Raw genomic sequence first — 57,671 nt, forward strand, 5'->3', positions numbered from 1 at the left:
GTGCTGCACTGGGGCTGCGGCTGCAAGGAAGCGCGAATCGGGATGGCAGGCTTGCATACCTTTTATTATTATTTGACAGCGGACGAGCGGATTGGCGATATGATGGACGAGGCGAAGGATGCGGATTATGCCACCCTTCGACTGGACCCCATGCGTGCGTACTTCGGCAAGGACGAATTCCCCACGCACACGCGCAGCGGTCCGGACTGGGCAGCTTTCTGCTCGAATTGGCTCGCACAGTGGGAACGATATGAGGATACGTCCTACCGGGATAAAATGCTGCGGGGAGTCGAATGCCTGAAGGGGATGCCGTTCCGGCTGCTGTCCGGTCCCGTATTCGGGTACGAGCCCAAAACTGGCGAGCTCCTCTATATGGGAGAGGAGAACTATGGGCATCATCTCATGATCTGCATGGGCGGAGCGCAGGTGTGGGCGGAGATGGCGCATTTGCTGCAGGATCCGGAATGGGAGACCATGCTTGCGGAATACGGAGAGTTCTACAATCTGCCCAAGGAAGAGAAAATTCGCCGAACGTCAGGCGCGCTTCAAGGCAAGGATTGGAACATCCCTATGCTGTCTACCGCCATGATGGCCTTTGCCTCCATGAGATTGGCTAATGTCGAGCTTGCTCAGCAGGCATGGGCCTATCTGCTGCACAGTCCATACAATTGGAGCGTGAATATGCCCTTGGAATCCCAGGAGGTGCCTCGTCAGGCGTTCGTCCGGAGCATTCGTGAAATCCCTTGGATATCGACTAATACGGTCTCCCAATGGTCCATTAACGTCATTGTCTGTCTGGAGTGGATAGGCGAATATGTGCCTGAAGCATTGGATTCAATCGGCGAAAGGGGCGAAGCGACATCATGATACAGCTGGAAGCATTGGACCGAGGATTGGCTGCCATGTGTACTTCCGAGGGCATATTCCTAACGTGGCGATTGCTGGGACACGAAGCGACGGGCTCCTCCGCTTGCGGCCTAACCGGAACAGATTTCCGCGTTTATCGCGATGGTGTTCCTATCGCAGATGTGTTGGACAGCACCAATTATCTGGATCGCGGGGGCGACGCTGCCTCCGAATATACGGTATGCGCCGTTGCAGAAGGCCAAGAGCTGGATTGCAGCGCCGCGGTCACCCCTTGGAAGGAGGCTTACTGGGATATTCCGCTGAGCAAGCCTGCAGACGGCGTTACGCCTAAGGGTGAGTCCTATTCCTATTCGGCTAACGATATGAGTGTCGGCGATGTGGACGGAGACGGTCAATACGAGTATGTTGTGAAATGGGAGCCATCCAACGCCAAGGACAATTCCCATTCCGGCTATACAGGACCGGTCTACATAGACTGCTATAAGCTGGACGGCACCTTGCTCTATCGTATTGACCTTGGGGTCAATATTCGCGCAGGCGCCCATTACACACAGTTCTTGGTCTACGATTTCGACGGAGATGGCCGGTCTGAGCTCATGCTAAAGACAGCGCCGGGCACGAAGATGATACGCTTCGATGCTCAGGGCAATCCTTCTTCGGAAACATTCATCACGCTGCTGCCGGAGGACGAGGCCAGCGGCTATACCCATGAGGATGACTATCGGCTGAGCAGCTCCGATTATTACGAGCATATAGTAGGGCTGTTCATGAGCTGGCATAGTCATGAGGAGGTAATCTCCGGCCGCTGGCCCGCTTCCCTGGAGGAATGCTTCGGTATAGCGAAGCGATACAGCTATCCTCTGTCGCGTATGGAGGCAGAGGTCCTGGCTGATTATTTCATGGATGAGTATGCGCCTGGCCGAAGCAGCCGTAACCAGCTTCGGCAATCGGAAGGATTTGTGCTGAGCGGTCCGGAATATTTGACCGTGTTCAATGGCCTGACGGGAGAGGAGCTTCAGACCATTCGCTACAAGCCCGGACGGCATGACGACGGGCTGATGTGGGGCGACTACTCCTGGACCCGTATTGAGCCGGGCAACCGTGCGGATCGTTTCCTGGCCGGTGTGGCGTATCTGGACGGGAAGAAGCCTTCCGCCATATTCGCCAGAGGCTACTACACCCGGTCTACAGTCGTCGCCTACTCCTGGAATGGCAGCGAGCTGCTAGAGCAGTGGTATGTCGACAGCGGCTGGGTGGAGATGAATAACCCGTTCAACGACACCCTCCATACGCAGGATGGCCGGAACGGGGCGTTCGGGGCGCTCGCCAGACAAGGAGCTCACTCTCTCAGTGTGGCCGATGTGGACGGCGACGGCTGTCAGGAGATTATCTACGGCGCGGCGACGATCGACCATGACGGGACCATATTGTACAGCTCTGCGGGAGTAATGCCGGAGGGCAGCAGGCTGCCAGGACTGAAGGTCAAGCTGGGACACGGCGACGCTCTGCATGTGGCGAAGGTCGACCCCGACCGTCCGGGTCTTGAAATCTTCATGGTGCACGAGGGCGGGGCCGGGGTGCCTTACGGCTACACGCTTCGGGATGCCCGCACAGGCGAGGTGCTGTTCGGAGCTCCCGCGGACGGTGACGTGGGACGGGGCATGATCGGCCAGGTGGATCCCGCGCACCGCGGCCTGCAAACCTGGTCTAGCGAAGACATTCACAGCCAGGAATCCTTCGGCTTGCTGTCGGCGAAGGGCAAGAAGCTGGGCGACCAGGCTCCAGGCACCAACATGAGCATTCGGTGGGCCGCCGACATGACGACACAGCTTGTAAGCGGCTCCTTCCATGAGCCCGTTGTTATTGACGATTGGATACGAGGCCGTCTGCTGAGGGCGGAAGGCTGCCGCTCCAACAACGGGACCAAGGGCAATCCTTGCCTCGTCGCGGATGTATGGGGAGATTGGAGAGAGGAGCTTCTCGTCCGAACGTCGGACAGCTCCGCCATCCGCATCTACGTCAGCACGGAGCTCACGGACCGCAAGCTGTATACACTGATGCATGATGCGCAGTACAGAGTCGGCGTCGCTTGGCAGAATGTCGTATATAATCAGCCCTGTTATCCAAGCTTCTACCTGGCGTCGGATCTTGACTGGACTCAGGTCCCGCTACCGCAAATCTATTGTCCGCGATATACTGGAACTAGCGGATCATATTTGCATGAATAAAGAGGTGTCAACTGATGACGATAGCTCCATTGGAAGCTGAAGCAGATTTGAAGGCGGAACTGAACATTATTGAGAAGTGGGAGCAGAGCCAGAAGGATCTTTTTTTCTGGGAGAAGCTCGGCAGGCTGCCCTTCGCCATCCTGGATCGAATGACACCGAAATTCATTCAGGATAAGATTGGGACCGCCCTTGACGAAATCGGAAGCTATATCCAGAATGGCGGCCGTTATCTGGTCAGCAAGGAGCAGCTGTACCGGAGATTTTTCCCACAATACGACATGGACGAGACAGCCTGCATGGAGCGAATCGCGCAGCTGCCGCTGAACAGAATGGATGAAATGGCTGACGGCATCATGCAATCCAGCAGCAATGCGGCGACCGTACAGGGGGCAACAACGGGTATCGGCGGATTATTTACGCTGGCCATCGACATTCCTCTCCTGCTAGGCCTCTCGCTGAAAGCGCTGCAGGAAATCGCCATAAGCTACGGCTATGATCCAACTCATAAATCGGAACGAATCTTCATCGTGAAGTGCCTGCAATTCTCCTCCTCCGTCATCGTGGGCAAAAAAGCGATTCTTGAGGATTTAGCCGCCTTTCATTCCGGAGAGAGGAGCGGCCAGGTTATTTCCCAGCTTCAGGGCTGGCGCGAGGTTATGGTCACGTACAGGGACAACTTCGGGTGGAAAAAGCTGTTTCAGATGATTCCCATCGCAGGTATGCTGTTCGGCGCATTCCTCAATCGTTCAACTCTCCAGGACGTGACGGAAGCAGGCAAAATGATGTACCGCAAGCGTAGAATTATGGAGAAGCTTAAACATTACAATCCATCCAGCACTTGACTTTGAGTGAATGCTAAGTGGTATCATGGATTCGTCAAGCGAATAGCGCATGAATCTTGAAAGCGGGGGATATGAAATGGACTATGTGAAACTGGGCAATACCGGCTTGGATGTATCTCGGATCTGCCTAGGCTGCATGAGCTTTGGCGTAGCCGAGAGGTGGTCGCATCCCTGGGTGCTGAACGAAGCGGACAGCCGTCCCATTATCAAGCGAGCTTTGGAGCTCGGTATCAATTTTTTTGATACGGCTAATATTTATTCCATGGGGACAAGTGAAGAGATTGTGGGACGGGCCCTCAAGGATTACGCCAATCGGGATGAGATTGTCATCGCGTCGAAGGTTCATTTCCGTATGCACGAAGGACCCAATGGTGCAGGCTTATCCCGCAAGGCAATCATGAGCGAGATCGATAAGAGCTTGATGCGGCTGGGCACTGATTATGTGGATCTGTACCAGATTCACCGCTGGGATTACAATACGCCGATTGAAGAAACGATGGAAGCGCTGCACGATGTGGTGAAAGCAGGGAAAGCAAGATACATAGGGGCTTCCGCCATGTATGCCTGGCAGTTCCTGAAGGCGCTGCATGTCGCGGATCTGCGTGGCTGGACTCGATTTGTCTCCATGCAGAACCATCTGAACCTAATATACCGAGAGGAAGAACGGGAGATGATGCCGCTCTGCAGGGAAGAAAAAATCGGCGTTATCCCGTATAGCCCGCTAGCTTCCGGTAGACTGGCCAGAGAGTGGTCCGTAACGACTTCTCGTTCCAAGACCGACCAAGCGCAGAAATGGAAATATGACGCAACTGCCGAAGTCGACCGCGTCATAGCCGATCGGGTAGCTGAAATCGCTGAGAAACGCGGTGTTGCCCGCTCCCAGATTGCTCTTGCCTGGCTGCTGCAGAAAGAAGCCGTATCCGCTCCAATCATTGGCGTAACCAGCATTCCACAGCTTGAGGAATCGATAGGCGCCCTAACGGTATCCTTAACGCCGGATGAAATTACAACATTAGAGGAAAGCTATGTGCCGCATCGAGTAGTCGGAGCGCTATAGCTCTCCGATATTAAGCTGGCGCATGGAGGTTGGCTATGGATCGCAGCATTCGCAAGATGCCTTATGGCTATAGTGACGAGAAGGACTCCTCATCACGTAAGGGAACGCTTGTGTATTATGATACGTTCCAGGACGTATCGGATCAGCAGCTGGAGCGGGCTGCGCTGCTCGCAAGGGAGCGCAGCTTCGCGAAGCTTGTGCTGTACCCGCTGCATGAGGAGACGGCAAGACGCATGTGGAAGCGTCCAATGGAGCCGTATTACAAGCGGGAAGACCGATTGTTCCAATGGCGGCGGGAACGTGATGACAGCAACCGCATCACCATTGAGAATTGGGAGGGGAAGCGGAAGAAATATACTCCAATTGAAGCGGCGCTTCGTCATCTGGCGGAGCAGTATCCACAGCCAATAATGCTCTATGTATCACCGGAGACGGCTAATGCGTTCGCCTCATTCAGCTCGTTCGAGGAGTGGATCGTCAAGCTCCGTCTGCTCATAAGCGAACCTTTACCTGCACCGCACCCGAAGCTGCTAACATATCGACATAGATGGGATGTTCAAGAGAACGGATGACAGCTGACGAATCGTCGGCTGTTTTTTTTATCTTGAGCATCAAAGTTACCCAAGCGGAAAATGAACAGATACTTGCAACCATGAAGGTTGTCACGCCGTTTATAACAATAGATATTACCAAGAAAATGGCGGGACTCCATCATTACCTACTTCATTAAATCAAAAATTGACTTTTGATTGGGAGAAGAAGAATATTATTCATGTGGGGGTTAGATTGGATGAGAAAGACGATATTATTACTTAGTTCGTTGTGTTTATTGGGTTTTGGAATGATTGGTCAAGTTTCAGCGAAGTCAAATGGCTTTATCGATGTAAAGGAAGGGCAATGGTATGCTCAATCTGTAGCTTGGGCAACCGAAAACAAGATTATTGTTGGATTCCCAGACGGTACATTTAGGCCTGATGACCATGTTACAGAGGAGCAGTTCCTGACTATGTTGGGAAGAGTAAACAACCTAAAGAAATCTCCTTATGAAGATGCTGAAGAAAGAAATATGCCATTGTATTATAAACTTAGCCTGCCTTTAGATCGGAATGAAGTGGCCGTTTACTTAGCTGCTAATTTGGGCTTGGCCCATGAAAAAGATATCGTTTCGGAGTCAATATCCTTCTTGTACAAACAGAAGATTGCACGTGGCACGAGCAGTAACGGGGAAGTCGACATTCAACATTACCAGGGAACAAAATTACTTACAAGAGCCGAGGCGGTAACCATGATTCAACGTACAGTTGATACAGGTTTATCCCTGAGAGCAACATTGAATGAACAACCTAAGATTAAATATCCAAAATCCGTTATTATGAATTCTAACGCACCAATTCAATTCACTGAAGTAATCTCAAACTTACCTGCTATCTCTGGACTAGAACTGAGAACTGGTCAATATGATCACATGTTCTCTGCTGTAGATATTTTTGAAGAACAGTATAATGGAGAGAATTCTGCCTCATTTATTTTACACACGACAAAAAATAACTTGGTGACAATATTTATTCGTCACGAATCCGAAGCCGCTTTGACGGCAACCAGAGAGGTACTGTCCCTTTACATTGAACAGGCAGAGGCAGAGGAAGTGCTTGAAAAATATCTGGAGTTAAGAGCTCAATCCAATTCTAATGATACTTTCAATTATGAAACAAACTCTGAATATACAATCAAAATATCTAAAGTGGAGATCGCTATTTCCCTTTAAATATAACCGGTGATTGGTGGTGATTATTTTGAATAAACCACGGTTAGGCTTCATACTTTCGATGACATTCCTTTATCTAACGGCATGTTCAAACAACGATTCACTAACGAATCCAACCATCAGCCCAAATCACTCAATTGATAGTACGGCCCCGACTTCAGACATAACTTCTGGATACTTAAAGTACGAAAGCAATGACGGTTGGTCCATACAGTATCCAAAACTATGGGATCAATTGAGTGATACGACACTTAGTGAAACGAGTACTGGCAAGTACCTGTCTATCCGTAAATTCGATATCCCGGAAGATGGTACGGAAGAGTGGGTAAATTCCGAAATTGAGCGAACTCTTTCATTTGAGGAAGCCAGCAATATTCTACTCGAAGATGTTACAAAAGAAACGATTGAAGGGGCGTCTTTGTACCGATATTCCATTCAATCGACATATCAGAAGGATTCAATAACAGTCTTCAAGAACGCAGTATATGTATATGACCATCATATTTATAAACTACACGCAGCTGTCCCGCCTTTATCGAATGAAGAATTCGAACAAATGATCACATCATTCACTATCAAAGAAAAATAGAAACATCACAAATAAAGCAGCCGATTGCGGTTGCTTTATTTGTGATGAATCAAGATAGTCTATAACTTGTTATTGGGGGAGGCTACAAGCCTTATATAATGTGTAACACCATATAACAATTCAGATAGAATAAAGCATTTCCACGATATATACATATGTACAAAATACGAGTTTTGTGAAAAAGTAGTAATGCAAATCCCGGGAGGCTGTTGTCACCATACGTTCTTAATAGAAATTCATTTGTTCAAACTCCATCTCATTCATATAATTTCCAATTGCTTGTATCCGCTCACGATTCATCTGTTGCAGGCACTGGACAAATCTCAATTGCCACTCTATTTGATGCTCATTTTCCAATAACAGGATAGAAGACAAATCAAGAGTCTCGCTTCGCAGCTCTTCATAAAAAACGATTTTCCCCAGAATAGCCAACTCCATATCGCCAAACGCATGGAAGAGAGCAACATACTCATCCCCGTAAAGGCAGTCCGATTCAAGCATATCTAGGTAGTCATGGAAGAATTGGAAGTTAGACAAAATTAGCTTGACTTTCTCCTCCTTCCTCTTGCATGCCATAATCTGATGCAACAGTTTTCTCAATTGGATATCGCTCATTCTGTCTTTTTCAGTGAACTTTAAAACTAAAGATTTCGATCCTTCCTCCCTTTCTGTAATAATGATAGTCCGCAAGCTGTTGTGTTTTGCAGCATTGGCCACTCTCTGAACGAGGTTTTCTTTATACCCATTCATATATTCCTTCAATTGGGAATGTAAAGCTAATTTTTGCTGAAGACTTATCATCGCATCAGAAATGACGGATCGAATTTGGGATTCAGTGAGGCTCATGAATTGCTGTTCTAAACGTTTGTATTGACTCTCCGAAATCCTAACCTCATCGCCTTCTCCCCCTGATAATATCGAGAATATCGCATTATTCAGCATAAGCTCATAAATATTGAACAGCTCAATTCGATAATTGAACCTGCATTCCCTTCCGTAGTGAACCAGTAATTCCAATAGTTCTTTTTGATCGAACAGAGAGCAAAACTCAGTCTCCATCTTCAGCCGTTCCATGTACTGCTTCATATAGAAAACTCCTTGAAGCTGCATGTCATCTATAGCCAGCGGGTAATCGATACTGGCCATCGTATTGTGGGCATCGAAGATAATACCGTATTTCCTGAGAAAGACAGGTAGTGACTCATCAATGGTCATATTGTAGGCGACGACTGGAATTTCCAGTTTATTGGCCATAATTTCCTTATATAGCTGTTTGGTCTCTATAAAGCATTGACTGACCTTTTCCACGCCTCTTTCATAGATTCGGCGAACATCAATCGTTTTGAGATAAGTAAGCGCCTTCTCTGGCTCATCGAAACTGTACAGATACGCGTCTGAAGCATACATGATGGAGGTCAGAATATTTTCTGCTGTTTCCGTGGTGACTGATGTGCTTTCTCCTTGGGTGTATCTGTTAATCAGCTCCTGCAGGATCTGCATGAACACATTCTGAATACGCAGCATCTCATGGCTCGAGAGAAACCCTGCTCGCAAGCCTGCGTTCATTAAGGAAATCGTATATTGATTTCTATGCAACTGAGATTTACGAATGCCGCCTTGAATGTACAACTCGCCCTTTTCATTTAGATTTTCAGATCCCAATTTTCATCTTCTCCTTCAAGAAAAGATTCTTTCATCAGTTGCCTTCGGAACTCTTCGGCATACTCTTCAAGTCTGCTTTTTAACAAATCTAATGACCCCTCGCAATCATTTTCAAACACTTCCTTCATCTTATGGACGAGCTTCATGTCACCGATTTTGTCTTCTGTTTCATTTTTAAGATAATAAAAAATCTCATGCAGCTCATTTAGAGCATCTACATAGTTTTCCTGTTGAATGAACGATGACTTCGAGAACTCCTCAATGAACTCCTTGGTTACTTCAATGCCCAATTCAACCCGACCATAGCCGTACAGGACCTGGCTTCTTGCCGCTATCATACATTGAACATCCTTCAGAGTCAGAACCAGGCCATACTCCTGGGTCTTCTCGTTCAAATCCAGGATTTCTGTTAAATGCTCTTCTTGCATAGACACATACAATGAGTTGAAAATCCGTGACAAATACAATCAGCTCCCCCCTTTTCAACAAGAGGCCTCATTTAGTTATTGACAAAGTAATTAACATGTGGTATAATTAATTTTTAACTTATAAATATTTTAAACAACTTTTCCGTTTTTGTCAAATGGATCGTTCAAAAAGAGAAGCTTGCAGCCATACAAAGTGAGGTTGATTCATGGTCATTCTAATCCAACCTTTTTTTGTAATCAGTGACTCCTTTGATGCGAATAAATTACCTTTTACGGTTTTGGGTCGTGTTCACAAATAACCTATCACCCTCATCTTCTCCAAGCAAGCTTGTAATTCTAACTCGTAAGGCATCGACTCTTTTTGAGAACAAACTCCCCGTTACAATCTTATCATTCTAAATTATCTCCTTTGTTTATTGGGTTGCACGCTTTTCTCATATAAGAACAACAATCATCTTAGGTACTTTCATTTAATAAACAACCATCATTGTTTACATAATAATATTTATGTATTTTTTTCTAATTATAATAACTTCACCCCTTACAAATTGAAAAGCGGTAGCTTGGACGTGAACATCGCCGAAGCTACCGCTTATTACTCACCTAAGCTCTCACAATAAGCTTATCCCCATCATTTTCCGCCCGGACTGGACGCAGCACCGATTGGTCAACTTCCACCTCTTCGCCAAGCGACATCAAATATTCGTACATCTCTCTGCTGCGAACTGGTTTCGCCTGTTCAGCAACCTGTACAGCTGGCTCATGTCCAGCGATGCTTACAATCCAAGCCGAATACCAACGACCCAGCCCCTTCAGCATGAACGGAACCAGTACTGTGAACACAAGACCCACACCGCCGGCAATCCAGGAGCGTTCAGCAGATGTAAGGCTCCAATTGAACAAATGGTTCAGCCTCCAATCATCCGCGAATAGATCGAAGGCGAACAGTCGCATGCTTACTTCATATGCAGCGGGTGATAAAAGCACTGCTAACGCCGTAACAGGCAATACGATAGCGAAAGTAAACATGAGTACACTGATTGGAAGCTGCAGCAGTCCGAACAGGATGCCACGGTATGATTGGCCATCCTTCATAATTGACGCCAGCCATGATCTCCAGCTCTGATGCTCAGATGATGACGAGCTTTGTGTCACATTGGCATGTTCGGACAGCTTTCTCCCTTGCAACCAGGCTGCAACACGGTCCCCCTCCCCGAGCATGATCGTTCGGCTCAACATCAAGGTAAAGGCAAGCAATGGTATGCCAATCAGAACTGCCGATAATGGTAAGCTTATAGCCAGTCCAGCAACGATTACAACAAAAGCGGCAATTCCTTTCGGAAGTGACAGGATTAACATTTTCCATGCCTCGTAAGCACTCTGTTTCTTCATCATGATTAACCACACTTTCTCGTTATGTTGATACCATTGTAGCTGTAATAGCCTTATTCTAACCTCCATCCGACGGACGGGATTTAAGCCGGACCTTGGTCCAGTATCCACGATAGCGTTCCAATAGTGCCTTTCCGCAGCATAATTGCTATAATAGAAATTGCATGAAATCTATATTTCATGCAATTTCGACTACAAGCGATCGGACGGTTAGAACAAACATGTACATCTCAGATATTAACGAAAATTATGAGCAAGAATTAAACCTTTTCCTTGTCTACCTCAAGGACCGCGGTTATTCCAAGGAAACACAAACCGCATACCTTCATGATGTGAGACATTTCTTGAAACATTTGAATGGAAAACAAGTCGCAGACGTAACTGAGATTGACGTCATGTCTCATCTCACCCAGGTTCGCGAATCCGGAGCTGGCGGTCGATATCGTAATCGGTGTCAATCTACAATCAGACTTTTTTATAAAGTGATGATTAGATTCAAGGTGACCTCCCATAACCCTACACTAGAAATTGAGAAGGCCAAGGTAGAAAAGAAAAAAAAGCCAACCTATCTGCAGAAGCCTTTCCTCGATGCTTGTCTGCAGCTCGTGGATGGCAGATATCTAACTCGCGATATTGCGATCATTGCTCTAATGGCACATGCTGGACTTCGAGTTAGCGAAATCGTACGGTTGAATATTCAAGACTTTGACTTAGAGGGCAAACAGCTTGCCGTATTGGGCAAAGGGGAAAAATGGCGCTACATTCCCCTTCCCGATGAACTCCATCAGCTTCTGCAAATAACGATCAATGAGCGTATTCCACCCAATAACAGCAAGGATAAAGATGCTTTGTTTGTCTCCCAATTCCGAAGAAGAATCAGTAAGCGTATGGTTCAATGCGTTGCCGAAAAAACGTTTGCAGCCTTAGTAGAAACCTACCCGCAAATGGCTGGGTTGCCGCTCTCTGCACACAAGCTTCGTCATTCCTTCGCGACGGACTTGCTGCGCAATGGCGCTGATCTCAGAACCGTTCAAGAGCTGCTGGGTCATGAGGATATATCGACTACACAAATATATACCCATGTGCTCGACGAAGCCAAAGAACGCGCCATGAATAACGTGCGTCCCTCGATTCCGATGATTGTTAAAAAGAAATCAAATTATAATTCACGAAATTGAATACATAATTTTAGTTATGTTAACTTATTAATTTTACTGGTTCTACACTCATTTAGTTGTTGCTGCAACGAACTCCAAGGAGGTGGGTAAATTGAAAATAAATCAGATAAGAAAATCCCCCTTATCATTAATAGCTATAAAGATTGTCCTTATATTTGTTAGATGTATACTATTTGACGGAAAAAGATATTCGGGCCTATCTTAGCTCTTTTTATGATAGGCTTCATTCAGAAGATAATATAGTCAAATAACTCACGAACAAAATATAAAACACAATAAGTCGTTTGGTTTCGCTCGACTTATTGTGTTTTTTAATTTAATCAACAGCACAGTTAAATCTATTTGTCTATCGTGACGTCCTTGCTTTAGAATGTTTTGGTTTTGCCCCTGGCTGCCATTTGCCCCAACGAGCTAACTTCTGTTCTACAATAGCACCGTGCCAGTATTCAACTCTCATTTGTTCGGCTTCTCTCTTTGCAGATGCTGTCAGATCAGACGTGGTAACTAGCAAAGTAAGGATACAATCGTGATTTCGTTTTGCTCCAACGAGTTCTCTTACCACGGAAACGCCTACTGTATTATGATCAGCATAACATTTTGCTTGCACAGCTGTCTTTTCGCCCCGACGATCAATGATGACCAAATCAACTCCCCCATCATTCCCACCAATGCCAACCTCACGCACCTCATAACCGTTATCACGAAAATATAACGCCAGCAGTCTTTCAAACTCGGCACCTGACAAATCCTTCAGTGAACTAGACAAAATGACGTGATCTTCTCTAAATTGATTTTGTTTATTTTTATTTTTAGGTGGGGAATAGTTCTTTTTTATAACCGAACCTTTCCTTTTACTTCCTTTTCGTACTTGAGCTTTATTTGGAAGCATAATTGTTATTAATACTACTGCAAAAATAAATAATAATGTCAATCCAATAAACATTTGAGTGATACTAAAACGATCTACTAATTTGATAATGGTATCATAACTGATAACAGATTGGTAAATAATTGCCATCATTCCGCCTAACGCAACCAATTTCACAATAATCTCAGGCATCCATCTAAATAATGTTATGTACAACATTATACCTACTACACCATACAAAATTAAGCACATGAATATAAAAATTAATGGTGAAACTAATGAGTCATTCAATAATTGTGTAGCATTCTCCATTCTTCGGACTCCTTCTGATTCAAAAGTATTAGTTCTTTATCCATTCCATTGATTCGACATAAAATACCATATTCCTTCGTTAATGTATATTTATAAGACTCAACTTTCTTCAGTAATAAACATAAATATAATTATGTAAACAATTGAAGCTCGAACTCATTTCATTCGAACTTTTTTATCCTTTAACCATTGACCGTCAATTCAATGTAAATTTACCATCATAACAAAAAAGCCTGCTGCCTGAGCAGCTCGACGCATATGCGCGCAGATGTTCCCAGCAGCAGACCCTATTTAGTTAACCGCCCGCTCCAGCCAAATATCCTTGAAGTCGATCCAGCCAAGCGAGTTGACCCCGACCCCTTTGATATGGGGATTGTAGAAGGTGTTGAGCTTTTTGTGCAGCAAGAAGATCACGTGAGTCTCGTCTCTCAGCTTCCTCTCGATGGCCATCCATTCCAGCCAACGTGCGGCGGGATCCTTCAAGGCGAGCGCGTCATCGATTTTACTCTCGACCCATTTCAGCAGCTCAGGAGCCATATGCTCCCTCAGGAAGTTGCCCGTCTGCTCGAACAGCTCGATCATACAAACCTCGTCTTCTGCGAACACAACGCAATAAATAAGGCCGTCCGCAGCCTGAATCACTCCCTTCTCCCGGATGCTGAGCCATGTCTCTACTTGAACCTCCAGCTGAATGCCATAATGGCCCAATTGTTTCTGAAGCCACCATGCATCCTGCACATGAATGCCATAAGTGGATAGACGAATCGTCTCCCCTCTATACCCTGACTCTTGCAGCAGTGCCATCGCTTGCTCGACATCAGTACGCTCGCCGCTTCGATAAGACTCCTCGCTTGGATAGAACCCGCTGGCGGGATGAATACGATCCTCGCCTAAATCCCCAATCATCCGGCGGCGGTCGATGAGCAGATCGATAGCCTTGCGGAACGCCGGACTATTCTGTGGACCTGTTTTGCCCAAATTCCATGTCAACAGGCTGCATCCGTTGCATATAAATTCAATCTTCTGCCAGCCTTGCTCCAGCTGCAGTTCACGCAAATCGTGGTCGACAATGAGCTGCTCCCAGCTTTTGGCGTAAATGATCGTATCCTCAGGCATACTAACGATAACTACACCATCGAGATGCGCACGCCCTTGGAAGTAATGAGCGTTCGCAGCCATGACAAATCTATCGTTCCGCCATTCCACATAACGGAATGGTCCCGTTCCTACAGGATGGGTCCAGAATTGATCGTCCTGCTGCACCAGATCATGAGGCACTATCGACATGCCTGGCGAACAAAGATAACGAGGCAGGAGCCAATTGGGAGCAGCCAGCTTAATAAGAACCGATCGAGGGCCCATTGCCTTCACTTCAGCAAAGGAACGGACAAACCAGCTGGAGGCGCTGTCATGCAGCCGCTTGAAGGAAAATACCACATCCTCCGCAACAAGCTCCCTCCCGTGATGGAATAGCACGCCCTTCCGCAGGTGGAACGTCCATTCTGTTCCGGTGGAATCGTGCTCCCAAGCATGCGAGAGAGAAGGCACAACCTTCCCTGCATCCTTGTCATATTTCACAAGGCAATCGAACAGCTGCTTTACCATATGCGCGCTGAAGGCGTAATAAATATGCTTCGGATCAAGTGTCAGAATGGGGCGATACACAGGCAAGCGCAATATATCCGCTTCCGCATCGTCAATCAGCTCCGTTCGACAGCCGAAATGGCTGTTCATCCATTCTACGAATTGATGCCTGACGCTTGTGCCTTCACCGTATTGGTCTATGGCTTCGAACGCCTGCTTGTATTCGCCCTTGGACGCGTACAGCTGAGCTAGCTCAAGCAGCTTCTTCTCCTTCGGGATGAGAAAAGTCATTCGTGAGCGATTGCCCCTTCCCCTGCCTGCCATCCAAACGATAAAGCCTTCTTCCTGAAGCTTATGAACGATAAGCTTGACGTTGCGCTGCGTACAGAACCATATATCGGCAAGCTGGTCGAGTGATACCTCGATCGGTTGGCCGCAGCCTTCCGAATCCGCTATGGCGTTATACAGGACCAGATACTTTTCATCGATTAGCATGAAGCCGCCCTCCTATTCCGGGAGTTGACAAAAAGGGGAAATAATTAATCCAGATTATACTCTTTTTCTTCCTTTTTTGCGAGCGCATAATGAGGTCAGGGGAACAACACGGGAGATGATAAAGATGCTGTTACAGGAGTTTGTACACCACCACAAATGGAAGGAACACGAAGCGAAGTGGCAAGCCAGAGATAAGCGCGGAGAGTTTGCAGAGGGCGATCAGTCAGCAGCTATCCCATCTTCGCCAGCTAGACGATTAGCTACGCACTCCAAGTCATGGCTCCATAAAGCGGTTAATTCACATATCAGGAGATGAAAAGCATGTATAAAGCGATAGAAATCATACCAATGACCGAGCTTACGGAGCAGCAAGTACAAGACCTGTCTACACTGCTCATCGATGTCGTCCAGGACGGAGCCTCTATCGGCTTCCTGCCACCGCTTTCGTTGGAGGAGGCCATCCCATATTGGCAGCATGTGCTGGAGGCCGGCACACTGCTATGGACAGCTTATGTTGACGGCAAGCTAGCCGGAACGATACAGCTTCAGCTCGCCTCGAAGCGAAATGCCTTGCATCGCGCCGAAATCGCGAAGCTTATGGTTCACCCTGATTTCAGGCGATTAGGTATTGCCAGAAGGCTCATGCAAGCCGCTCATGAACGCGCTGAGATGGAGCGACGAACATTGATCGTGCTGGATACAAGAGCTGGGGATCCATCTAACTTGCTTTATGTAGCATTGGGGTACAAGGAGGCTGGAAGAATACCGCGATTCGCCATGTCAGCGTCTGGTGAGCTGGAAACAACCATCATCTATTACAAAGAATCGCATAATAAAGGGGTATAAATGGTGCGATGCCGCTCATCCTAACATAGCTGGAGGTGATGAGCATGGCAGGCAGAAAGAATAAGCTCGACAATACAGGACCAGCATCCACCCCTTCGCGCCTCGATCAATTCGGCGAGAAGCTGGCGGATGACACGCAAGCCTCTCCGAAGCAGGTCCGTACAAGCGAGAAGCCGGCTAACTAAGCCAGCAAGGCGGTGCATGATACCAACAAGAAGGAGTGTGGACCTCCTAAGGTTCACACTCCTTCTTATTACCCAAAGAAATAGCTGATGTAGATCATTAGCAGAAGTCCAATGATGAATGAATAGGTAGCTGGACGTTCATACCCGTGACTGTGTGATTCTGGAATCAGCTCCTTGTAGACAATGAACAGCATGGCGCCTGATGCGAATGCCAGACCGAAGCCGATTAATGCTTGAATATAGCTGGCGGTGAAGTAACCAACAACCGCGGATACCATCTCCATCAGCCCCGTTGCGGTGACAATCAGCAGCAGCTTCAGCTTGCTTACCTTGGACTGGGTGAGGAAGACGGCCAGCACCAGCCCCTCCGGCATATTCTGGGCGCCAATCGCGATCGCCACCATCGGGCCGAGCCCCTCATTTGCGCTGGCATAGCTGAAGCCCGTGCTCAGCCCCTCCGGAATGTTATGGATGAACAAAGCGAACATGACGAGAAGCGACTTGGAATCAAACGCGCTGATGCCCCGCTTCTGCTCGACATCGATGTGCGGGATATTCTTTTCCAGCAAATCCAGTACAACGACACCTACTATTACGCCTAAGGTAAGCGCCACAATGCCGGATTCATTCAACGCCTGCGGCAGCAGGCCGAAGGTAGACGCGGACACCATGATGCCTGCAGTGAATGCAATCAGAATATCCTTCCACTTCTCCGATAATGAACGTACGAATAACAGCGGTATCGCGCCTAGCACAGTGGCCATCGCGGATATGAAGCTGCCAAGAAGAGCTGCTGTCATGGAAGATCTCTCCCTTACTTTCTCAGTGACATCAGAATGCTGAGGTCGCGTTCCTGTTGGAATTTGGCGGCGTAGCTGTCCGGTCGATTACGTTGCAAGACGTCAATGGCCTCTCGAAGCGACAGCCAGCCCACCTTCAATCCGCTCGCATTCGCTTCCTCTGTCAGCTGAGGCATCTTAAGTTCAGCGGTATACGCATACGTGAATTGCACAAGCTCATGCTCGTCCTGGTATTCCACAACAAGCCCGACTTCGTTCAGGACCCGGATCGGAGCCCCAAGCTGCCCCATAGCCACTCTGCTCAAAGCCGCGTCCAGCGTCTCCTGACCCTCTATTCCGCCGCCCAGCAAGCTGCCAATAGGGCCATCACCGTTAGGGATGAGCGCTACCTGACCCTGGGCATCGAATATGACGCCTCTAACAGACCGACCTAGCCAAACCTGGTTGCCATGTCTGCGAGAACCGGCATCTCGTCCGCTCAGCCCCAAATCCCGCTCATAGATTTCTCGTACAAAATCCATCTTACAATAGCCCCTCGCTCCTGATATGGCAAATATAATTGGTTTCCCTCATTATATCCAGCTTCTCTACAGAACATCAAATCTCCACGATTATACCTCTTTCAGACTAATCCTGATAGTATACGGGGCAAAAAATTATGATTTGCAGCTAGAAGGATTTTGTAAATTGACATCGTATTATTGGGAGTGGCACCAAAAATTAGATTATCGGAAGGTGGAACACGTTTGTTAAGTCAACTAGGCAAGCTATGTATGGCAAGCGTAATCGCAGCAGCCGCGTTTTCTTGGAGCGCTCCTGGCATGACGCATGCGGCGATTACTCAGAAGCTCGACAAGGGGCTGGAGGACGAAATTCGGGAAGAGCTGGGACTTCAGACGACGGAGGCTGTTACGGAGGATGAGATTAACATTCTGACACAGCTAACGATTAATGAAGGCCAGCATATTAACAGCTTGCATGGTCTTGAGGAAGCTTATTTTCTAAGCAGCGTCCTTATCTTCGACGCTCATCAGAAGCTCGACCTGACAGCCCTTGCCCAAGTGGACAGTCTGAGTCTGCTTGTCATCGATCGCGAAGCATTAAGCAAGGAAGGGCAATATGTCGTAGATCAGCTGGAGAACAAAGGTGTGGCAATCGTAGATCTTGACCCTTCCGAATTCGAAGACAATGACGCGATTGAGGTGTATATTGACGGTGAGCTGGCAGAATTCCAGATTGAACCCGTTATTATAAGCGGCTCGACGATGGTCCAGTTCCGCCCGCTCTTCGAGCAATTTGGCCTGGACGTCGGCTGGGACCAAGCAACACGCACCGTAACAGGCACGAAGGAGAAGCTGGAAATCGAGCTGGTGATCGACAGCAAGACCGCATCCGTCAGCGGGCAAGCCATTACGCTCCCGACAGCTCCTAAGATTATTTCCGGCAATACAATGGTGCCCCTCCGATTCATCGGAGAAGCAACAGGGCGCCGCGTGAAGTGGGATGGCGAGACGCGAACGGTATATATCGACAGCACGGTGGCCTCATACAATCTCGGCTATTTGTATGCCAATGACACGGAGTATTTCGGAGAGGAACAGAATGGTGTGCCTCACGGCAAAGGACGGTTGCTGCATAAGGGCAAGCTGTTCTACGAGGGCGACTTCAAGCTCGGTGTAATCGAAGGCAGCGGCATTATGTACGATGTGGAGGATAGCAGCTCCTATTACGAAGGCCAATTTCTGAACAATCGGTTCCATGGCCAAGGCAAGACGATATATAGCGACGGCTCATATTATGAAGGTCCTTTCATTAATGGTATGCGCGAAGGGAACGGAAGGCTTCTGAATGCCGACCACTCCCTGAATTATATCGGCATGTTCAGCCTGGACGCATTGAATGGCAAAGGCACATATCACTTTGACTCTACATCGTATTATGTTGGTGCGTTCGAGGATGGCGCCTTGGAAGGCACAGGCAAGCTGTATACCAATGGCAAGCTTCAATTCGATGGCATCTGGCATGACAGCTACCGGGCAATCGGCAGGGAATATTATGATGGCAAGCTCGGGTATCAGGGCTATTTTTACGATAATGTACAGCATGGCCAGGGCACCGTCTACTCCACGCAAACCGGCAAAAAGTATTACAGGGGGGGAATCAAGGACGGTCTCATTACAGGTGTCGGCGTCATCTATCTGGATAATGGCGATCGTTATATCGGCGAGGTCTATAATAATTTGTTTGATGGCTACGGCTTCATCAAAGACCCTGACGGCAAGATCTTTAACCTGGGCTATTGGGAGAACGATGAGTATATCGGCGAGGACCCTCCTCCGGTTACGGAAGAGAGCACCATCAAGTCACTTTCCAGAGCGGCACAGTTCCAATATATCGACGGCTATTACGACAATGATTACGACTTAACCTCCAAGGAAGCTATGTTCATCATCCAGCTTCCGACCAAGGAGCTGCTGGAGCTCTTCCAGGGCTTGTCCAAGGACAACAAAGCCAAGTTCATCAACAGCTTCGTTCAGGCTCGCTGGGGGCATGTCCTTGGCGTAGACAACTGCTATGTATATGTCATGCACACAGAAGACATTTACGCTAAAGCGACCCTCACTTATGACATGGCAGACAACGCTGTTCAGGTAACGGAATACCCGTTCGGCAACGGCACGATCAAGAAATGAACAAAAGGTCCTGCTTCATCCCTCGGGATAAGGCAGGACCTTCTGCTATGCTTCTCCTTGCTCACGGCTGTAACGCACAACTTCCTCGTAGGGCAGCTTCCCGCCGAATATATCAAGCGCACTGCCGATCGTGAGATCCAGCTTGCCTCTCGACAAGGCTACAAATCGTTCCATATCGGCAATGGATCGGGCGCCGCCTGCGTAGGTGGTCGGTATGGTGACCCACTCTGCCAGATCGACAACCAGCGATTCCTGAATGCCGCTCTGCTTCCCTTCTACATCCACCGCGTGAATCAGAAATTCGTCGCAGCAGCCTTCCAGCGCCCGGATATTAGCTTCGTTCACCTCGAAATCGCTGAATTGCTTCCATTGATTGGTGACAACAAACCATTTGCCGTCCTTCTGCTTGCAGCTCAAATCAATAACAAGCCGTTCCTTGCCCACCTCGGAGAGTATTCGCTCCAAATTGGAAGTGTCCAGCTGACCGTCTCGGAAAATATAAGAGGTTACGATGACGTGAGAGCCCCCGTGCTCCAAATAAGCCGAGGCGTTCTCAGCCTTAATGCCTCCTCCAATCTGGAGTCCGCCGGGATAGTGACGAAGCGCCTGCTTTGCCGCCTCCTCATTGCCAGGTCCAAGCATGATGACGTGTCCGCCCGTGAGCTTGTCCCGCTTGAACAATTCCGCATAATGGGCGGAATCATAGGTAGATACAAAATTTTCGACAATCGTCTCGTTTAACGTCTCTCCTACAATTTGCTTCACTTTGCCGTCGTGCAGGTCAATACAGGGTCTGAATTTCACCGTTGTTCCTCAATTCTTCTCATCAAAGTAAGTAGACTGGCCACTAGCTCTTCTCATTGTGACATAGAGCGCAAGCCTGCCGCAACCCCTTCTTGGGCTGATGGCGCGTCTAGGACTCCTGATAGAAGGTCATATGCTCCATCTCCGACCTGAAGTACTCCAGACGATCCGCCAGCGTGCCGGTATGCAGCTCGAACATATGCCCGTCAGGGTCCACGAAATAAATGGACTTCTTGTCCTTCTCATGACGCGGCCTGCCCGAAAAGATTTCGACCTGAAGCGCTTCAAGCCGCTCGAACATCTGCTCGAACTCCGCCTCTGAGATGGTAAACGCGATATGTGTGTAAGTGCGCGGAGAGGACTGTCTGCCTGCAATGTCTTCTTCATTGAGAGCGATCCAAATCCCGTTCAAATCGAAGTACGCCAGCTTCTTCCCCTTCACCTTCAATTGTGCGTTGAATACATTCTGGTAGAATAAGATCGATTTCTCCAAGTTAGATACCGAAAAACATAAATGATTGATTGCTTGAATGTTCATACCCTCACAATCTCCAATCTTTAGTGAAAAGAAAAGCCATGAGCATTTACATGACTTCCATGATTATACAACTAATTGGGAGGATGAGGAAGTACTTAGATTATATTTTTCTAGTTTTCGTTTATGGTTCCTATCGAGATCAGGAGAATGCGGGGACCAGCTGCTCGAAGATGAAGGCGCGAGAGTGGATCGCATCGTTCCGTTTCGTAATCCGTTTGCGAACGACGATCGTAAGGCGCAGGTCTGGAATATTCATCAGGTATTGACCGCCATGGCCGAAGGCAAAGTAACAGTCCGCGCAGCCATTGTGCTCCTGCGGCGATACCCACCAATGGAAGCCGTAACCACCGTAAATCGGCGGCTCGTAATGCGTTAACGCGCGATGCCTGAGCGACGTGGCAGCGATAATCCATTCCTCAGGCAGCAGCTCCTTGTCCTCCCAGCGTCCCTGCTGTAAATAGAGGATGCCGAGCTTGGCCAGGTCCTGGCCGTACAGCGACAGCCCGGTGCCGCCCTCGCTTACGCCGAGCTTCTCCGTCCATTTGGCAGCACGAAAACCAAGCGGCTCGAACAGGCGCTCGGTCGCGTATTGCAGCGCTGACTGTCCAGTTGCCTTCGTCAGAATAGCCGACAGCAGATGCGAGCCGCCGGAATTGTATGTAAACGCCTGCCCCGGGGTATGAATAAACGGTCGCCCCAACGTGAAGGCAATGGGGTCCTCTGCGCTGCGAAACGCCTTGTAAGGCTTATCGAAGTCCGGCCAATCGAAGCCCGGCGTCATAGTCAGCAGATGCTCAATTGTAATTTGACGCAGCGAATCGCTATCGCCCTCTCCCCCGCCAGCTTCCAAGAAATCAACAATCGGCTGCTGGATGCTCCCTATATCTCCCCGGCTCACCGCAATACCGATCAGCGTAGACAGCACGCTTTTGGTACAGGAGTAGAGAGGTCCAGCTATGTCCTTGCCGCCTTCATGCCATTGGTCCTGCAGCCGCCCGTCGCGATACACCAGATAGCTTCTTATTTTATTTTGCCGCGCTATCTCTTCCATTCTCTGCTTCAACAGCATATCCAGCCCTGCTTTCTTCCATCCTGCTGCTGTTAGGACACGCAGACGGACGCTTCCTCTTCACGCGCCCCGTACCTATAGTGATACAAGCTGTGTCTAACGCATATTCTGGTTATATAAGCTTCCCTCTCACCCTCGGTCTTCATCCAAAACTCCCGGTCTTGGAACAGCTCCACCAATATACGCTTGGCCATGTCGCACGCTTCGGACTCATCACCCAGCAGCTTGAGGCAAAGCGTATATACAAGAGGCTCGCAGGCTCTGAGGTCCGCTATTTTTTGTTGAAATATAGCCATGCTCCATTCCGCTCCTTCGTCAAGCCAGTAAGCTACCTTTCATTATAGCTCCCAAGCTTGAACAAATAGTTACGAAATAGTTAAATTGTGGACCAGACCTCCGACTTACGACCTCGAGAGGTAGGCACAGAAGTGGAACTATGTTACCCTAATTAAAGATTACCAATTAGAAAGCGTGTTGAAGCATGGGATATGACCTGTTAATGGATTTTATAGAGCAAGTCGGCTATGCGGCCCTGTTCCTAGTGCTTTGTCTAGGGCTAATAGGGCTTCCCATACCGAATGAGGCGGTTGTCATGACCGGCGGCGCTTTGTCGGCGGCTGGCACTTTGTCTCCCGCTCCAGCTTTTATTATGACCTTCCTGGGCATATGCTCTGCAATGACCTTTGGCTATAGCATCGGGAGGTTCGCTGGCGCCAAGCTGTCCACTTGGTTTCAGAGCAAAAAGAATGTGGCCCGCTTCCTGCTTCGCTCCGAAGAGCTGAGCCAGCAATACGGCGGGTATGCCATCAGCATCAGCTTGTGCCTGCCGTTCCTGCGACATGTGACGCCTTACGTCATGGGACTTAACCGGATGAAGTATACAAGGTTTGCCCTGTTCGCCTATCCCTCCGCCTTGGTATGGACATCCATCTACTTCATCATCGGTACGTTTGTCGGGGATGGGGTAGAGCACATCGCTGATCTGATCTATGAATACGGACTGTGGTTCCTTGGTATCGGATCGGCCGTAGCAGCGGGCATTGCCCTCTACAGGCTTAAGCGCCCGCGCCCCAAGAAGCCAGACGGGCAGGAGCCGTTTCAACGCTCCCTTTAGTCATGGAGTATGCAATGATGAAAGCCCGCTGCCGCGATCCTTCAGGGATGGCTGCAGCGGGCTTCTCCATGTTCCACGCTATTGCTCCAACTTCGCTTTCGCCGCCTCTACGAGCGAGTCGAACAGGTCATCATTATCCTCCAGCTCATCCTCCAGCGCCAGCAGCTGCTCTTCCTTGCCAGACTCGTGCAGGAAAAACAAGCCGTAGCCCCACTCCTTGCCTTTTTTGCTGTGCAGCGTAATCTCATATTGATTGTCGTGGCCCTCGACCCCGAACTGCACCTTGCCAACATAACCGTCTTCCTTGCTGTAGGTCATAGACGCATCCATAATGTCAATCCTCAAGCCAATTCCCTCCGCATCCATTATCACAGGCTTTGCCGCGTTTATCCTAAGTAGGATAGCATAGCCTATGTACCAGCGCAACAGGCTACAGCGAGCTCTTCTTGGAGGTGCTTCGGACACGGCGATACACCAGGATGGCACCGATTACAGCGGCTGCGGCAAGGATCAACGTCCACACGCTCAAGCCCCCTTGCGTAGCTGCTATGCCGCCTGGCGGCTGTGGCGGGATGGAGCCTGCTCCAAGCTCCGTCAAATCCTGCCCTGCAGAGCTGAGTGCCGTTGTGCGGCTGCATAGGCTCACTTCGAGCGAGTCGCTTCGCTGATGGGCATACACGACATAGGCTTGACCCACCTCGAAGGCGAAGCCGCAGCTTGCCGTGCTGGCGCTGGAGATAACCGAAAGCTTGGACGCTACCTTGCCTTTCCACACCTCATCAACCTGGAACTCCCAGGTGACGGGGTCCGATGACGACCAAGCCAGCCACTTCGCGGGCTCGTCACGCCTCGTGACGGTTCCTTTGAACACCGCGTCGCTGTTCTCCTTCGCCTCCTCCACACCAGGATTCATCGCGCAGGAGCAAGCGTATGCTGCCTCCGGGCCCGCTGTAAAAGCACCTGCTCCTACAAGAAGCAGCAACCCTATGGCGATCCAACCTTTGATAGACATCACAATATTCCCCCATTCTCTCTGTAAAAAAGCTCCAGCTAGTATGAAGACGCTCGCCAAGAGCAAAAGGTTACCCTCTCCCTTCAAATTACACAAAAAACAGCGAATTCGATCACTCGAATCCGCTGTTTTCTAGAAAGTGTCCTAGCTCTCGTAGGTTCTGGCAGGCTCGGCTTCCTTGGAGCCGCCCGGCCAGAACGCGGCCTTGCCCAGAATGGCTGTAATCGCCGGAACGAGGAACGGTCTGACGATAAATGTGTCCATAAGCACGCCAATCGCGGTAATAAGGCCGAACTGAACGAGCACCTGAATCGGCAGCGAGGCCAGCACCGCAAAGGTTGCGGCCAGAATCAAGCCAGCGGACGTGATGACGCCGCCGGTCTCGGCAACGCCTTCCTTAATCGCTTGAAGCAGCGGCATGGTCTTGCGCTTCTGCCAGATGCTTGAAATCATGAAGATGTTGTAGTCCTCGCCCAGCGCGATGAGGAACACGAAGGCATAGAGCGGAATCGAGCCCTGGATCGCGTCCACGCCCATGCCATAATGAAGAATAATCCAGCCTAGCCCAATTGCAGCCACGTAAGACAGCAGTACGGTTGCGATCAAATAAACTGTGGCTACAATGGAGCGAAGATACAGCAGCAGGAGCAGAGCGATAAGAGCAATGACCACCGGAATGATGACCCGATTGTCCCGATCCGACAGCTCCTTGGCATCGTATTGGCTGGCTGTTTGCCCTCCAATCCATACATTGGCTTCCGCGTCCGCGACGCCAGCGCTAGCCAGCGAGCCAGCGGCTGCTTCGCGCAGCATTGGAATGGCAGCCATCGCCTCCTGGGAATACGGATTAATGGCGAAGATGACGCTGTATGACGTGTATGCGGGATCAACCGTGCTGGCCGTCCCCTCTGTCACCCGCTCCACATGCTGAACGCCGGACAATGCGGCTTGCAAGGCAGCGGGATCCCCTGCACCTCTTGCAACGACAGTAACAGGCGACAGATCGCCTGGCGCAAAATCATCAGCAATGACATCGAAGCCCTCACGGGAAGGCATATCTTCCGGGAAGGAGGACAGCAGGTCGTAGGTATACTTCGTCTGCGTCGCGAAGCCGGCTAGCGAGCCCAGCAGGATCAAGCAGATCAGCGCGACTGTCCAAGGACGCTTGACGACAAGCTCGCCGACCTTGGCGCCGATGCCAGGACCGGATTTTTTGGCCGGTTTGGACTTCCCCTTCTTAGCGCGGCGCTCCCGCTCCATCTCCTCTGTTCGGGGGATAAACGGGAAAAACGATGCGCGTCCAATGATAGCCATTAACGCAGGAATTAGCGTGAGACTGGCGATCATCATAATAAGGATCGATAAGCTGAACGGCACAGCAAAGCGCTCATAAGCGCCGAATTTCGCAAGCAGCAAGGCGAACAGCGACAAGACAACGGTTAGACCGCTCATCAGAATGGCGCCAGAGGAGCCCTTGAACGCATGCCCCAGCGCTTTCGTGCGATCCGATTCACGCGTCAGCTCCTGACGGAATCTTGTAATGAAGAACAGGCAATAATCCGTACCGGCACCGAACAGCAGCACGGTCATAATCGCTATGGCCTGAGAGTCGACCGTAATCCAGCCTTCACCGGCCATCCAGCCGAGAAGCGGGCTTGTTACAAGGTATGCGAAGCCGACCCCGACAAGCGGAATAATGGCGAGAATCGGTGAACGGTAGATCAGCAGGAGCAGCACCAGAACAAGAATGACGGTTGCCAGCAGCAATACAAAATCCGCATTCTTGAACAGGGCGGTTGCATCAACCGATATTCCCACTGGGCCGCTGATCCGAACGCTCAGGTCGGCGGCGTCATCCGTCGCCACTGCGAACGGGTCGCTGCCCGCAAGCGCTGTGACCTTTCCTTGGATCCATTCCATATGTTCCTTCAGCAGCTCCGTCTCTGTGCCCTCCTCGAAGGCAATCGGCAGCACGAGGGTGGCGCCGTCCTCCGAGGCGAATTGCGCGAGCGCAGGCGGCGGCATCTGATGAAGGGGAATCAGCTCTCCCTGTCCTTCGAGCGGCTGAGCCGTCAGCTCGGCCGTCAGCTTCTGCATAACCTCATAATCAGCCTGCGTCAGTCCGCTCTCCCGATGCCAAACGACGAGCGCTGGAACGCCGGAAGAGCTGGGGAAATATTCGTTAATCATCGCGTCGGCAACAACGGACGGGCTGTCCGGCTCTAGATTCGGCGCGTTATTTTTTTCTTTTTCCCCTACGGCGGGAAGTGTGATGGTCAATAGGACCGCGGCTGCGATCCAGACGAGGACAGTCACCCATTTTGATAGTTTACCCGCAAATAGTCGACCAGCTTTTTCTAACACTTGCGATTCCTCCGTTTCCATTCAAGGTACATTTCGATTAAAATAGATAGTGACCGCTATTTAATTATATATACCGGAAGGTTAATTATTCAATCCTTAATTTTGAAAACTTTTTGAATGGAGGTTTTGCGTTGACTAAGCACCATGATCAACCAAAGCGCAGACCTGGCAGACCAAAAGCGACAGGCCCGTCCCAGACAATGGTTCAAATATTGAGAACCGCATCCTTCCTCTTCATGGAGCAAGGCTTCGAGAAGGTGTCGCTTGAGAACGTCGCGCAAGCCTGCGGTGTGACCAAAGCGAGCGTCTATTATTATTTCAGCAATAAAGCCGCTCTGTTCACGGAGGCGCTCCTGTTCGTCCTGAAGATTGCGCATGACCAGACCGCCTTGATCGTGAACGGCTCCGGCCCTCTGCGCGACCGTCTCCTGGAGGTAGCGAAGCGGCATATGGGCAACGCCCATATCGACTTCGAAACGATGATGCGCGAGGCGAGCACAGAGCTGTCGGAGGAGCAGGCGGCGCGCATCCGCGATGGCGAACAGGCGCTGCACCGGCTGCTTGCGGAGGTGTTCCAGAGGGCTATGGACGAAGGCGAGATCACACCCTTCGATCCCATGCTGCTGTCTCATATTTTTACCGCGATGCTTACGGTTCGCAATCGCAAGGAGATTGTGAACGATTTGCAAACTGTGGGACAAACCGCCGAGGAAATCGTACAATTGCTATGGAGAGGCATTGAGCCTCGATAGAAGCATGTTGATGGAGGAGGTTGTCCCGTTGCTTAGAACGGCTATTGGTAGGCTTCGCGTCATTGGCTGGCTGGAAGGCATGTCGTTCCTTATTCTGCTGCTGATCGCGATGCCGCTTAAGTATTGGGCTGGCATCCCGCAGGCGGTCTCTGTTGTCGGCGCCTTGCACGGCCTTTTGTTTGTCCTATATCTTCTGGCTGTCCTGCACGTTACGTTCGCTCATCGCTGGTCGTTCCTCAAATTCACTCTCGCCTGCGCGGCGTCCGTCCTGCCCTTCGGGCCGTTCGTGGTCGACCGCAAGCTGCTGCGCGACTAGCCTTGGCGATCCAACTACAAAGAAGCATCCCAGCCTCCTTCCGAGGCCTTAAGGGATGCTTTTTGCTTTTTGTTCCTCCTGATGAGGACAAATACCTTCATCGGAGCTTGGCGGGTGAACCGCTAGTCCGCGGCTTCCTCTGCCCACTTCGCAAGCAGCGGCGTCCGCTCCCCGCGGTATAGCAGCTTCAGCTTATGAAGCGCTCTCGTGCAGCCGACATATAACAGCTTCGCGTCAATCTCGCTGTATTTGTCTGCTCCCCCATCTGCAATCAGCACAGCATCAAACTCCAGCCCCTTGGACAAATAGACGGGCACAACCGTCAAGCCTCCGCCATATGCGGGCTGCTTGCTCTGCACAAGCGAGACCGCTTCGCCCTGATCCAGCAAATAACGATAGATCTCTTCGCATTCCCTGGCCGTGCGCCCGATGACGGATATGGTGTCATAGCTGCCGGCTTTGTGCCATTCCCTGACGGTCTCTCCGATTGCGGACAACCACCCCTCATCATCCGTCTGAACGGCGGTCGCGGGATCGCCGCTACGGAAGACGGGTACTGCCGGCTTCACGCCGCCAGTCATTCCGCCTAATAGATAGTTCGCGAACTGGATAATTTCCATGGTGGACCGATAGCTTCGATTCAGCTCGAAGAAGGCTGTATCATCCTCCGCGAACAGCTCCATCAGCTCATGCCACCGACCGATGCCCGCATAGGCGTGAATGCCCTGCTGCAGATCGCCAAGCACCGTCATGGATGGCGTCCTCTGGCAGAGGCGAAGCGCCTCCAGCTGGAAGGGCGAATAATCCTGCGCTTCGTCAATGACGATATGGTCGAACGGAGAGGTCCTTAGGCCGTACAGCTTCAGCTGAATGTAAGCGAGGGGCGCTAAATCCTCAGCGGCCGCCGATCCCGCCAGTAATCTGTCCGATGTGGCTTTGGCTAGCGGCTTCGGAACGCCTTCCAACGCCGTCTTGCCCTTGAACAAGGAAGCATACAGCTGGAGCGCTGTGAAGGACGGTATTTTTTTGACAAAGGAATTCAGCTTCGCAAGCGCGGCCGACCGCTTCTTCTTATCCGCGACGCCTCGGTGCTTCAGCTCCGACTCCAGCCAACGCTTTATCCGGCTCACCAGGCGATCTCGCTTCACCATGACCGTCTCATCGCCATAATCCGTCTCATACCATTCCTTCATCATGGCCGGCGTCAGCGTGAAGCCATCCAGCGGGACAAATGCCGTCTCCGGCACGATACGCTCCTCAAGCGCAATCAAGCGCTCGTCAATAGCGGCTTTGAAGGCAAGGCTGCCCTTCCATCTGCCCGATGAGGCTTCGATGTCCGCCAGCGTGCGAGGCTCCTCGAACCAATAGGCCATCGTCTCGGAGGGATCAGCCAGTGTGACGGCATGCTCCAGCAGCCCAAGCGCCCAATCGGCGAAGGTTGTCTGGCCAATGTCGCCCACACCCAGCTCCGGCAATACGCCGGATATGTAATCCAGGAACATCCGGTTTGGAGCGAATATCATCATACGCTCGGCGCGTATGCGGCCCTCATATTGATACAGGAGGAACGCGAGACGATGAAGCGCAACAGTCGTTTTACCGCTGCCGGCTACCCCTTGGATAAATAAAGCTTTGCTGCGGTCCGCCCGGATAATCCGGTCCTGCTCGCCTTGGATGGTCGAGACGATGTCGCGAAGCTTGTTGTCTTTATTTTCGCCCAGCCGGTAGAGCAGGAACTCGTCGGACACGCCGCCTTCCTCTTGACCCCGCACATAGCTGTCGACCAGCCTCACAATTTCGCCGCTGCGGATCATGAAGTTGCGCTTCAGATGCACATGGCCCCATACGTCGCCATCCGGCGAGGTATAGCCCGCCAGCTCCTCGCCGCCGGTGAAGGAATAGAACATGCTGGCGACAGGCGCGCGCCAATCGACGACCAGGAGCTCGTTGCTGCCGTTGCGGGCTACGCCGGCTTTGCCGATATACAGCGGCTTCGGCTCGGCATGCTGATCCCCGCTGCCATCCTCAGGCGTCTCCTGGAAATCCAGTCGGCCGAAATACGGCTCCTTCCTGGCGACCTCCAGCCGGCCCTTCCGTTCCTCGCGCTGCAGATCGAGCATCTGCTCCGTGAAATCCTGCCCCGTGTAGCGGGGACCGATGCTTCGGAGCTGCGCCTCGATATCCCGGAGCGCTTCTTCCAGACGCTCCTGCTCTTCCTGTTGTATCGTTTTTTCCATGACCGTTCCCTCCCAACTGTAAAGAGCCGAGCCCTTCCCGGACTCAGCTATGTGAACAAATGCGGTACTTACAGCGGCATCGCGCGTCAGGCTTTCCTCTTCATTAGTCGTTCATCGTCCATATGGCCGTAATCGCGATAATCGCCGTGATATTCATGGCGACGAGATAAGGAATACCCTTTGTAAAATTCCGATGCTGCGTCTTGTGCCGCCACAGCTTCATGCCATACCAGACGCCGATAGCGCCCCCCACAGCTCCCAGCACAAAAAATCTCCGCTCCGGCACTCTTCTTCTTTTCCGCTTGGCGGCTCGTTTGTCGAGTCCCATCAGCATCAGCGTATACAAATTGATAACTGCCAGATAGGCGTAAATCCCGTAAAGCACCGACATATCGAATCCCTCCTCAGTCCCTCCGCCTATGAGCGGGGTCTAGGCTTCGCGCGGTTCGTTGCGGTCGCCTCGTATGGATTGTCCGGCCAATAATGCTTCGGATAACGGCCTTTCAGATCCTTCTTCACCTCGAAATACGTATGCTCCCAGAAGCTGGCGAGGTCCTGCGTCACCTGCACAGGGCGCTGCGAAGGCGATAGGAGATGAAGAGTAACGGGCAGCCGTCCTCGCGCCAGCCTCGGGGTTTCCTTCAGCCCGAACAATTCCTGCAGCCGAACCGCGAGCACAGGGGAAGCGGGATTGCTGTAATCCACTGGAATGCGGGAGCCGCTAGGCACTTGAATATGCGTAGGCACCTCCACATCCAAATCCTGAGTCTGCTTCCAGCTCATCATCCCGGCAAAAATCTGGCCCATAGACAGCCTGCTCAGCTCGCTTAAGCTGCGAATGCCGAATATATGCGGCTTCAACCATTGCTCCAGCGTGTCCATCAGCGCCTGCTCCGATACATCGGGCCAATCGTCGTTCCCGCTAAGGCGCATGAGGCGCATCCGCGACAGCAGCATAGAGGCGCCCTTGCTGATGGGCAGCGCCCCCCAGCCCTTCTGCCTAATGCCGAAGAGCAGCTTATCCGCTACTTGCTCCGGATCTGGACGCTCCAGGGGGCTTTCGCTTAGAATCAGCGCGCCCAGACGCAGTCGTCGACGAGCGCGGACAGCCCCTGCGCCGCCGTCCCATTCCACCGCTTCCTCGCGGGTCAGATAGGCTGACAAAGCATATTCAAGCTCCTGCTGCTCCAGCGCCGCCGCCAGTCGAATCCGCCCCTCGGAGCCCCCGTCGTCCAGCTCGCAGACCACCAGATACGGGAAGCGGGACAACGGCTGCAGCTCAGGGAGAACGGCGCCTCTGCCGCTGGCCAGCACATATCTGCCGTCCGCCCTGCGCTGGGCGACACGATCCGGGTAGGCAACCGCCAGCATGGCGCCGATAGACCTCTCTTCAGCGGAGGCTGAGCGTTTCGTCTCCGCATCGCCGCCGGTCATACCCTCCAGCAGACGCCGCCACTGCTCAGCCTGCGCTTGCACCCGCGTAATAGAAGCAGCGTCTCCGGCATTGCCCCTTCGCAGCGCCTCCAGACGCAGGGACATATCCACATTGCGCTCCGCCCCAAGAATATCTCTGTCGCTGAGCAGCGCAGCCAGCTCGCACGTTAGCCTCAGCGTCTCGCGTTGGTGCGAGAACGCGGCCAGCATCGCGCCAAGCCGAGGGTGAATGCCGAGCCTAGCGATACGAACGCCCAGCTCCGTCGCTTTGCCGTCCTCGTCGATCGCGAGGAGCTGGCGAAGAAGCGCCAGCGCGCTGTCATAAGCGGCTTTGGGCGGCGGTGTCATCCACTCCAGCTCCGACGGATCGCGCACACCCCATATGGCCAGCTCCAGCGCAAGTGGAGCCAAATCCGCATCCTCTATCTCTGGCCGGCCTTGCTCAGGAAGATGCCGATGCTCCGCTTCGGTCCACAGCCGATAGCAGACGCCAGGAGCCAGCCGTCCCGCACGCCCTCGCCGCTGATCCGCCGATGCCTGCGATACGGGCACCGTCTCCAGCCGGCTAAGCCCCGTGCGCGGGGAGAAGCGCGGCACCCTCATTAAGCCGCTGTCAACGACAATACGAACGCCCTGCACCGTTAAGCTGGACTCCGCGATCGAGGTAGCCAGCACAACCTTGCGCTCCCCCGTCTGGCAGGGCGCAATAGCCGCCGACTGCGCTTCCAGCGGCAGGCTGCCGTGAAGCTCGGCAATCCGTACGCCTTGCGGCAGACCCGACTGCGTCAGCCATCTCGCCGTTCTTCGAATTTCGCCGATACCAGGCAGGAACACCAGCGCATCGCCCTCCTCGTTCCGGAGCGCCTGAAGCACAGTCTGGCCGACCGCCGCCTCCAACGGAGCGCTGTTTCGCACCTGCGCGAAGACAGTAGTCACGGGGAATGTCCGTCCGCTGCAATGAATGACTGGCGCTTGACCCAGCCGCTCCGCCACAGGCGCGGCGTCCAGTGTTGCCGACATGACGACAATGCGCAGGTCATCCCGAAGCAGCGCTTGTGCCTGCAGGCACAGGGCAAGACCCAGATCGCCGTGCAGATGACGCTCGTGAAATTCGTCGAACAGCACAGCGGCGACGCCCTCCAGCGCAGGATCGGCTTGGAGCATGCGTGTCAGAATGCCCTCCGTCACGACCTCAATGACGGTTCGCGGACCGACCTTCGCGTCCATTCGGACGCGGTAGCCGACTCGCTCGCCAACCTTCTCTCCCAGCTCGGCGGCCATATAAGCGGCTGCGGATCTCGCAGCAAGCCGTCTGGGCTCCAGCATGATGATTTTCCCTTTGCCGCCGATCCCATTCTGCTTCAGCAAGGCCAGCGGCACTCTCGTCGTTTTGCCCGCGCCGGGCTCCGCAACCAGCACCGCGTTGCCGCCCAGGGCAAGCGCGTCCATCAGCTCTGGCAGGACATCGTCAATGGGCAGTTGTTTCATCGTTGATTTCCCCTTCGCACATTTCACTTCATCAATCGAATCATCTGTACAACGGGACGTTGGTCTCCGCTTAGCCTCATTTCCTTGCTGAGCAGCTGAGACGAGCCGTCGCCGTCGAGGAAGATGCCGTCCGCCAGACGTCCTCCGCCTACAGCCTCCAGAATAGCCTCTCGGAACTGCACAAGCGTGCCCTCGTTCTCGCTGACAACCAGATACAGATTGCCAAGCTCGTCATAGACAGCACCTGTTCGCAGGCGCTCCTCCTCCGGAAAAGGCGCATGTTCGGCCTCCATCTGCCGCAGCCACTGATCGTCGCTTCCGATGCTCATGCTGATGCCGCCCTGCGCCCAGAAGCGGGAATGATCCTTCACCCGCACCTCCTCCGCCTTCGATACAACCTGCACGCTTAGCGAATCCGACGCGCCGTCCCATACGAGAGTGCCGCGAGCGTATTTCACATTCTCGCTTCCGCCGCCATAACCGTCGCCATTCACGGGATGTCCATTCACCACGCCCATACTTAATAGAGCGCCCTCGTAAAAGAAACCGCCGTTCACCCCCACCTTGTCCGTCAAGGTGACATTGCTGTGGATGGCCTCCAGCGTCACATAAGCCGGCTTGGTCACAAGCGTATGAAGCTTCATCCCATTGGACGCCTCCCTATATTCGTAGCGGTATTGCGTAATCGCCTCAAGCGGCGCGGAGCTGTCCGGTCCCCGGCTTGTCAACGAATAGAACAGGACGCAGAATACTGCGCCGAGTCCCACAAAGGTGATGAATAAAATTATGATAACCCGAAGCAGCCCCTTGCGGCCCAGCCGATCATCTGGACCGGGAGTGCCGGGACCATGGGAAGCATTTGCTCCATTGCTTCTATGTAACGTCATCCAGCTAGCCCCCCTTCTCCGAAAAGTTCAAGCTTTTTATTTTACCGCTTCCATAGCCCTATTGTCTACTGGCGTAAAGCAGACATCGCCGCTCTTCCTCCAAGGGAAGAGCGGCGATGCGGATATTCCTTATTTGGCCCGATCGTCAAGCGGGTAGAAGATGAGATTAATCGGGAAGGCCGAGCCCGCAGGCGGGCTGAACTCGATATCGAGGCTCTCTTCCTTGCCCGTCGTCTTCGCCAGGATGATCATGCCGTCGAACGCGGTCAAGACGCCGGACGCCGGCACCTTCACCAGCTCTCCGTTTATTTTGAACGGACCCTTGAAGGGACCGCCCTTGGCCAATATCATAATCGCCATCTTGCGCGGCTTGTCGGAATGAATCTTATAGACGGTGCCGTAGTTGCCGCTCAGTGTCGCCTCCGTGCCGCGCTGCGGGTCAAAGCCCTTCTGGAACGGGTCAATCTTGCCGTCGCCAAGCACCAGCTTCATCGGCTTCTTCAGACCGGCTTCCGTCAGATCCACCTTCCATTGGAATCCGGCGATCTGGAAGGTACCGCGAATATGGCCGTTGAATGCCAGCTTCTTCATGTCCAGCATCGCCGCGGACACCCTCTCCGCCGCCGCGAACGTGAATTGCACCTCCCCGTCCGTCTCCACGTCGTACATCAGATTCACGCCCGAGCCGGGATAGAAGTCCGGGAATTGCTTGTAGATAAACGTCGCGCCGGCAGGAATGGTCATGAGCTCCTCCTCGGTATCGTCCATCAGATAATCAACCATCGCCTCGCTGCCGATCAGATGGGCGTAAATGGAAGGGTACACCTCCCCTTTGTTCGTCGTCTTGATCGTCACCGGCTTGTCAGACAGGTTTGTCGCAAGAATGCCGAAGCTGACCGTCTTATCGGTGCCATTGAGATGATCCGCGTACAGCCGGCCTTTGCCGTTAATACGGTCCTGATACAGAATGCCAAGCTCCTCGAACGTCTCCGGGCTGTCGCTTAGCAGCAGCGTGCGGGACTTGTCTTCGGTCACAGCCTTCGGAAGATCGGGAAGATTCAGATAAGAGCCATACAGCGTCTTCCAATCGGTTGAGATATAGCCGCCGGCCGGCTTCATATAGAGAGGGTATTCCTGCTCGCTGAGATACACCTCGTTCGTCACGACCAGCTCCTTCGTAAACGGGGCGCTCTTATGGCCGTGCTGATCGGTAGCGACAAGCGTAACGGGATACGTGCCGGGCTTGAAGAATACCTCCTCCTTGCCCGTCCACTCCAGCTTCACGCCCTCCGCATCGGGATCGTAGCTGAGATTGATGTATTGAATGGGTTCGCCTATGCGATACGTCGGCTTGCCGAACGTAAATTTGGCTACGGGAGCCGAATTGTTCAGCTCGGGATTATAATTGCCTGCCGGCTTGCTCACATGGGTCACATCCACACGCCGCAGTTCATGATTGTACGTGTAGGTGGCGCCCATATAGTCGGACAGCCACGTCAGCTTGATCATCAAGCGGCCATTCTTGAGCGCAGCCACATCGTCGAACGGATATTCATAGCCGCTGACCCATGCTTTTTTGTTCACTGTATCCAGCAGAATTTCATGCTCCGGCGTCTCCATCAGAATGGTGCGGGTAGCCGCCTGCCACTCCACCTTCATACCGAAGGCGTCTCCCAGAAACTTGGCAGGCACGAAGGTTTTGCCCTTGATTGTGACAGCAGGTGAATCCAGCGTGACTTGCTTGCCATTAAGAAAGGCTTCCTTGTTGTCCAAATAAAAGATCACGTAGTTCGTTCCCAGCGTTGGCGAGTCCTGCGCGTCCGCGTATGAAAGCGGGGCAGTCAGCAGCATAGCGGACAGCAGCACGGCGGCTGCTTTTCTCCTCGTGCTCTTTCTTCGTTGCAGCATGCTCTTACAACTCCTCTATCTATCTATAATCGGGGCATCGCGAACCGTCGCTGGACGGCTCCCGGACAAGCCCACACCTATAGACGCTCAACATATGGAAAAGTTGCAGGCTAATTCCCTTTATTTTTTCCATGCCGAACCAGGGGCAACCTACTCCGTATCTTCCATCGTTGCCCATTCCGAACCACCTTAGACTTCATGCTGCGTGCGAACCGACTCCCGAACGGCGGCGTATACAGCCTCGCCGATCGCGCAGCCGATTGTTGTGGCGACGCCTGCGTAGGCGTGCGCCGGACCGCGGCTGGCGTCCTGGCTGACTCCGATCGCAAGCGCATCCGTCGTTGTGCCCGTGGCGGGCTGGCCGTTGCCATGCTCGCGAATGCCAAGATCGGCAAGGGCGGCTGCCTTCGCTTCCGTTGCCGTAATAACAGCGTTCACCATGGCGGCTTCCGTCAGCCTCCCATCGATTAATAGGACGATATTAATCGTGCCCGGCGAATAAGCGGAATACGTCTCGCGAGGCAGGCCAGCCCGCGCCGCATTCCTCGTGCCTGCGGTTGCACAGCAAAGCAGCTTGAAGCCGTCGCCCTCAGACTCCATGACAGAGGCATGGGTCAGCTTCGCCGCCGTCATGAAGCCTATCGTCGTCTCTGACGGGAAGCCCCACTCCGCACATTGCTGAATCAGGTCGGTAACGGGGTCTCCACACCGATAGTTGAGCGGCACCTTCCAGTTGACGATAGCATCCGCGTAACTGAAGCCGCCCGGAAGAATGGCGCTGCTCAGCATATGCCAGGCTCGCGGGAGTCGGAGCTCGATGCGGTTCTCACGCAGCAGGAGACTCAATTCCGGCCATAGAGACGAGTGATAGACCGATTGCCTGCGGAACGGCTGCGTCATGGCATCACTCCACGGTCGAGCCCGGCGAGACGGTAGATGCTGTCCATATCTAGGTGCGCTCTGGCATGATCCGCCAAGCGGTTGAACGCTTGCTCCCGGAGAGCCCTGAACCGAAGGGCGTCCTCTGCCGGAATCGGCTCCAACCCCGCGTCCGCTCTCGCTTCGTTCAGCCACGCGGTACGGAAGCTGTCATTATGGAAGACGCCATGAATGAAGGTCCCCCATACCCGCCCGTCCGCAGTGCGGGCACCCTCCGGTTCAGGGCTTAACGCCGAGCCCCGCGTGCGGACAAGGAAGGGCTGCTCAAGACGTCCCAGCGGCTCCAGCACGCCCATATGGATCTCATAGCCGTCGATGGGCAGCGCTGCTCCATTCATTCGCGCAGTGCCCTCCACTCGAACCGTCTTCTTCTCAAGGCCGAACGCGATCTGGAACGGGAACAGGCCTAAGCCAGCCGTTTCCTTATGCTCCGACTCCACACCGTCAGCATCCAGCAGCCGGTCGCCGAGCATCTCGTAGCCGCCGCATAGACCAACCAATCTCCCTCCGCGCTCGACATGCCGCAGAGCCAAACCAGCAAGCCCTTGCTCTCGAAGCCAGCGCAGGTCCTCCGCTGTGTTCTTGCTGCCGGGCAGGATCACGACATCCGGCTCGCCCCATTCCTCCAGCCGCTCCACGAATCGGAGCCTTACGCCAGACTCATGCCGGAGCGGATCCGCATCGGTGAAATTCGACATTCGGGGCAGCTTGACGACGGCAACGTCCAAGCATGCAGCCGTCTCCGATGTCCGCACAGGGGACTGAAGCGACAGTGAGTCCTCCTCCTCCAGCGCCAGTCCAGGCAGGTAGGGCAGCACGCCAAGCACGGGCTTGCCGGTTCGCCGCTCCAGCCACTCCAGACCAGGCTGCAGGAGGGAGACATCCCCGCGAAATTTATTAATAATAAAGCCGCCGATACGCTCCCGCTCCTCCGGCTCCAGCAGCTCCAGCGTACCGACGATAGACGCGAACACGCCGCCCCGGTCGATGTCCGCGACCAGCAGAACGGGGGCGTCCGCCCAAGCCGCCATTCTCATATTCACGATGTCGCGATCCTTCAGATTGATCTCCGCGGGGCTTCCCGCACCCTCCAGCACAACGATATCATGCGAGTCCCGAAGGCGGGCAAGCGCGTCGCGAACGATGCCGCCGGCAAGGGGCAAATAATGGTCCCGGTATTCTCTCGCCTCATATTCTCTCAGCGGCTTGCCATGCACCACCACCTGTGAAGCCATCTCCCTTGTCGGCTTCAGCAGAATAGGGTTCATGTCCGTTGTGGCCTCTATGCCGCAGGCATCCGCCTGCATGCCCTGCGCTCTGCCTATTTCCTTGCCGTCCCGGGTCACATAGGAATTCAAGGACATATTCTGCGATTTGAACGGCGCGGTGCGCCAGCCGTCCTGAGTGAAGATGCGGCATAGAGCGGCCGTAATCCAGCTTTTGCCGACATCGGACGCTGTGCCTTGAATCATCAACGTGCGTGCGAGCTTCTTCGTCACCTGCAACCGCCCCCTAAGCTCTCCAATGACGCGCGCAGCGCCTCCAGCAGCCGCTCGTTGTCCGCTCTGCCCTTCACCGCAACACGAATATATCTCTCGTCCAGACCCCTGAACAAGGAGGCGTCCCGAATAAGCACGCCGCGTGAACCCATCGCGCTCTGAAGCTCAGCCGACGTGAACGGGGCCCCCTCCGGCAGCCGGACGAGCACATAATTTGCGTTGCCTGGATAATCCCGGCAGCCGAGTCTTCTGAGCCCGTTCCGCACAAATTCGCTTTCCTCGCTCAGCCAGGTCCACGTTGCCTTCATAAAAGCCTCGTCCTCCAGCACCGCACAGCCAATCGCCTGCGCAAGCGAATTGACGCTCCAAGGCACCTGCAGACGCTTCATCGTCTCCAGCGCTTGCGGATTGCCTGTCATATAGCCTAGACGAATGCCCGGAATGGCATAAAGCTTCGTCATCGAGCGCAGCACAAACAGGCTGCCCCGCAAGCTTGCTTCCTTCACGAAGGTCATCCGGTCCACATGGGGCACGAAGTCCAGGAACGCCTCGTCCAGCACAACGGTCGCTCCGGACTCCAGCAGACGCCGAATCAAGGAAGGCTCTATGCAAGCTCCTGTTGGATTGTTCGGCGACCCCAGCATATAGAGATCGGCGCCGGACCTCTCCAGCGCCTCCTCCACCCACCTCTCGTCAAGAACGAAGTCCGCTGCGGCGCGCAGATGTCCCGCGTATACCGGAATACCGGCCCTCTTGGCGGCATCCTCGTATTCGCCGAAGCAAGGGGCGGCGATCGCCATCTTGGACGGCTTCAGCGCTCGAACCGCCAGGTCGATCAGCTCTGCTGCGCCGTTGCCGACGAGTATGGCATCCATAGAGATGCCGTGCTTATCCGCCAGCCTGTTGCGCAGCCTTCTTGACACGGGATCGGGATATCGCGGAAGCTCTTCCCCATACGCGAGAAGAGCTTGGTGTACCGCAGCCGGCGGTCCCAGCGGATTCATATTGGAGCTGAAATCGAGGAAAGCATCGGCAGGCAAGCCAAACCGTTCCGAAGCCGTAGCCAAATCTCCTCCGTGTCCGTATTGTTCCAGCATGCTATTTCCCTCCTATCCGTTATACAACCACATCAACGCCGCCAGCAGCACACAGGCTTCAATCGCTTCATTCATCGCGCCGTACGTATCGCCGGTTAGTCCGCCAAGCTTGCGTGTCAGCCATATGGCCATGCTGGCTCCGCACAGCGCAGAGACGATGCCTGCTCCCGCGACGATAAGCAGCGCCCCTATTACCGTCTGTGTTGGCAACGCTGCCGACTGCAAGGAAGCCGCTTGCAAGGCGGCGAAGCTGACTAGGCCAGCCAGCAGAAGCGCCCAAGAAGCCCCCCAACTATTAACGCCATTAAATAATGCCGCCAGCCCCTCCTCGCCGCGAGCCGTCGGCCAGCCGCCAATCGCGGCCGCCATCCACGCCCTGCTCCAGGAGCAAGCAAGGATGAACAGCCAGCCTATGGAGACCTCATGCTGGCCCAGAAGCGCAAGCAGCTCCGCGACAACTGAAATTTTCAACAGCAGCAGCAGAACAGCCGCGATGACACCCATGGCGCCGACGCGGCTGTCCTTCATAATCTCAAGCATACGCTCTCTGGAGCGATGGCTGAACACGCCGTCCGCCGTATCCATCCAGCCGTCGAGATGCAGCCCGCCAGTGAGCATGACGCCAAGTCCCACAAGGATAATGGCGCTCGGCCAAGGGGGCAGCAGCGAGACCAGAAGCTCCGAAGCAAGCCATAACAGGAGCCCAATAAGCGCGCCGGCAAGCGGAAAATAAATGACGCTCCGCGACAGCACAGGTCTCTCGAAAGGAATTAGCAGGGGCACTGGAATACGCGTCAAAAACTGTATAGCCGCAGCCAAGGCCTGCGCGTGTCGAATTAACCGGTCCATAGTATAGCCGCCACCAATCCCATTAATATAAGCATACATGCGCCGTACAGCAGCCGGATGGCCCCCTGAATATGCTGAGGCGCCAGCTCCCGCTCTGGCCAGCCCATGCTCGCCCGAACGCTGGGCACGCCGAAGTAACGGTTCTCCCCGCCCAGCTCCACGCCTAACGCGCCGGCGACAACAGCTTCCGGAATGCCGCTGTTGGGACTGGGGTGCAGCTTGGCGAAGCGCAGCCACGCCCTCCAGCCCTTCCTTGCGCGCAAGCCCGGCGTCAGCCACGCGGCTGCGACAAGCAGCAGCCCGGCAAGCCGCGCCGGAATGAAGTTCAGCACGTCGTCCAGCCGCGCGGAGCACCAGCCGAAATAAATATACTTCTCGTTGCGGTAGCCGACCATAGAATCCAGCGTGTTGACCGTTCGGTAGAGCATAGCGAGCGGCGCGCCCCCTATTAAGGCGAAAACAATGGGCGAGACAAACGCGTCGACGGTATTCTCCGCCACAGTCTCCACGGCCGCTCTCGCCGCCTCCTTGCCGGTCAGGTCATGGGTATCCCGGCTTACAATATAACCCGCGAACTGCCTTGCGGTGTCCAGATCGCCCTGAACCAGCGGGACGTATACCAGCATGGCGGCGTCCTTAAGGCCTTTGACCGCGATGGTCGTGGAGATGAACCATGCGGATAGCGCATAGCCTAGCCAGGGGTGCACGGCATCGGCACCCGACACGATAACCCACATCGTCGCTGTGGATGCCGTAACGGTAAGGAACGTCAGCAAGACGCCGCGAAGCCTTAGAGCCATAGGCGACCTAAGCCCCCGATCCTGAGGCATGAGCCGCCGCTCCAGCCACTTGACGAGGCGGCCGACAAGAATAACGGGATGCGTCGGCCATTTGGGATCTCCCACAAGCAGATCCATAACGATAGCTGCTGCGGCTAGCCACAGCAGCTCATGGAATGAATAGATCAAGAAAGGTCCTCCCAGCGGAACGCAAGCTGCTTCATATCGACGGGAATGCCTGCCGTAACAAGAAACACGCGATCGCACAGCCCCGCCATACGTTGATTCAGCCGACCCGCCTCATCCCGAAATCGACGGCCCAGAGGATATTCCGGCACGATGCCGTCACCTACCTCGTTCGTCACCATGAGCAGCGGGTAACGATAGGCCTTAACCGCCTTGAGCAGTTCATCAGCCGCATGCCCCGTCAGGATGGCAGATTCAGACTGCCCCTCCTCTTCCAAGAGCAGCCAGTTCGTCAGCCATAACGTCAGGCAATCCAGAAGCACGACCGGAGGCCGCCATGGCTTGCCTGCGAGCCCAGCCTCTGCCTGCTCCGCCTGGAGCCTGGCGGCGAGCGCCCCAAGCCGCTCCGCAACGCGCAGCGGCTCCTCAATCGTCTCCCAACTGAATCCAGACTGCTCCCGATCGTCCTGATGCTGCGTGATGCGCTCCTTCATCTCATCGTCGAATGATTGGCAGGTGGCCAAATAAATGCCATGATCTCCGATCCGCGAGGCGTATTGCTCCGCGAACCGGCTTTTCCCGCTTCTTGCACCGCCAGTTATTAGAATCCTCATGCTTCTCCTCCCGATTACGCTCTGGAGACGCCGGCGCTGTCGAACGTCGCCATCTCCCGCATCAGCCGAAGGGACGCGTCGATCAGATGGAACGCCAGCACAGCACCCGTGCCTTCGCCAAGTCGCATATCCAGATGCAGAAGGACGGGCAGCCCCAGCGTCTCCATCAGCCCCCGATGCCCTTGCTCGCAAGATAAATGAGAGGCGATCATATAGGAGCTCGCCAGCGGGCTCAGCCTGGAGGCGACAAGCGCAGCCGCAGAGGAAATATATCCGTCGATGACGATGGGACAACGATGGGCCGCCGCGCCGAGAATAACGCCAACCAAACCCGCTATCTCCGCTCCGCCCACTTTAGCCAGCACATCAATAGGGTCGGCAGCATCCGGTTGATTAACCTGAATCGCCTGCTTGACAATGCCTACCTTGTGCTGCCTGGTGGCTTCATTAATCCCGGTACCGCAGCCAACAGACGTCTCCGGCTCAAGCCCTGCCAGCACGGACGTAATGGCGGCGCTGGCCGTCGTGTTGCCGATGCCCATCTCGCCCGTGGCAAACATACGAATACCCCGCTCGTATTGGTCTTTGGCTACTTGGACGCCAACAAGCATGGCTTCGATGGCCTCCCCATGAGTCATCGCCTGCTCTTTAGCCATGTTGCGCGTTCCATAAACGACCTTGCGGCGAATCAAGTCCGGGTGATCCAGCTCGGCGGCGACACCGATGTCCACACATACCACCTCGGCTCCCGCTTGTCTGGCCAGCACATTGACAGCCGCTCCTCCGTTCAGGAAGTTGAGCACCATCTGCGGTGTGACGGCGGCAGGGAACGCGCTGACACCCTCCTCGCAGACGCCGTGATCGCCTGCCATTACGATTACCGCTCGTTTGCCCAGATCCGGCCACAACTCTCCCGTCATGCCGGCCAGCCGCGCCGCGATTTCCTCCAGCTGTCCCAGACTTCCAGGCGGCTTCGTCAGACTGTCGGAATGCCTTCTTGCACTGACAGCCGCTTCTTCCTGAATGGGAGCAATCCGCTCAATGACGTCCTGCAGCTCTTGATGAGCTATTCCATAGCGCTTCCCCTGTTGCATGCTTGATTACACTCTCCTATCCGTTATACCTGCTTGGCTACCTGGCTGCAGCATAATCTGAGGCGCTCCCGATACGGGATGCCGGATGACGATCGCGCTTGCGCCATACATCTCCTCCATAAGCGCAGGGGTCATGACGGCTTCAGGAGATCCCGCTGCCGCTATGCTTCCCTTGTGCAGGGCGATCAGCTCATCGCAGTACATGGCCGCCAAATTCAAATCATGAAGCACCGCGATGACGAGAAGCCCCTTCTCCTGCTGCCACGCCCGCACCGTATCCAGCAGCGCGATTTGATAGCCGATATCCAGATACGTCGTGGGCTCATCCAGCAGCAGAATATCCGGCTGCTGAGCCATCAGCTTAGCCACCGCTACCCGCTGCCGCTCGCCGCCGCTGAGCTCGTTCAGCCTCCGACTCTGCAGCTCCGTCAGCCCTGTCTCGCGCAGCGCTTGGTCGATGATCGGCTCCGGGTCGCTTCTCTCCCCGCCCAGCCAGCTCTGATGCGGGAATCGCCCCATCGCGACCACCTCTCGAACCGTAAAGCCCACTGGTGGAAGACCACCCTGCTGCAGCACAGCAAGCCTGCGGGCGATCGTTCTGCGCGGAAGGCTTGCAATAGGCTGACCATCCAGGCTCACCTCTCCCCGGCTAGGCGTGTCCACGCCGGATAATAGATGAAGCAGCGTCGATTTGCCCACGCCATTTGGTCCGATAATGCCATAGAACCGGTTCAGTTGGAAAACATACGACAATCCGTCCAGCACCGCCGCTTCCTGCCGAACCGCCCTTATATCGAATGCCTTGAGGCTCACTTGGCCGCGCCCCCCTCCGACTTCAGCTGACGCTGGAGCAAATACGCAAAAAACGGGGCCCCGATCAGCGCGGTCACAACGCCTAACGGCAGCTCCTTCGGACTAAGGACATTACGCGCAAGCGTGTCAGCCCATAACATGAAGATCGCGCCGCCGAAGGCGGATAATGGAATGATCAGTCGATAATCGGGGCCAACCATTAGCCGGATCAGATGCGGAACGACCAGTCCCACAAAGCCGATTACGCCGGATACCGACACCGCGGCAGCCGTAAGCAGCGTGCATACAATCATCACAACGAGCTTCGTCCGTTCCACCTTCACCCCCAGATGAGCGGCATGCCTCTCGCCTAGCGCGAACAAATTCAGCGCCGGGCTGTAAGCCAGCAGAACAGGAAGCGACGCGCATACAAACGGGACCAGCATATAGACATGCTCCCAGCTCTTCATCGCAAGCGAGCCCATAATCCAGAACAGAATCTGGTTGACGACCCCCTCCGACATCGATACCATAAGCGAGACGAACGCTCCCAGAAAGGCTTGTATAATAACGCCGGACAGAATAAGCGTCTCGATCCCCATTACACCGTTGCTTCTGGACAGCCAGATCACGCCGAACAGCGTCGCCAAGCCTGTGCCGAACGCCACGAGCGGAATTGTCCATATGCCAATTGCCATCTGCAGCCCGAACAAAATGACAGCGGCAGCGCCTACGGAGCTGCCGGAAGCGACGCCCAGCGTATAGGGATCCGCAAGCGGATTGCGCAGCACGCCCTGAAAGCCCGCGCCGGCCAGCGCCAGACAGGCGCCCACCAGAGCGTCGAGCAGAACGCGGGACAGCCTGACCTGCGTCACAACCGCGATCTCGCCGGGGGACCATTGCCCTGCTGTGTCCTGAGACCCGCTCAGCTCGCTGAAGAGAATGCCCCACACGTCGAGGAAGGACAGTCCTGCCGAGCCGATGGACAGGCTGGCAATCATAGAAACAGCAAGAAGGAGCATAGCTGCTCCTCCATACGTTAAACCTTTTATTCGCAACATTTATTTCACAAGCTCAGGATGAATCGCTTTCGCCAGCTCCAGCAGACCGTCCGCAAGTCGGGGTCCAACACGCACGAGGGGATCATTCGTGACGGCGAACAACTTCTCGTTCTGCACCGCGTCGATCGTCTCCCAGCCCGGCCGCGCTTCGATGGCGGCTACGATTGAGCTTTTCTCCTCTCCCATATCGGGATAGATAATAATCTCAGGATTCTGAGTAATAACTTCCTCGCCGTTCACCTCGAACCAGCCCGACTGTGCGGCGGAGATGTTCGTGCCGCCTGCGATCGTCAAGAGCTCGTCCAGGAACTCGCCCGAGCCTACCGTCCAACCCGGCGAGAATTCAAGGTATACCTTCTTCTTCGGTGCGTCCTTCACTGCCGCTTCAACCGATTCGCGCACCTCGCGCATACGGTTCGCCACTTCCTCGGCGCCAGCTTGCATATTCATTATTTTACCAAGTTCCTCAACTTTCGCAACAACCTCGTCATAGGTCTTCGGATTGGAAGCATAGACGTTCAGGTTCAGCTCTCGCAGCTTGGCAATCGCATCCGTGTTCATGGAGGAGGAGGCCAGAATAAGATCGGGATTAAGCGCGGTAACAGCTTCAATATTTGTCGTCATGTCGCCAATTTTCTGCACAGCTGCCGCTTCCTCCGGATAATTGCTCCACTCGTCCACGCCAACGACGTAAGCGCCGCCGCCAATAGCGTAGATCGTCTCCGTCTCGCTCGGCACAAGCGTCACGATAGCCGTAGGCGCCTTCTCGAGCGTAAGCTCCGTACCCGTCTCATCCGTTATGGTAAGCGGATAGACGGTCTCGCCGGCAGCCGACGGCTCTTCACTTGGTGTTGCTGAAGGCTCCGACGTCGAGCCTTGCTCTGTCTGCTCCTTATCGGCATTGGAATTTGCATCGCCATTTGCGCCGCAAGCCGCCAGTACGGCCATCATCATAATGAGCAGCAGGCTCATTAACGTCTTGATTGATTGTACATGTGTTGCTTTCATGGTTGGCTCCACCCTTCTATATGTCCCTTGTTGCAAAAAAAAGAAGCTTCCCGGCTCTGTGCCGGAAACGCTCCATGTCTCTCGCCGCGGTCCACGACGAAATAAGCTTCTCCAACACCTCCCTAAGTCCACGTAGGTAACAGCGTTTTGGCGAAACAGGCAGGTCTCCTGGCTTGGATAGTCGCGCGCCGCGTCTTCCCGAGCTAGGCTCAGTGACGTATTGCGGCGGCGATGGCAGACGCGCGGGCTCCATAATCTGAAGCTGACGCTGCCCTCCTCACAGTGGCGGGTCCGCGCCGGAATTGAACCGGCTTCCCTATTAAGCCTCTGCGAGCCTGCGTGACGGATCCTTCATCCGCCGGACAAGCTCGTTCGGCACCTGTTTGCTTAACTATTCAAAATATCAGTAGTAACTATACACGCGTTCCCGCTATTTGTCTACGGCTTTTCACAAGTTGTCCGAGTGATGAGGTCGGATATTCAGCTTTTTTGACATAAAGAGTGCTGCGGCCATCATAGGTAATGGGAGAAAGCCGTTGCTGATGAAGAGGAACAGGAGGAATGCAATATGCCGAACCAAGAGGGTCAGGAGGCGCAAGCGGTACCTGCCGCGAACCAGTCATGGACCTTGTGGCTCGTGCTGGCATTCGCCAGCGCAGCGGCCATCTTGCTGGCCATGCTGCTTATGCGGCCGCAAGCCTCAGCGGCGGATGCCGCTGCAACGCGGCACACGTTCGAAGGCGGACAGCTGCTCTGGGAGCTGGAGGCATACCCCGCGAAGGTGCTTGCCCCGAACACGTTCCGGCTAACGCTGACGGACACAGAGGGAGAGCCCCTGAGAGGCGCCGCACTCTCCATTAAGCTTGAAATGCTGGATATGCTATGCGGAGACTATCACTTCCAATTGTCGGAGTCCTTGCCTGGCGTATACATGGGAGAAGGCATACCGCTAATGGCGGGACTATGGAGGGCGACAATGGTTATGGAAGGCGCGGATGAGCCCCTCAGCCGGACCTTTCGAGCAGAATACTGAACATTCTATTAATGACATTAACAATATTGTTTAACGACATTAAATTCCATTCAATTAATGTCCTTAACTAACGCTTGGGCAACGCCCTGGATCTACCATAGCCACGGCGAAATCGTTGGTATGACGCCATTGACGGCAAGCCCCCGCAATATGGACAGCACACCTACCAGGACGGCCGTCACGGCGCCCGCTTGACGCATAAGCCGCCGCCATCGCTTATTCGCAAGGGCTGCCACGGACGAGGCAAACGCCAGAGCGGGCACCGTGCCGATGCCGAACAAGGCCATCACAACGGCTCCCTGCCAGAGAGAGCCCGTCGCCGCGGCGTTCATACTCATGGCGTAGGTGAGGCCGCACGGCAGGAAGCCGAACGCGAAGCCCGTAGCTAGCAGATGAAGGGCTTCCTTCCCAGGCGAAGCCGGAGCCGTCCCTGCCGCAAGCTCCCGATGAAGCCTGCCGGACAGCCGATTTAGGAAGGGAACCTGCATTTTTCGCCAGATCCAGAGCAGCACCAAGCACCCTCCAACGATTGACGCCAGCCCTCTCACGCCCGCCAACCGGCCGGCAACGTCGACGAATGAACCGACCGCGCCCATCGTTGCGCCAAGAATCATATAAGAGACAATTCTGCCCGCATGATAGAGTGACATAGCCCTGCGAGCGGATGCCGTAGATTGAAGCGCGACTGCGGATACAATTCCCCCGCACATGCCTATACAATGAGGGGCGCTGAACAAGCCTGTCAGCAGGATCAGCCCGATGCCGTTCCAGGTCAGCATCCTATCGTCCCCCTTCAGCTCGCTCCAGACGCGCCTTCAGTCGGAGAGCATTACATACGACGGAGACGGAGCTCAGCGCCATCGCCGTTCCCGCCATCCATGGCTGCAGCAAGCCCAGCGCCGCAACAGGAATGATACAAGCGTTATAGACAAGCGCAAATGCAAGGTTTTGGCGAATGTTGCGGATGGTCTGCCGGCTTAATGCAATCGCATGAGGGATAGCCGGCAATCTGGAGAACAACAACGTCATATGCCCCGCGTTCAGAGCGCCATAAGTGCCGTTCCCCATCGCGATGCCTACATCCGATGCCGCAAGCGCCGGGGCATCATTCCAGCCGTCCCCCGCCATCGCGATCCGCTTGCCGTTCCTCCTCCGCTTCTCCACAAGCGAGAGCTTCGCTTCCGGCAGCATGGAGGCATGGACCTCCCGGATGCCGGCCCGTTGAGCGGCAGCGCGGGCCGGCGCCCAATGATCCCCCGTTACCATGACGGGCGTGACGCCTAGCCTTGTAAGTCCGGCCGTCATCGCTGCCGCGTCTCTCCTCATAGTGTCGGTGAAGCTCAATATGCCCACACACCTGCCATCCCGCGAAACATACAGCACCGTCTCCCCTAATGCCTCCCGAGCTGCAGCCAGCTCCTGCGCTTGATCCAGTCCCGTCGTTTCAAGCTTCATCATCCATTGGCAGTTGCCGATGGCGGCCTTCGTGCCCATCACCGTGCCTGTCACTCCAGCGCCCGCCTCCATGGTCACCCCCTGGGGCTTGGCAGTGTCGATACCCTTACGAGCGGCTTCCTGGCGGATGGCCCATGCAAGCGGATGGTCAGCTTCCGCCTCCAGCGATGCAGCCAGACGGATCAGCGAGGAGCGGCTATATCCGATTCCGGCTGCGGATACCAGCTTCGGCTTGCCTTCGGTCAGCGTTCCCGTCTTGTCCAACAGCATCGTATCAATAGCCGCCAAGCGCTCCACAGCGCCGGCCTCCTTGGCGATAATGCCTCTCCTCGCCAGCTGGCCCGACGCGATAACCAGCGAGATCGGCGCGGCAAGCCCCAGCGCGCAAGGACATGCGGCGAGCAGCACCGTAATCGCGCATAGAGCAGCCTGCCGCCAATTGCCAGGATCAGCGGCAAGTCCCCATAGGAGGAAGGTAACAACTGATGCGGCCAGCATGACAGGAACGAACAGGCTCGAAGCGGCGTCCACCTGTGTCTGCAGGGAGGACTTGGCGCGCTGCCCCTGCAGCACAAGAGCTTGTATGCGGCTCAGCATCGTATCGTGGCCTGCCGCTCCAGTTGCGATAACCAGCCGACCCGGTCCGTTCGTTGTGCCTGCCCATACCTTGTCACCCGTCCGCTTGGCCACTGCCGCGCTTTCCCCCGTAAGCAGAGCCTCTTCGACCAGCGACTCTCCGGCCCGAAGCTCGCCGTCCACCGGGATCAGCGCGCCGGGCTCTACGTGGACAAGATCGCCCTTGCGGACAAATTCCGTTCTCAGCTCCTCTAGTCGGCCCTCCCGCTCCACCAATGCGGATTGCACGCGGAGCTGCTCGAAGCCCAGCGATTCGTTCTGCGCCTTCAATGACGCGGACGCTTCGATATATTTGCCCAGCCATACGGCCGTCATGACGACAGCTGACGTCTCGAAGTACAACGCCGAGCCATGCGGCATACGGCTTAGCAAGGACGCCAGCCCATCCTGGAAGAGGATATAATGGCTATACAAATAAGCGGCGCTCGTACCGATCGCCACTAGAACATCCATATTTGCACTGCGCTGCCTGATCGCGTAATAGGCGCCGAAGTAGAAGGGCATGCCTATGACGAACTGCATGACAGAGGCAAGCAGCAGCTGCAGCCATGGCAGGAGCAGCCACTCCGGCAGCATCGCTTGAACGCCGGCCAGAGAAGGCACATGCTCCGTCATGCCCGCCAGCAGAGGAAGCATAAGCAAAGCGGAGGCAATGAGGCGAACCAGCAGCGCCCTGCGCTCGCGCAGCAGCCCCCTCTGAGCGGATTCGTTCAGCTTGGCGACAAAGCCCAGCGAGCCAACTTTATCCGCCAGCTGCTCCTTGCTCACGGAATCGGGCTGCACCTGCACCCAAGCCGTCCGGAGCGGGAAGCTGACCGCCGCCTCCGTTACCCCATCCATGCGAGTCAAAGCCTTCTCGATTCTCGCCGCGCAAGCCGTGCAGCTCATGCCTTGTATCGTGAAATCCAGCTCTACGCCGGCGTTTGTGCTCCAATTATTCGTAACCGCGCCCATATCCGGTTCCCCCATTCTCTCCATCCCCTATGCCGCCAGTCGCGGCAGCCTGTACGGCCGCCTTATACTATATGAAGCTCGTCTGACGGACATGATTGAAAAAAATGGCTGGATCCATAGCGCGGCAATGCCAAGCCTTGCCTAATCCCTTTCGTATATGGAGCCCGTGCGGCTGGCGAACAGCTCCGTATACACCTTCTCGGCGTAAGCATCTGTCATGCCGGCAATATAATCCGCGACCAGCCGCTCCCACGGCCAATCGCCCTTCTGCAGATCGTAGCTCTCCACCCAGTCCGGCGGCAGAATCAATCGGCCGGTCTCATAACGCTCCAGACTGTCCCACAGGCGCTTCAGCATATTTTCGCTGCGCTTCTGCAGGCGCTGCACCCGGAAATCCTTAATAAGCGTCACCCAGGCCAGCTTCTTCAATATTTCCATCGTGCGCAGCAGCTCGAAGTCCTCCGCCCCGTCCTTAACGAATGTGACGCGCTTCCAGCCCGTTCGAGGATCGTCGATGATGCCGACGCCGCTCGCGAACTTGCTCACCCATCTTGCCTTCATCTCGCGGTTCGTCCGAGACGTCTCGCGTCCGTACTGCACATAAATTTCCTTCCATTGGCGATAATAGCTCTCCAGCACACGCGTAACCATCGCCTTCAGATCGGTGCTCTCCCACTGCACGGCAGCTATGCTGGCGGGATCGTCCAATATTTCGCGCACAACGCCGTCAACCAGCCGGTCATCCTCGAAAAAGGTTTCTGTCAGCAATATTTTGCCGGCGCGCACGCCATCCTCAATATCATGTGTGGAATAAGCTATATCGTCGCACAAGTCCATAAGCTGAGCTTCAAGCGTGCTGCAGCCGGCCGGCATGCCCCATAACCCGCGAAGGTAGTCGATACCCTTCCATTCCATAGGATAAACACCCTTCATCCGCCCGGGATCATCCATGCTGAAGGGATATTTGTTAATAGCCAGCAGCACAGCAGCTGTCAAATCCAGCCCCCGGTCGCTGCCCGCGCGCTTCTCAAGGAACATCAGAATGCGGAAGTTTTGCGCGTTCCCTTCATAGGGCACCTCATACCGATCTCGCAAAATATGGTCCAGCACCTCCTCTCCCTTATGGCCGAAGGGAGGGTGGCCCAGATCATGGGCAAGCGCCGCGCATTCTACAACCTCCGGCACCATCAGCAAGCCGGGATGCTCGTTGCTGCCGAGGAACGGATAGGTTTTGCCAAGCCTGCGCGCTACCTCTCTTGCGATTTGCGAAACCTCCAGCGAATGCGTCAATCTCGTTCGGTAATAATCCCCGGAGCCCGCGCCGAACACCTGCGACTTCCCTTGCAGCCGCCTGAACGCGGGCGACTGAATCAGCCTGGCATAATCCTTTTCGTATTCGTCACGGTCCTCGCTCGACAGCGTGCCTCCTGTATCGTGCAACCGAAGCTTTCTGATGTTCATCCTCATCACCTATCCTGATCTTGTTGTCATACGCTCTCATCTATGGCAAAGAAAGCGGCGCGCGCCGGGCTTTCGCCTGGCAACGCGTCGCTTCCGCGCACCTTATGCCGTTCCGAACGTGACGCCAGCCTCCTGCAGCATTCTGCGATACGCAATGCTGAGCCGGTCACACTTGAGATGGAGCTCCGCCTGCAGATCGAGCGGCAGGAGCTCCGGCTTCTGGCTCTCCACAATGAGCCGGTCCTGCTCCAGCAGAACATCCTGGAATGCCACAAACCTCTCATCCGGCTCATCCAGCGCATAATTGCGTTCCATCAGCATAAACGCGACGCTGGAGGCTTCGTTCTTCGGCAGCACAAGCAAATACAAATAAAAAATGTGCTCCGTTCCCGCGGTACCCTTGGACAGCGACACACTGACGGGATGGTATACCTCATAGGTGTATAAGGATACTACGCCAATGCCTCTGCCGTCGGGATCCGGTTGGTACACCTCGATCACATCCGTGCGAAGCGTACCGTCCACCTCATGGACGCGATAATCGTTAATTTCCGAATATTCGCTGTCGCCGAGCATACCCTCGTGCACATACATGAGATGGGAGACGTCAAGGAAATTTTCGATGACGCGCGGCGCCGCGGCCGCCAGCTCATAGGGTCCCATATAGACCTGGCGGAATGCCGGGTCCGGTCCACGGAGCCCGATTTCGGGCTCTTCCGTAAGAGGAGCTCCGACGCACACCCATATGATACCATATCTTTCCCGGCATGCGTAGGCGATAGCTCGGGCTTTGGTCGGAATAGCCGTGCCGGCCGGCAGCGACGGGATACGCGTGCAGGCTCCGCAGCCGCTATAGCTCCAGCCGTGGTACGCGCACACGATCTCATCCCCTCTTACTCTGCCAAGCGACAACGGCACACCGCGGTGGATGCACAAGTCCTTCAATGCGTGAACGCTTTGCGACGAACGGTAAAGCACCACCTTTAGCCCCAAAACCTCTGCTGCGACAGGAGAATCGGTCAAGTCTGCGGCTAGCAGGACGGGATGCCATAAATCTTTGAGTACGGGATCTAGCGCTGTCATGGTGAATGACCGTCCTTTCTGACTGTGGGATTACTCTGGAATGGTGCCTTTAATGCCTTTGACAAAATAATTCATGACCAAAATGTCCTCCTGCGACAGCGACGCGCCTGCCGCCACCTTCTCCGCGCCGGCTTGATCGTAGATAGGGCCGGTGAACACGTCGAACGTCTCCGCGATGATTTCCGCTTCCTTCGCCTCTACAGCGGCTATGACCTCCGCCGGGACGTATTTGCCGAACGGCGCGATATCGACCATACCTTCCTTGAAGCCTCCATAATAGGAATGCGTCTCCCAGGTGCCGTCGATCACGCTTTGCACCACCTCGACATAATACGGCCCCCAATTGAGCACAGGGTTCGTGACATAGGTTTCGGGAGCGAAGCGGTTCATGTCGGAATCATTGCCCATTCCCCACACGCCGCGCTCCTGCGCAGCCTGTATGCCCGCCGGCGAATCCTGATAGTTCGCCAGCACATCTACGCCCTGATCCAGCAGACTGATGGCCGCCTGTCTCTCGGTGGCGGGATCGAACCAAGTGTTGCTCCAGACGACCGATACCTCGATGTCAGGATTGACGCTTTGCGCGGCAAGCGTAAACGCGTTGATGGTATAGATGACCTCCGGAATCGGGAATGCGCCAACGTAGCCGATCTTTCCGTTCTGGGTCAGCATACCCGCCGCAATACCTGCCAGGTAGCCCGGCTGATAGCCCTTGCCCTGATAGGTGGCGAGATTGGGAAGCGTCTTATAGCCCGTCGCGTGCATAAACTTCACATCAGGATATTTCTGCGCGACATTAAACATAGGGTCCATGTAGCCAAAGCTGGTGCCAAAGATCAAGTCGTGGTCCTGCGCGAGCTCCTCGAATACCCGCTCCGCGTCCGGCCCTTCCGGCACGTTCTCAACGACCGTCGTCTTGATGCCGAATTTTTCCTCCACCATCTGCCTGCCCTTGTCGTGCTCGAACGTCCAGCCGCCGTCGCCCGGTACGCCGATATAGACAAACGCGACCTTCGGTGCCTCCTTGCCCGGATCGGCAGACGGCTCGGCTGACGCCGCATCCGATGGCGTTGTACTGGGCGAGGGCGAGGCTGACGGGCTTGCCGTCTTCGAGGCTTGGGAGCAGGCGCTCATTAACGCGATTACAAGAACAAACATTGTCACAATCATCTTCTTCATATGGTTTCTCCTCCTCATGTTTACTTCCAAGCGCTTCTGCCGCATTTCTGAACCGCCCGGAGTATGCCTCCGTATCCGGTGCAGCGGCAAATATTGCCCGATAGTCCTTCCTTAATCTGATCCGTTGTCGGATTTGGCGTTTCGTCAAGCAGCGCCTTCACCGACATGATCATGCCCGGCGTGCAATAGCCGCATTGGAACCCTCCTTCCTCCAGAAACGCCTCCTGAACCTCATGAAGCTCTTCTGTCGCCAGCCCCTCGATTGTCGTGATCGTCCTGCCGCTGCACTGATAAGCCATAACGAGACAGGCGTTAACGGGCTTCCCGTCCATATGGACGATACACGCGCCGCAGCGGCCCAGCTCGCAGCTCACCTTCGTGCCGGTCAGTCCCAGTCCATCCCGAAGCATGGGCAGCAGCCTCTCGGAAGGCCGCACGCTCAGCTCCGTCTCCTGGCCGTTCACGACAGCTCTCCAGATGTAAGCATTCATGTTGCGCCAGCTCCTTCCTTCTTGCCCAGCATACGAGCCGGGAACGATTTCATCAGCTCCTCCCGCGGGATCGGGAGCCGGGTCACCCATTTGCCCACCGCTTGATGCACCGCCATCGTGATGGCCGGGGCAAGGGCAACAGAGCCCACCTCCCCAATGCCTCTCGGCCCATAGGGGTCGCCTTCGGGCAACTCCTCAATCGCGTGGAGCGTGAAGTCCTCTGTCATATCCCGAATCGTCGGCACCAGATAGGTGTCCAGATTGTCCGTCTTGTACCGTCCCTCCGCCATCAGCGCATCCTCGCTAAGAGCGAAGCCCTGCGCCATGACGCTCGCCCCCTCAATCTGCCCGATATAGCCCATGGGATTGACAGCGGGCCCCGCCGCCACCGCGTGATGCTTGGCGAGCAGCCGGACTGCGCCTGTCAATGTGTTCACCTCGGCCTCGACGGCGACTGCCGCGCAGGTGTACAAATAATGGCCGCCTATAATGGGGTCCGGCGTCACAGGAAACTCAAATGTTGTTTCGACAGAAAGCTCGCCCTCCAGCTTGCTGGCCAGCTCGATGTAGGAGACAGCCAGTGATGGAGGCGAAGCCTCGCTATCCGGAACGAGCCAGATGCCGCCAGGTCCTGTAAAGAGCCGATCTGCCGGTATGCCGGTCCCATCCGCAGCAGCCTTCAGCATGAACTCGGTCAGCTGAGGATGCAGGCTGGACAAAGCGATATGCGCGATTGTCGTCGATCGAGACGCCGTGCTGGAGCCGGTATGCGGCACTCTGTCCGTATCGCCGATGACGATGCTCAGATCCTCTGCCGCGCAGCGGAATCTCTCCATCAGCATCAGCTCCAGCGTCGCGGTTACGCCCTGGCCGAATTCCTCGAAGCTGAAGGCCGCCTCCAGCTTCCCCTCCTTCGTCAGCGACAAACGGCCGCCTCCCGGATCCGGAATGCCGTAGCCCAGCCCCGAGCCGTGCATAGCGAGCGCCGCGCCGACTCCCCGCTTCACCCATGGCTCAGCCGGCTCGCTCTCGCCGCCATGCCGTCTCCTCCAGACGTCCGAATCCGCAATAGACTGCCATACCTTCGACAGCCCATGGGAAGGGAGAATACGCTGGCCCAGCGGACCGGGATCATCCGGCTCCCGCAGGTTCAGCCGCCTGAAGGTCCACGGATCGACGCCTGCCAGCTCAGCCAGCCGATTCATCTGGCTTTCGACAGCGAAGATGGCTTGATTGCCGCCGAACCCTCTAAATTCTCCGGACACGCCATTGTTCGTGAAGACGGATACTCCCTCGACAACGATGTGCGGAATCCGATAGGGTCCCATGGCATGCTCTGTCGCGAAGTTCAGCACAGGCGCGCCAAGCGTGGAATAAGCGCCGGTATCCGCTACAATGCGTACTTGATGAGCGATAAGGCGCCCTTCCCCGTCGATGCCCGTCTTCATCTCAAGCTTCATCGGGTGGCGCTTCAGTCCCGCCCTGACGGATTCCCTTCGGCTATTGTGAAGCTTGACGGGAGCGCCGGCTATTCGCGCCAGCAGCGCGCCGTACGGCTGCACATTCAGCTCATCCTTCCCTCCGAAGGAGCCGCCGATGGGACTGGACACCACGCGAATCATCTCCTCCGGCAGCGCCAATATTCGCGACAGCTGCATACGGTCCTTATAGCCGTGCTGTGTTGGTGCATATACCGTCAGCCGTCCGTCCGCCTCCGGCACGAACAAGCCCCCCTCGGTCTCCATGTAGGCGTGCATCTGACGCGGCGTATGATACACTGCCTCCACCACATGGGCGCAGCCGGCGAACGCCTCCTCCGGCATCCCTCGCCGGTAGCTTGTGCGATGCAGGACATTGCCGCCCGGGTGGAGCTTCGGCGACTCCGGCTGCAGTGCCGCCTCGGGATCGTCCACGACCGGTATTGGCTCGTAGACAACCTCAATGAGCGACAACGCAAATTCCGCTTCCTCCTTCGTATCCGCCGCCACAGCCGCCACGGCATCGCCCACATATCGGACGCGGTCCTCGCATAACACCGGCTGATCGGGATTGACGATGCCGAAGCGATTAAGTCCCGGCACGTCGCGATGCGTAATGACGGCTCGGACGCCTGGCGCTCGCTCGGCCTTCTCCGTCCGAATATCCAGAATCCAGGCATGCGGCATGGCGCTTCGAAGCACCTTGCCGTGCAGCATCCCAGGCAGCGACATATCCGTCAAGTAACGCAGCGCGCCCGTGACCTTGTCTGGGCCGTCCGGCCTTCTGCGCCATTTATGCGTTGTTCTTGCGCCTCGTGTCAGCATGGCCGTCCCTCCTCGCGCCCTCCAGGCTTTAAGATTTCAATCGTTTCCATAGCTGCGAAGTAATCAAATTGGCGGAAGCCTCCTTGCGATAGCCTGAGCCCGCGAACACATCCTCTGCCGCCTTGTATTGATGTCGAATCGTCTCGTGAATAGCCGCCAGCAGCCCCTCGCTTAGACGGGCGCCGCCAAGCTCCCGCTCCGCCTCCGTCAGCCGCTCCGGCAGCGCGGTTCCTCCGCCCGCAGACAGGCGAATGTCCTGCACGACGCCATCCTCCGATAATCTGCCTTGACCTGCGACAGTGACGAGCGAAGGCGTAAACGCCTCTCGTCGTCCCACCTTCTCATAGAACGAGAACGGCTCCTCGGCCACAGCGCTCGGAGGGGAGCCAGAGCCATTGTTCCCAGCCGGAAGGAGGACCCTCCCGATCAGATCGTCGGAATCGCGCGCTCCGTTCCTGCCCTGTATCCAATCCACAATGGACTCCGTCCTCCATGCCTTCTCCCTGAACAGCAGCAAGGAAGCGTTCATAGCCATAAGAGCGGGAACCGCGTCCCCTGTCAGGCTGGAGATGTTGCCTCCAATTGTAGCCAGATGACGAATGGACGGCGCCGCAATTTCCCCAATTGCCTTCAAGAGCAGCTCTCCATGCCTCATGATCAGAGGATGAGCCCGGCATTCGTTCAGCTTGACGGAGGCGCCAATGCTGACATGCGATCCCGTCATCAGGATGCCCGTCAGCTCGCTTACCTTCTCCAGACTGATCATATGCCGCGGCATCGGCTTCACGCCGTTCTCCCATTGGGTACGCAGGAGCGTGCCTCCCGATACGTACCCGGCACCTGCGCCCAGGCTTCGCTTCAGCCTCCATGCCTCCTCTGCCGTTGTGGGCTCCAACACCTCGGGCCCCTCAGGCACACCTGCCATCTCAATCGCCATATCGTTATCCCTCCCGTTATGACCTTAGAATCGCTGCTCCCTGACATAAGGCGCTCCCAATGCCTTCGGTTCAATAGATGGCTTGTTGCGGCCTCGCCAGCCGACTAGAATAAGCACCAGAATGGTAACAAGGTACGGCAGCATCTTCAAAAAATATGACGGAACGCCGATATCCATCAGCTGCATCCGGAAGCCCAGCGCGTCTAGTCCGCCGAACAGATAAGCGCCGCCAAGCGCGTACAGCGGATTCCAGCCTGCCAGAATGACCAGAGCGATCGCGATCCAGCCCCTTCCCGACGTCATGCCTTCCATCCAGTTGGGCGAATACACCATGATGAGATAAGCGCCGGCGAGACCCATCAGCATAGAGCCGGCCATGACGTGCCCATAACGAAGCTTGGCGACGGATAATCCCATTGCGTCCGAGGTGGCGGGATTATCGCCAACTGCCCTTAGATGCAGCCCCCAGGATGTTTTGTTCATATAGACGTACAGAACGACAACAAG

The 57,671-nt window shown here is 54.6% G+C and carries 53 protein-coding genes and 1 riboswitch (2 of these 54 only partly in view); of the genes, 15 read left to right on the top strand and 38 right to left on the bottom strand.

The annotated features are described in order from the left end of the window. From AB1S56_RS13120 to AB1S56_RS13150, 7 genes are all read left to right on the top strand, one after another. Positions 1–867, top strand: partial view of a hypothetical protein gene (locus tag AB1S56_RS13120; RefSeq protein WP_340868879.1) — the 3' end only. Its footprint begins 1,755 nt before the window's first position; 867 of the gene's 2,622 nt are visible here — the last part of the coding sequence; its start codon lies off the left edge, out of view; the stop codon is at positions 865–867. Beyond that, entirely contained in the window at positions 864–3,095 is a 2,232-nt protein-coding gene (locus AB1S56_RS13125; protein WP_340868877.1) for a rhamnogalacturonan lyase, read from the top strand. The genes AB1S56_RS13120 and AB1S56_RS13125 overlap by 4 nt, the downstream gene beginning before the upstream one ends. Before the next feature lie 14 nt (positions 3,096–3,109). Continuing rightward, on the top strand, positions 3,110–3,937 hold the full coding sequence (locus AB1S56_RS13130; protein ID WP_340868875.1) for an EcsC family protein: 828 nt from the start codon (positions 3,110–3,112) through the stop codon (positions 3,935–3,937). A 76-nt stretch (positions 3,938–4,013) separates the two neighbouring features. Continuing rightward, positions 4,014–4,994: an aldo/keto reductase gene (locus tag AB1S56_RS13135; protein WP_340868874.1), complete on the top strand. Its 981-nt coding sequence runs from the start codon at positions 4,014–4,016 to the stop codon at positions 4,992–4,994. 35 nt (positions 4,995–5,029) lie between these two features. Then, the gene (locus AB1S56_RS13140) at positions 5,030–5,566 is read left to right on the top strand and encodes a hypothetical protein (RefSeq protein ID WP_340868873.1); all 537 of its coding nucleotides are present in this window, start codon (positions 5,030–5,032) and stop codon (positions 5,564–5,566) included. 218 nt (positions 5,567–5,784) lie between these two features. After that, entirely contained in the window at positions 5,785–6,759 is a 975-nt protein-coding gene (locus AB1S56_RS13145) for an S-layer homology domain-containing protein (protein ID WP_340868872.1), read from the top strand. A gap of 28 nt (positions 6,760–6,787) precedes the next feature. Continuing rightward, on the top strand, positions 6,788–7,348 hold the full coding sequence (locus tag AB1S56_RS13150) for a hypothetical protein (RefSeq protein WP_340868870.1): 561 nt from the start codon (positions 6,788–6,790) through the stop codon (positions 7,346–7,348). A gap of 225 nt (positions 7,349–7,573) precedes the next feature. Here AB1S56_RS13150 and AB1S56_RS13155 read toward each other — a convergent pair whose 3' ends face one another. From AB1S56_RS13155 to AB1S56_RS13165, 3 genes are all read right to left on the bottom strand, one after another. Next, positions 7,574–9,010: a DUF6179 domain-containing protein gene (locus tag AB1S56_RS13155; protein WP_340868869.1), complete on the bottom strand. Its 1,437-nt coding sequence runs from the start codon at positions 9,008–9,010 to the stop codon at positions 7,574–7,576. Next, positions 8,992–9,471: a DUF6323 family protein gene (locus AB1S56_RS13160; RefSeq protein ID WP_367903361.1), complete on the bottom strand. Its 480-nt coding sequence runs from the start codon at positions 9,469–9,471 to the stop codon at positions 8,992–8,994. Before AB1S56_RS13160 ends, AB1S56_RS13155 begins: the two co-directional genes overlap by 19 nt. A gap of 570 nt (positions 9,472–10,041) precedes the next feature. Further along, complete coding sequence (locus AB1S56_RS13165) at positions 10,042–10,833, bottom strand: sensor domain-containing protein (RefSeq protein ID WP_340868864.1); 792 nt, start codon at positions 10,831–10,833, stop codon at positions 10,042–10,044. 218 nt (positions 10,834–11,051) lie between these two features. Here AB1S56_RS13165 and AB1S56_RS13170 point away from each other — a divergent pair, with 218 nt between their 5' ends. Further along, positions 11,052–12,008, top strand: coding sequence for a tyrosine-type recombinase/integrase (locus AB1S56_RS13170; protein ID WP_340868863.1), 957 nt, complete (start codon positions 11,052–11,054; stop codon positions 12,006–12,008). 346 nt (positions 12,009–12,354) lie between these two features. Here the strand turns inward: AB1S56_RS13170 and AB1S56_RS13175 are convergent, their stop codons facing one another. Both AB1S56_RS13175 and AB1S56_RS13180 read right to left on the bottom strand, forming a co-directional pair. After that, positions 12,355–13,188, bottom strand: coding sequence for a restriction endonuclease (locus tag AB1S56_RS13175; protein WP_340868862.1), 834 nt, complete (start codon positions 13,186–13,188; stop codon positions 12,355–12,357). Positions 13,189–13,479: 291 nt separating this feature from the next. Beyond that, the gene (locus AB1S56_RS13180; protein WP_340868861.1) at positions 13,480–15,267 is read right to left on the bottom strand and encodes an ABC transporter substrate-binding protein; all 1,788 of its coding nucleotides are present in this window, start codon (positions 15,265–15,267) and stop codon (positions 13,480–13,482) included. A gap of 321 nt (positions 15,268–15,588) precedes the next feature. Here AB1S56_RS13180 and AB1S56_RS13185 point away from each other — a divergent pair, with 321 nt between their 5' ends. Continuing rightward, on the top strand, positions 15,589–16,113 hold the full coding sequence (locus AB1S56_RS13185; RefSeq protein ID WP_340868860.1) for a GNAT family N-acetyltransferase: 525 nt from the start codon (positions 15,589–15,591) through the stop codon (positions 16,111–16,113). Positions 16,114–16,157: 44 nt separating this feature from the next. Further along, complete coding sequence (locus AB1S56_RS13190; RefSeq protein WP_340868858.1) at positions 16,158–16,298, top strand: hypothetical protein; 141 nt, start codon at positions 16,158–16,160, stop codon at positions 16,296–16,298. Between the two features lie 68 nt (positions 16,299–16,366). Here AB1S56_RS13190 and AB1S56_RS13195 read toward each other — a convergent pair whose 3' ends face one another. After that, a complete protein-coding gene (locus tag AB1S56_RS13195) occupies positions 16,367–17,098 on the bottom strand; it encodes a ZIP family metal transporter (protein WP_340868856.1) in 732 nt (243 codons plus the stop codon). 14 nt (positions 17,099–17,112) lie between these two features. Beyond that, positions 17,113–17,619 (bottom strand): NUDIX domain-containing protein, encoded by a 507-nt coding sequence (locus AB1S56_RS13200; protein WP_340868854.1) that lies wholly within the window; start codon positions 17,617–17,619, stop codon positions 17,113–17,115. A 225-nt stretch (positions 17,620–17,844) separates the two neighbouring features. On the opposite strand from AB1S56_RS13200, the gene AB1S56_RS13205 reads away from it, so the two are divergent. Next, positions 17,845–19,791, top strand: coding sequence for a stalk domain-containing protein (locus tag AB1S56_RS13205; protein ID WP_340868853.1), 1,947 nt, complete (start codon positions 17,845–17,847; stop codon positions 19,789–19,791). A gap of 45 nt (positions 19,792–19,836) precedes the next feature. Here AB1S56_RS13205 and hisA read toward each other — a convergent pair whose 3' ends face one another. The 4 genes from hisA to AB1S56_RS13225 form a co-directional block, all read right to left on the bottom strand. After that, entirely contained in the window at positions 19,837–20,595 is a 759-nt protein-coding gene (gene hisA, locus AB1S56_RS13210; protein WP_340868851.1) for a phosphoribosylformimino-5-aminoimidazole carboxamide ribotide isomerase, read from the bottom strand. A gap of 109 nt (positions 20,596–20,704) precedes the next feature. Further along, positions 20,705–21,133 carry a metallothiol transferase FosB gene (gene fosB / locus AB1S56_RS13215; RefSeq protein WP_340868850.1) on the bottom strand — a complete coding sequence of 143 codons (429 nt, stop codon included), beginning with the start codon at positions 21,131–21,133 and terminating at the stop codon, positions 20,705–20,707. 139 nt (positions 21,134–21,272) lie between these two features. Further along, positions 21,273–22,202 (bottom strand): serine hydrolase domain-containing protein, encoded by a 930-nt coding sequence (locus AB1S56_RS13220; protein WP_340868849.1) that lies wholly within the window; start codon positions 22,200–22,202, stop codon positions 21,273–21,275. Positions 22,203–22,234: 32 nt separating this feature from the next. Next, complete coding sequence (locus AB1S56_RS13225) at positions 22,235–22,498, bottom strand: sigma factor (protein ID WP_340868847.1); 264 nt, start codon at positions 22,496–22,498, stop codon at positions 22,235–22,237. A gap of 203 nt (positions 22,499–22,701) precedes the next feature. Between AB1S56_RS13225 and AB1S56_RS13230 the strand changes: the two genes are divergently transcribed. Continuing rightward, positions 22,702–23,316, top strand: a complete 615-nt coding sequence (locus tag AB1S56_RS13230; protein ID WP_340868845.1) for a DedA family protein — start codon at positions 22,702–22,704, stop codon at positions 23,314–23,316. A gap of 78 nt (positions 23,317–23,394) precedes the next feature. Here the strand turns inward: AB1S56_RS13230 and AB1S56_RS13235 are convergent, their stop codons facing one another. From AB1S56_RS13235 to AB1S56_RS13245, 3 genes are all read right to left on the bottom strand, one after another. Then, positions 23,395–23,661, bottom strand: coding sequence for a hypothetical protein (locus tag AB1S56_RS13235; RefSeq protein WP_340868843.1), 267 nt, complete (start codon positions 23,659–23,661; stop codon positions 23,395–23,397). Between the two features lie 85 nt (positions 23,662–23,746). Beyond that, on the bottom strand, positions 23,747–24,328 hold the full coding sequence (locus AB1S56_RS13240) for a hypothetical protein (protein ID WP_340868841.1): 582 nt from the start codon (positions 24,326–24,328) through the stop codon (positions 23,747–23,749). A 144-nt stretch (positions 24,329–24,472) separates the two neighbouring features. Beyond that, positions 24,473–26,713, bottom strand: coding sequence for an MMPL family transporter (locus AB1S56_RS13245; protein WP_340868839.1), 2,241 nt, complete (start codon positions 26,711–26,713; stop codon positions 24,473–24,475). A 110-nt stretch (positions 26,714–26,823) separates the two neighbouring features. Between AB1S56_RS13245 and AB1S56_RS13250 the strand changes: the two genes are divergently transcribed. Continuing rightward, positions 26,824–27,444, top strand: coding sequence for a TetR/AcrR family transcriptional regulator (locus tag AB1S56_RS13250; protein ID WP_340868837.1), 621 nt, complete (start codon positions 26,824–26,826; stop codon positions 27,442–27,444). Between the two features lie 28 nt (positions 27,445–27,472). Beyond that, a complete protein-coding gene (locus tag AB1S56_RS13255) occupies positions 27,473–27,760 on the top strand; it encodes a DUF3817 domain-containing protein (RefSeq protein WP_340868836.1) in 288 nt (95 codons plus the stop codon). 122 nt (positions 27,761–27,882) lie between these two features. Here AB1S56_RS13255 and AB1S56_RS13260 read toward each other — a convergent pair whose 3' ends face one another. The 15 genes from AB1S56_RS13260 to AB1S56_RS13330 form a co-directional block, all read right to left on the bottom strand. Beyond that, positions 27,883–29,997, bottom strand: a complete 2,115-nt coding sequence (locus AB1S56_RS13260) for an ATP-binding domain-containing protein (protein ID WP_340868835.1) — start codon at positions 29,995–29,997, stop codon at positions 27,883–27,885. Positions 29,998–30,100: 103 nt separating this feature from the next. Beyond that, positions 30,101–30,388 carry a DUF1294 domain-containing protein gene (locus AB1S56_RS13265; RefSeq protein ID WP_340868834.1) on the bottom strand — a complete coding sequence of 96 codons (288 nt, stop codon included), beginning with the start codon at positions 30,386–30,388 and terminating at the stop codon, positions 30,101–30,103. Positions 30,389–30,414: 26 nt separating this feature from the next. Further along, a complete protein-coding gene (gene hrpB, locus AB1S56_RS13270) occupies positions 30,415–32,919 on the bottom strand; it encodes an ATP-dependent helicase HrpB (RefSeq protein WP_340868832.1) in 2,505 nt (834 codons plus the stop codon). 23 nt (positions 32,920–32,942) lie between these two features. Then, entirely contained in the window at positions 32,943–33,806 is an 864-nt protein-coding gene (locus AB1S56_RS13275) for a hypothetical protein (RefSeq protein WP_340868831.1), read from the bottom strand. A 129-nt stretch (positions 33,807–33,935) separates the two neighbouring features. Next, the gene (locus tag AB1S56_RS13280) at positions 33,936–35,714 is read right to left on the bottom strand and encodes a stalk domain-containing protein (protein WP_340868830.1); all 1,779 of its coding nucleotides are present in this window, start codon (positions 35,712–35,714) and stop codon (positions 33,936–33,938) included. 189 nt (positions 35,715–35,903) lie between these two features. Continuing rightward, entirely contained in the window at positions 35,904–36,614 is a 711-nt protein-coding gene (locus AB1S56_RS13285) for an adenosylcobinamide amidohydrolase (RefSeq protein ID WP_340868829.1), read from the bottom strand. Next, complete coding sequence (locus tag AB1S56_RS13290) at positions 36,611–38,152, bottom strand: cobyric acid synthase (RefSeq protein WP_340868828.1); 1,542 nt, start codon at positions 38,150–38,152, stop codon at positions 36,611–36,613. The genes AB1S56_RS13285 and AB1S56_RS13290 overlap by 4 nt, the downstream gene beginning before the upstream one ends. Then, complete coding sequence (cobD, locus tag AB1S56_RS13295; protein WP_340868826.1) at positions 38,149–39,249, bottom strand: threonine-phosphate decarboxylase CobD; 1,101 nt, start codon at positions 39,247–39,249, stop codon at positions 38,149–38,151. Before cobD ends, AB1S56_RS13290 begins: the two co-directional genes overlap by 4 nt. Positions 39,250–39,261: 12 nt before the next feature. Further along, positions 39,262–40,098, bottom strand: a complete 837-nt coding sequence (cobS, locus tag AB1S56_RS13300) for an adenosylcobinamide-GDP ribazoletransferase (protein ID WP_340868825.1) — start codon at positions 40,096–40,098, stop codon at positions 39,262–39,264. After that, positions 40,086–41,066, bottom strand: a complete 981-nt coding sequence (gene cbiB / locus AB1S56_RS13305) for an adenosylcobinamide-phosphate synthase CbiB (protein WP_340868824.1) — start codon at positions 41,064–41,066, stop codon at positions 40,086–40,088. Before cbiB ends, cobS begins: the two co-directional genes overlap by 13 nt. Next, on the bottom strand, positions 41,063–41,677 hold the full coding sequence (gene cobU / locus AB1S56_RS13310; protein ID WP_340868823.1) for a bifunctional adenosylcobinamide kinase/adenosylcobinamide-phosphate guanylyltransferase: 615 nt from the start codon (positions 41,675–41,677) through the stop codon (positions 41,063–41,065). Before cobU ends, cbiB begins: the two co-directional genes overlap by 4 nt. A gap of 14 nt (positions 41,678–41,691) precedes the next feature. Continuing rightward, complete coding sequence (cobT, locus tag AB1S56_RS13315; protein ID WP_340868822.1) at positions 41,692–42,771, bottom strand: nicotinate-nucleotide--dimethylbenzimidazole phosphoribosyltransferase; 1,080 nt, start codon at positions 42,769–42,771, stop codon at positions 41,692–41,694. Positions 42,772–42,777: 6 nt separating this feature from the next. After that, on the bottom strand, positions 42,778–43,584 hold the full coding sequence (locus AB1S56_RS13320; protein WP_340868821.1) for an ABC transporter ATP-binding protein: 807 nt from the start codon (positions 43,582–43,584) through the stop codon (positions 42,778–42,780). Further along, positions 43,581–44,585, bottom strand: a complete 1,005-nt coding sequence (locus tag AB1S56_RS13325) for an iron ABC transporter permease (protein WP_340868820.1) — start codon at positions 44,583–44,585, stop codon at positions 43,581–43,583. Before AB1S56_RS13325 ends, AB1S56_RS13320 begins: the two co-directional genes overlap by 4 nt. 39 nt (positions 44,586–44,624) lie before the next feature. Then, positions 44,625–45,632, bottom strand: a complete 1,008-nt coding sequence (locus AB1S56_RS13330; RefSeq protein ID WP_340868819.1) for an ABC transporter substrate-binding protein — start codon at positions 45,630–45,632, stop codon at positions 44,625–44,627. 140 nt (positions 45,633–45,772) lie between these two features. Then, positions 45,773–45,986: riboswitch (cobalamin riboswitch) on the bottom strand. A gap of 214 nt (positions 45,987–46,200) precedes the next feature. Here AB1S56_RS13330 and AB1S56_RS13335 point away from each other — a divergent pair. Further along, positions 46,201–46,665, top strand: coding sequence for a hypothetical protein (locus tag AB1S56_RS13335; RefSeq protein ID WP_340868818.1), 465 nt, complete (start codon positions 46,201–46,203; stop codon positions 46,663–46,665). Between the two features lie 92 nt (positions 46,666–46,757). On the opposite strand, the gene AB1S56_RS13340 is transcribed toward AB1S56_RS13335, so the two are convergent. The 9 genes from AB1S56_RS13340 to AB1S56_RS13380 all read right to left on the bottom strand — a co-directional run. After that, the gene (locus tag AB1S56_RS13340; RefSeq protein ID WP_340868816.1) at positions 46,758–47,444 is read right to left on the bottom strand and encodes a sulfite exporter TauE/SafE family protein; all 687 of its coding nucleotides are present in this window, start codon (positions 47,442–47,444) and stop codon (positions 46,758–46,760) included. 1 nt (position 47,445) lies between these two features. Next, positions 47,446–49,725: a cation-translocating P-type ATPase gene (locus AB1S56_RS13345; RefSeq protein ID WP_340868815.1), complete on the bottom strand. Its 2,280-nt coding sequence runs from the start codon at positions 49,723–49,725 to the stop codon at positions 47,446–47,448. Between the two features lie 126 nt (positions 49,726–49,851). Continuing rightward, a complete protein-coding gene (locus AB1S56_RS13350) occupies positions 49,852–51,171 on the bottom strand; it encodes a dGTP triphosphohydrolase (RefSeq protein WP_340868814.1) in 1,320 nt (439 codons plus the stop codon). A 102-nt stretch (positions 51,172–51,273) separates the two neighbouring features. After that, on the bottom strand, positions 51,274–52,254 hold the full coding sequence (locus AB1S56_RS13355) for an aromatic ring-hydroxylating dioxygenase subunit alpha (RefSeq protein WP_340868813.1): 981 nt from the start codon (positions 52,252–52,254) through the stop codon (positions 51,274–51,276). Positions 52,255–52,284: 30 nt separating this feature from the next. Then, entirely contained in the window at positions 52,285–53,433 is a 1,149-nt protein-coding gene (locus AB1S56_RS13360; protein ID WP_340868812.1) for a BMP family ABC transporter substrate-binding protein, read from the bottom strand. A gap of 20 nt (positions 53,434–53,453) precedes the next feature. Then, the gene (locus AB1S56_RS13365; protein WP_340868810.1) at positions 53,454–53,924 is read right to left on the bottom strand and encodes a (2Fe-2S)-binding protein; all 471 of its coding nucleotides are present in this window, start codon (positions 53,922–53,924) and stop codon (positions 53,454–53,456) included. Further along, positions 53,921–56,227, bottom strand: coding sequence for a xanthine dehydrogenase subunit D (gene pucD, locus AB1S56_RS13370; RefSeq protein WP_340868808.1), 2,307 nt, complete (start codon positions 56,225–56,227; stop codon positions 53,921–53,923). The genes AB1S56_RS13365 and pucD overlap by 4 nt, the downstream gene beginning before the upstream one ends. A gap of 28 nt (positions 56,228–56,255) precedes the next feature. Continuing rightward, entirely contained in the window at positions 56,256–57,164 is a 909-nt protein-coding gene (locus AB1S56_RS13375) for an FAD binding domain-containing protein (RefSeq protein WP_340868806.1), read from the bottom strand. A gap of 24 nt (positions 57,165–57,188) precedes the next feature. Then, on the bottom strand, positions 57,189–57,671 hold the 3' portion of the coding sequence (locus AB1S56_RS13380) for an ABC transporter permease (protein WP_340868805.1). Its footprint extends 447 nt past the window's final position; only the last 483 of its 930 coding nucleotides appear in the window; its start codon lies off the right edge, out of view — the gene reads right to left on this strand; it ends in the stop codon at positions 57,189–57,191.

The organism is Paenibacillus sp. PL2-23 (genome assembly GCF_040834005.1).
GTDB lineage: Bacteria > Bacillota > Bacilli > Paenibacillales > Paenibacillaceae > Pristimantibacillus.

Excerpts from the sequence above, each read along its gene's own strand:
- pucD (WP_340868808.1), bottom strand. The coding sequence starts at position 56,227 with ATGCTGACACGAGGCGCAAGAACAACGCATAAATGGCGCAGAAGGCCG.
- AB1S56_RS13135 (WP_340868874.1), top strand. The coding sequence starts at position 4,014 with ATGGACTATGTGAAACTGGGCAATACCGGCTTGGATGTATCTCGGATC.
- AB1S56_RS13275 (WP_340868831.1), bottom strand. The coding sequence starts at position 33,806 with ATGACGTTACATAGAAGCAATGGAGCAAATGCTTCCCATGGTCCCGGC.
- AB1S56_RS13285 (WP_340868829.1), bottom strand. The coding sequence starts at position 36,614 with ATGACGCAGCCGTTCCGCAGGCAATCGGTCTATCACTCGTCTCTATGG.
- AB1S56_RS13175 (WP_340868862.1), bottom strand. The coding sequence starts at position 13,188 with ATGGAGAATGCTACACAATTATTGAATGACTCATTAGTTTCACCATTA.
- AB1S56_RS13230 (WP_340868845.1), top strand. The coding sequence starts at position 22,702 with ATGGATTTTATAGAGCAAGTCGGCTATGCGGCCCTGTTCCTAGTGCTT.
- AB1S56_RS13185 (WP_340868860.1), top strand. The coding sequence starts at position 15,589 with ATGTATAAAGCGATAGAAATCATACCAATGACCGAGCTTACGGAGCAG.
- AB1S56_RS13260 (WP_340868835.1), bottom strand. The coding sequence starts at position 29,997 with ATGGAAAAAACGATACAACAGGAAGAGCAGGAGCGTCTGGAAGAAGCG.
- AB1S56_RS13225 (WP_340868847.1), bottom strand. The coding sequence starts at position 22,498 with ATGGCTATATTTCAACAAAAAATAGCGGACCTCAGAGCCTGCGAGCCT.
- AB1S56_RS13130 (WP_340868875.1), top strand. The coding sequence starts at position 3,110 with ATGACGATAGCTCCATTGGAAGCTGAAGCAGATTTGAAGGCGGAACTG.
- cobT (WP_340868822.1), bottom strand. The coding sequence starts at position 42,771 with ATGCAACAGGGGAAGCGCTATGGAATAGCTCATCAAGAGCTGCAGGAC.
- AB1S56_RS13330 (WP_340868819.1), bottom strand. The coding sequence starts at position 45,632 with ATGAAAGCAACACATGTACAATCAATCAAGACGTTAATGAGCCTGCTG.
- hrpB (WP_340868832.1), bottom strand. The coding sequence starts at position 32,919 with ATGAAACAACTGCCCATTGACGATGTCCTGCCAGAGCTGATGGACGCG.
- AB1S56_RS13240 (WP_340868841.1), bottom strand. The coding sequence starts at position 24,328 with ATGTCTATCAAAGGTTGGATCGCCATAGGGTTGCTGCTTCTTGTAGGA.
- AB1S56_RS13195 (WP_340868856.1), bottom strand. The coding sequence starts at position 17,098 with ATGACAGCAGCTCTTCTTGGCAGCTTCATATCCGCGATGGCCACTGTG.
- AB1S56_RS13325 (WP_340868820.1), bottom strand. The coding sequence starts at position 44,585 with ATGCTCCTTCTTGCTGTTTCTATGATTGCCAGCCTGTCCATCGGCTCG.
- AB1S56_RS13190 (WP_340868858.1), top strand. The coding sequence starts at position 16,158 with ATGGCAGGCAGAAAGAATAAGCTCGACAATACAGGACCAGCATCCACC.
- fosB (WP_340868850.1), bottom strand. The coding sequence starts at position 21,133 with ATGAACATTCAAGCAATCAATCATTTATGTTTTTCGGTATCTAACTTG.
- AB1S56_RS13360 (WP_340868812.1), bottom strand. The coding sequence starts at position 53,433 with ATGAAGAAGATGATTGTGACAATGTTTGTTCTTGTAATCGCGTTAATG.
- AB1S56_RS13180 (WP_340868861.1), bottom strand. The coding sequence starts at position 15,267 with ATGCTAATCGATGAAAAGTATCTGGTCCTGTATAACGCCATAGCGGAT.
- AB1S56_RS13340 (WP_340868816.1), bottom strand. The coding sequence starts at position 47,444 with ATGCTGACCTGGAACGGCATCGGGCTGATCCTGCTGACAGGCTTGTTC.
- AB1S56_RS13375 (WP_340868806.1), bottom strand. The coding sequence starts at position 57,164 with ATGGCGATTGAGATGGCAGGTGTGCCTGAGGGGCCCGAGGTGTTGGAG.
- AB1S56_RS13165 (WP_340868864.1), bottom strand. The coding sequence starts at position 10,833 with ATGATGAAGAAACAGAGTGCTTACGAGGCATGGAAAATGTTAATCCTG.
- cobD (WP_340868826.1), bottom strand. The coding sequence starts at position 39,249 with ATGCTGGAACAATACGGACACGGAGGAGATTTGGCTACGGCTTCGGAA.
- AB1S56_RS13345 (WP_340868815.1), bottom strand. The coding sequence starts at position 49,725 with ATGGGGGAACCGGATATGGGCGCGGTTACGAATAATTGGAGCACAAAC.
- AB1S56_RS13125 (WP_340868877.1), top strand. The coding sequence starts at position 864 with ATGATACAGCTGGAAGCATTGGACCGAGGATTGGCTGCCATGTGTACT.
- cobS (WP_340868825.1), bottom strand. The coding sequence starts at position 40,098 with ATGGACCGGTTAATTCGACACGCGCAGGCCTTGGCTGCGGCTATACAG.
- AB1S56_RS13200 (WP_340868854.1), bottom strand. The coding sequence starts at position 17,619 with ATGGATTTTGTACGAGAAATCTATGAGCGGGATTTGGGGCTGAGCGGA.
- AB1S56_RS13170 (WP_340868863.1), top strand. The coding sequence starts at position 11,052 with ATGTACATCTCAGATATTAACGAAAATTATGAGCAAGAATTAAACCTT.
- AB1S56_RS13220 (WP_340868849.1), bottom strand. The coding sequence starts at position 22,202 with ATGCTGTTGAAGCAGAGAATGGAAGAGATAGCGCGGCAAAATAAAATA.
- AB1S56_RS13355 (WP_340868813.1), bottom strand. The coding sequence starts at position 52,254 with ATGACAGCGCTAGATCCCGTACTCAAAGATTTATGGCATCCCGTCCTG.
- AB1S56_RS13335 (WP_340868818.1), top strand. The coding sequence starts at position 46,201 with ATGCCGAACCAAGAGGGTCAGGAGGCGCAAGCGGTACCTGCCGCGAAC.
- AB1S56_RS13350 (WP_340868814.1), bottom strand. The coding sequence starts at position 51,171 with ATGAACATCAGAAAGCTTCGGTTGCACGATACAGGAGGCACGCTGTCG.
- cobU (WP_340868823.1), bottom strand. The coding sequence starts at position 41,677 with ATGAGGATTCTAATAACTGGCGGTGCAAGAAGCGGGAAAAGCCGGTTC.
- AB1S56_RS13140 (WP_340868873.1), top strand. The coding sequence starts at position 5,030 with ATGGATCGCAGCATTCGCAAGATGCCTTATGGCTATAGTGACGAGAAG.
- AB1S56_RS13145 (WP_340868872.1), top strand. The coding sequence starts at position 5,785 with ATGAGAAAGACGATATTATTACTTAGTTCGTTGTGTTTATTGGGTTTT.
- AB1S56_RS13280 (WP_340868830.1), bottom strand. The coding sequence starts at position 35,714 with ATGCTGCAACGAAGAAAGAGCACGAGGAGAAAAGCAGCCGCCGTGCTG.
- AB1S56_RS13245 (WP_340868839.1), bottom strand. The coding sequence starts at position 26,713 with ATGGAAACGGAGGAATCGCAAGTGTTAGAAAAAGCTGGTCGACTATTT.
- AB1S56_RS13365 (WP_340868810.1), bottom strand. The coding sequence starts at position 53,924 with ATGAATGCTTACATCTGGAGAGCTGTCGTGAACGGCCAGGAGACGGAG.
- AB1S56_RS13265 (WP_340868834.1), bottom strand. The coding sequence starts at position 30,388 with ATGTCGGTGCTTTACGGGATTTACGCCTATCTGGCAGTTATCAATTTG.